Origin of the sequence: Candidatus Aegiribacteria sp. (assembly GCA_021108435.1) — a bacterium.
Lineage (GTDB): Bacteria > Fermentibacterota > Fermentibacteria > Fermentibacterales > JCC-6 > Aegiribacteria.
Window position 1 is genome coordinate 1 of the sequence record JAIOQY010000030.1, and the last position, 57,671, is coordinate 57,671.

Consider the following 57,671-nt stretch of genomic DNA (forward strand, 5'->3'; position numbering starts at 1 on the left):
GTCGAGATCTGCTTCAGTTGCCACGCGAAGTGCAAGCAATTAGAGCCTCCTAAAAATGGGTGTGTAATAATCCGGCTAACGCTTCAAATCAGCAGGCTGCTGTAAGATTTTCTAGGAAGAAGCGGCAGCTCTGCTGCATTTGGTTGTTATAACTTCAATCTAATCCCAAGAATTGTTCTATGGGCAATTTACCTTCCTCGTATAGACCTTCCTGGGTCATAGCCTTAAACCATTCGTGTAAGGCATTTTTCATAGATTCCATTGATCCTTTCCAAACTGGCCGAATATGCTTTATCCATAGCTCTATTTCCTTAGTAGTATGCACTCTTTTACCTAACATTAGTTTAGCAATACTCAGAATTTCTTTCGCTGTATCGTGATCAATAACTTCTGAAGGTTGGGACCAATGAGCCTTGCCTAAGCAATCAGTGTAAAAAGCGATTTGCTTAAGATGATCCAGCAGAGCTTGATGTTCTGATTCATCATTGAACATTCCTCTAAACTCTTCAAGCTTTCTAGCACCTTTCGCAACGAAATCAGGAAATGTCCAAGAAGCATTTTTCTTAGTATGCGAGCGATAAGCCTTCCAGGCTTCCTTAACTTCGTTCCCATCCCTTGCTAATGCAAGCTGGCGCAAAATACTTACCTTCCCGGATTCCTCGATTGATAGAATTGCTAATGAGAGAGCGGAAGGGTAACTGCCAGACTTCAGTAGAATATCAGCATCATCTAGTAATCTTTGGGCGTTGGCTCTAGCAGCATTCATTCCTTCTGCTATCTGATGGGGTTTCAAGGTGTTTTTCCATTGATCCAAGCCTTTTGCCACCGTATCTCCATTCACGAGTTATAACAATTATTAGCTATATAAACTTTCCAGTCAGGATTGTTTGATAGTTATTCTGACTCAATTTAGTTTATTAGTATCATTAAGATATGTACTACCGTCAAGATTTATGTTGGGGGTTGTTGAAAAGCGAATTAGCATGTAATATTCAATTAGAAATTAGAGTGTATATACAAGGAGAAATGATATGAGTGTAGTTGATGAATATAGTGATTACCTCCGTTCAAACAGGTTGGTCACCGGGAACAGGGTCCAGTACTATTCTGGTTGGGTGAAAGCCTATAGGACAATGAAACGTCGGTATATGGAACCGTCTGACGAGAAAGCGAAACTGAGGTTTATTGAGCAATTGCGGAAGGACGGACGGGAAGATTGGCAGATAGAGCAGGCAGAGGATGCTGTCAGGATATATCTTGAGTTTAGAAAAAGAAGTGCCAGTTCTGACAATACTGTCATTATACCAGATGATATTCTCGAGAGGGTTCGGGAAGGTCTGAGGTTGAAGCACTATGCATATCGTACTGAGAAAAGCTATGTGCAATGGGTAGAGAGATATCTTAAGTATCTCGCAGGTATTGATGCTGATGCCAGCAGCTCGGAGAGGGTCAGAAATTACCTGACATATCTTGCTATTGATAGGAAAGTAAGTGCATCTACGCAGAACCAGGCATTCAGTGCTCTTCTTTTCATGCACAGAGATGTTCTGGGAATGGAACTGGAAGGTCTCAGAGATACTGTCAGGGCTAAGCGTGGACGAAAGTTGCCTGTTGTTCTTTCTCCTGCGGAGGTGATGAAGGTTCTGGAAAATTCATCAGGTGTTTCTCTGCTTGCACTTCAATTACTCTACGGTGGCGGGCTGAGATTGATGGAGGTAGTTCGACTTCGCGTGAAGGATATCGATTTCGACAACAACCTGATACTCGTCCGGGACGGTAAGGGAGGAAATGACCGTACAACACTGCTTGCTGAAGCCGTGAAACCTGATTTGATTTTGCACCTGGGGCATGTTAGAGGAATTCATGAGGATGATCTTGCTTCCGGAGCCGGGGATGTATGGATGCCGGATGCTCTTTCTCGCAAATACCCATCAGCAGGGAAAGAATGGGGCTGGCAATATGTGTTTCCATCGAGAGGGCTTTCACCCGATCCGCGTTCAGGCACAGTTAGAAGACATCATCTGAGCCCTGGAAGTATTCAGAGGGCAATGAAGAAAGCTGTCATGGCTGCCGGGCTGGTGAAGCATGCCAGTGTTCATACACTTCGACACAGTTTCGCTACTCATCTTCTCATGGATGGAGTGGACCTTCGAGAGATACAGGAATACCTTGGTCATAAGAGCATCGAAACCACAATGATCTATACGCATGTGATCCGGAATCTTCGGAATCCTGCAGTGAGTCCATTGGACAGACTGGAGATAATTCATGAATAACGTTTACCTGGGGAGGATATCTTCTGAATTTGGTTTGAACAGTAACAGGGTTGCTGCGGCTGTTTCATTGCTTCAGGAGGGAGCAACAGTGCCGTTCATGGCAAGGTATCGCAAGGAAGCAACCGGAAGTATGGATGAGGTTACGATAGCGGCTATCCGAGACCGGCTTGAACAGCTTCTGAAACTGGATAATAGAAGAGAGGCAATTCTCCGCTCCCTTAAAGAAAGGGAATTGCTTACGGATGAACTGAAGAAAGAACTTGATGATGCTGAAACACTCACAACGCTCGAAGATATTTATCTGCCTTTCCGTCCCAAAAGGCGTACACGGGCAACCAGAGCCCGTGAAAAGGGCCTGGAACCTCTCGCGGAAAGGATACTGCTTCAGAGAGGCGAGAATCCTTCCGAATACGGAATGGATTTCATTGATCCGGAAAAGGGTGTTGAAACCGTGGATGATGCTCTTGCAGGCGCACAGGATATTATCGCGGAAAAACTTACAGAGATTCCCCGGACGAGAGAATCCATGCGTCGATATTACTGGGGAAAGGGAGTTTTTAAAAGCCGCGTCAGATCAGGGCAGGAGGAAGAAGGATCCAAGTTCAGAGATTATTTCGAGTGGGAGGAGTCTGTCGGGAAATGTCCTTCGCATAGAGTACTGGCTATGCTCAGAGGGGAGAAGCTGAATGTACTTTCCCTGAAAATTACTGTACCGGAAGAAAGAGCAGTTGAAATCGTTGCATCGAACTGGATAGAAAATCCCAGGTCAGAAGAGGGTTTGCTGATTCAGGAGGCTGTTCTGGACGGATATCGCAGGCTTCTTGCGAAAGCGATGGAAACTGAAACAAGACTCAGGAGCAAAGAGTCAGCTGACGATGAAGCAATTGCTGTGTTCTCGGAGAATCTCAGAAAGCTCCTGCTGGCAGCACCGCTTGGATCTAAAGCTGTTATTGCGATTGATCCAGGGTTCCGGACCGGCTGTAAGGTCGTCTGTCTGGATAGACAGGGAGTTCTTCAGTGTAATACCACTATTTTTCCATTCATGTCAGAGGAAAAGAAAAAACAGGCAGGCAGCACTGTTCTTCAGCTGATTAAGCAATACGGTGTTTCATTCATTGCAGTTGGAAATGGCACTGCGGGCAGAGAGACCGAAGCGTTTCTTGCGGGGTTGGATTTTCCCGGTGGAGTCTCTGTTGTCTCGGTGAACGAAAGCGGAGCTTCGATATATTCCGCTTCCAAGGTTGCCAGAGAAGAATTCCCTGATCATGACATCACAGTAAGGGGTGCTGTTTCGATTGGCAGGCGTCTTCAGGATCCTCTTGCAGAACTGGTGAAAATAGATCCCAAATCGATAGGAGTCGGGCAGTATCAGCACGATGTGGACAGTCGCAAACTGCATAAAGCCCTTGATGATACTGTCACGAGTTGTGTGAACAATGTTGGTGTTGATGTAAATACCGCTAGTCGGCAGCTCCTTTCCTATGTATCGGGGCTTTCGTCCTCAGTAGCGGGTAATCTGGTTAAGTGGAGAAATGAAAACGGTCCCTTTTCATCCCGAAAGCAGCTGATGAAAGTTCCACGGCTTGGTGAAGCAGCTTATCAGCAGTCAGCTGGTTTCCTGAGGATTAGTGGTGGAAAGAATCCTCTTGATGCAAGCGCGGTTCATCCGGAAAGTTATTCGATCGTGCTTAGAATGGCAGATTCCCTTGAAGCAGGAGTGAGCGAACTGATTGAGTCTGAAGAACTGCGTCACTCAATCAGACTTGAAGATTTTATCACAGATGATGCAGGGTTGCCTACACTTCATGACATCATGGAAGAGCTTGAAAAACCCGGCAGAGATCCCCGCGAAGCTTTTCAGTTTTTTAAATTCGCCGATGTTCATGCTATGAAGGACATTTCGAAAGATATGATCCTTCCCGGGATTGTGACCAATGTTACGAATTTCGGTGCTTTTGTTGATGTGGGTATTCATCAGGATGGACTTGTACACATCAGCCAGCTGGCTGACAGGTATATCAGGAATCCCTCGGAAGTTGTTTCTGTGGGGGACAGAGTTACGGTTAAAGTGCTGGATGTGGATGAAAAGAGAAAACGGATATCCCTCTCACTGCGTGGAGTTAAGGACTGAGTTCGAAGCGGTGGGGGAGAAGCTGGGCAAGAGTGAAGGTTTTCGTTTCTTCCGGTCCAACTACTGTAATCGGGAGATCCTCCCGGCAGAATTCCGCCAGTACCTGCCTGCATGCACCGCAGGGAATAGGGCAGCCATCGGGTGAGTAGACTAGGATTCTTCTGAAATCTCTGATTCCTTCTGAAACAGCTTTGAACAAAGCGCTCCGTTCAGCGCAGATGGTCAACCCGAACGAAGCGTTTTCGACATTAACTCCGAAATGGAGTTTACCGCCTGTGTCCTCAATAACCGCTGCAACATGAAATTCCGAATAGGGACAATAGCAGGAGCTGATCAGTTCTTCAGCAATCTCCTGAAGCCTGACCAGATCATTCTCCATCAGAATGTTCGTTCGATGAACGGCAGCGATCTCAGTTTGTCATTTGCGTTTCTTAATCTGAGTGAAAGAACTTCGGAGAAAGCACGCACCACTTTCAATCCTATCCTGGGATTGTCTGTGAGAATATTAGAAATGTCGGAATGAGGTATTCTGGCTAATTCGATCTTGGTGTGAGAATAAACCGAAGCACTTCTGCTTCGGTGATCGAGAAGAACCATTTCGCCAAAGAAATCACCGGTGCTCAGGATTCCAAGAATCTGCTCAATGCCTTCATAGGTTCTTTTTGTAATACGTACTTTACCTGACAGTAAAAGGAATAGATGCTCACCAGGATCGTCTTCGCGGATTACTATGTTGTTGGCGTTCCACTCAGCGTATTCTGCCTTATCGATGAATAGTTCAAGTTCAGCAGGTTCCAGGTTGCGAAATAAGTACGCTGTTTTGAATATGCCCCTGTGCTCTTCAGTGAAGTTGCTGACCATGACTGTTTCCCCTCCCTTTCTCAGAATTCAGATCAAAACTTGTTTTTTTCTGGCAGCCTGTCCAGATCAACAAAAATGGTCTTTTCTCTCTTATAGATCACCTGTCCCGGTTTTCCTTTTCTTATACGACTGACATACTGTACCCTCGTATAATCGACAGGCACTACACCCGAAGATACTCCACTCCCCCTTGCTGCCGCCACTGCCGCTTCAAGTATGACCTCTGCCGAAGGGTTGTCCACCTTTCCATCAAGCTTGAGAACAACATGCGCTCCTGGAATCCCCCTGGCGTGAAACCAGTAATCTCCCCTCTTGCCGATCATGAAAGTAACCTCATCGTTATCTTTTGCGTTCCGCCCCGCGAAACATCTCCAGCCGCCGGTCAGTATGAATGGTGTATGCTCCCTGGGTCTGCTGGCTTTCTTTCTGTTTTTCTTCTGATAGTCTCCCAGGAGAGTGTTCAATTCGCCAATCGAAAGCGACGGTGCTTCGGCGAGGGAAGCATCCAGTGTAATTATCTCCTTTGTTATCACGATTTCATGTTCATTCAGATTATTTACCTCGATGTCTGCATTGGAGGCTTTTCTGAAGTAACGCTGGGCGTTCTCTACGAGGGATTTCGATAGTTTGAGCGGAATATCGTGTTCAACTCCATTCCAATCCGTTAGCAATATTCTCTTTAATCCCCTTCTTGAGTTGTTCTTTTCTGATAGAAGCAGATTTCCCCAGATTCTGAACGTATCAGGAGAAACAAGTGTTTCCAGCGCATTCATGATGTTCGATAGCCTTTTTTGCAGTTTTGTCCGTCTTCTGTGCAGAATTGATGTCCATAGATCAATCCTGTCATCCTTCAGACTGATTGTCCTGCTTGTCAGCTCTCCGGACAGGGGATTCTCAATTGGTTCTCCTTCTCCAAGCTGAATTGGAAGTGGTCCCTCAGGACCTGACCAGGGACTGAAATCCTCATTCAGAAGAGCCTGCTCCAGTATTTTTACTGATTCGAAAACAGAAAGTCCGGTATCCGAGGCATGTCTGATCAGTGCTCTTGCTGTTACAGGGCCGACGCCTTCCAGCGATTTGTATATCGTTTCAGCTGTTACTCCGTCTGCTGACAGTTCATTTCTGAGAATACTTGAATCGCACCACGATCCGGGTTGAAGTCCGGAGCCGGGAGGAGGTTTGTAAACCTGTCCTGGAGCTACTGTCCTGTATCTGCATTTACTGGATGATATTCTTCTGTGGCAGGCAAGAATTCTGTTATCAGACATCCGCATGAGAATAACATTGGCATTTCGTCCCGTTGCCTCAAAAATGAGCTTTACATCCTTTGATCCATAGAGAAGACCGCTTGCGAAAAGGATACACAGCATTCGATCTGATCCCTGTTGAGAAATTTCCTTTACTTCACCTCCTTCAAGGTGATGGCTCCATACGGGGGAAACGGGTTCTGTCATTTCTCTGTGCGCGGTCCACCATAGTCCTGGCGAATCCGGTCTTGCTGTCAGTACGAGCATGTTATCGCCAAATACAAGGCCATATCCGTTCGGTATGGGAACACCTATTTTGCTGCAGCGACTGCCCAGTATATGATTCCTTAAATAAGGTATCTGCGCACTGAGAAAAACACCGTCCAATGTGACTTCCTTTCATTGCGGAATTGGTGAAAACTCAGGATAATGTATAATATACTTCTTGTCGTGATGGGCAGCGTTTAGTCTGGAAGGACACTTAATGGAATCGATGACCGGTTTTGGATCTGCTACAGTTCGAAAAAATGATTTCTCAGTCACTGTTGAAGCAAAGTCCGTGAATCATAAGGCTATGAGCCCGACAATACGACTGCCGGACGTACTCTGGAATCAGGAACCTGTTGCCTGGAAGGCTACCGCTAAGTTGTTCGAGAGAGGCAGAATAAAGATTAACGTAAGGATTGATATCGAGGGAGAAGACGCTGCTTTACCCTCTGTCAACCTTGATGCTGTAAGGAAATACATTAAAGCAGCAAAGATTTTATCAGCGGATTTCGACTGTACGGATGAAGTGTCTGCAGGAGCGCTTTTCGGACTTCCCGGAGTAGCATCGATGACTGATTCATCCGGACTTGACAGCGGAGAGCTTTTCAGTGCTTTCAGTGAGTGTTTGGAGAAAGCGCTTAAAGCTTTGAAGGAAAGCCGTCTGCGGGAGGGAAATGCTCTTACGCCTGTTTTCAGGGATGGTTTCAGAGAAATCAGATCACTTGCAGATCCCATACTTCAGGAACAGAAGAAAAATGTTCAGGAGAGATTTATCAAACTCAAGGAGAGAATTTCCATTCTTCTTGATGATGTCAGACTGGATGAAAATCGCCTGATGCAGGAACTGGCTGTTCTTGCTGACAGGTCAGATGTCAGTGAGGAAGTTCAGAGGCTTCAGTGCCATCTGGATCATGCAGGGGAGATCCTGAATTCCGAAGAATCCTCTACCGGTCGCAGACTGGGATTTCTGATTCAGGAAATGCACAGGGAGATTAACACGATGGGATCCAAGGTCGATGATGCAGATATGTCCCTTTCGATAATCGAGATGAAAAATATCCTCTCGTCGCTGAAAGAACAGGTTTTGAATATTGAATAAGTCCCGAGGTATCCTTGTAGTACTGGCCGGACCTTCCGGTGCCGGAAAGACAACACTTGCACATCATCTGGTTAATACTTTCAGGTCAGCGATGTTTTCTGTTTCAACGACTACAAGATCTTTGAGGGGATCTGAGGAAGATGGATCGGACTATTTCTTCGTCAGCAGGGAGGAGTTCGAGAAGAGAATTGAAAAAGGGTTCTTTCTTGAATGGGCTGAAGTTCACGGGCACCTTTATGGAACATCGGAGGAGTGGGTTTCGGGGCAGATCGCTGAAGGACGGAGTGTAATCCTGGATATAGATGTGCAGGGAGCTCTTCAGGTAAAAGATGCCTTTCCGGAGTCAGTTCTGATTTTCATTCTTCCTGCATCTCCGGAAGTGTTGAGCGACAGGCTTATCAACAGAAGTACTGATGATTCTGAAATTATTCTTGAACGTATGAAGGCAGCAGCTTGGGAAACAGGCTGGATCGGTGCTTTCGATTACTTCGTTCGGAATGACAGGCTTGAGGACTCAGTCAAACAGGTGGAGAACATACTTCAGGGAGAAGGAAACAGACTTGTGAATATGCCTTTTCCCGATGAAGCCAGGGTTTTCGAATCGGATAGTTTCATTGGTCGTGAATACTGGAAAAACAGAAGAATCATCATTACATCCGGCCCTACAAGAGAACCGCTGGATGATGTCAGATTCATTTCAAACAGATCCAGCGGACTCATGGGATCAAGTATGGCGGAAGCATTCAGAGATGCCGGATCTGACGTGCTTTTTGTAACAGGGTCAACCTGTAATATGAATCCTCCGGGTGTAAGTACAGTTAATATCACAACTGCTTCAGATATGCTTGCTGTTCTCAGCAATGAAGTTGGGAAAGCTGATCTGCTGGTTATGGCTGCTGCTGTGTCAGATTTTAAACCAGCATCGTATATGCATGGCAAGATGGAACGGGCAGGGGAGTGTGAGTTGCAGCTTAAAGCTACACCTGATATTCTTTCGACCCTGAATAAGACTGTTGAATGCATGTGTCCTGTCCTTGCTTTTGCCCTGGAATTCGGAGAGGATTTTGAGGAGAAGGCTCTGAAGAAGATGAAGCGCAAAGGAGCACGCGCCGTGTTCATAAACAGGGGAGATATCAGCGGAATTGGTATGGAAGCGACAGGTAATGAAGGAATGATCATTTTCGAGGATGGTTCCTCTTTCATGATTCATAGATGCTCAAAACGATATGCTGCTGAACTTGTGATTGCCGCGATGGGCAGATATTTTATGAAAAGGACCGGCGGAGAATGAGCTGCACCGATAAAAGCAAGACCGGAAAAGCCGGAAAGTCTGACCCGTTCTGGAATTCTGTTGCGAGTTTTGATCTTGATGAGATATTTGTACTGCCAGGGTGGATCAGTAAACTTCGCGGAGAGCGGAATACTTCTGATAGAGATATCATCTCTGTAAGTATAGATTCCGAATTGGAGGCTCTTAAGACAAGAGTTGGCGATTGTTCGGGTTGTCGCTTAAGTGCCGAGCGGAACTCAATTGTATTCGGAGGCGGTAATCCTGCTGCCGGGATAGTAATCATTGGTGAGGGCCCGGGTGCGAATGAAGACAAGCTGGGAAAACCTTTTGTGGGAAGAGCAGGAAAACTTCTTGACAGGATTCTGGCGGCGATTGACCTTGATAGAACCTCTGTATTCATTACGAATATCGTGAAATGCAGACCGCCGGGTAACAGAACACCATCGAAGGATGAAGTGGCCGCCTGTCTGTGGATACTTGAGGAACAGATTAAGATCATGAACCCTGGTGTTATTCTAACTCTGGGGGCTCCAGCAAGCAGAACCATCATTGGAAGCACAGATGGAATTGGTAAGCTCCGGGGTTCAATTCACAGATATGGAGAGATACCGGTTATTCCCACATACCATCCGGCTGCTCTATTGCGAACAGATGCGCTCAGGAGACCGGTGTGGGAGGATATGAAGATGTTAAAACAGCTTTTACTGGAACTTGGACTTCCTCGAACTGAAAAGGATCAGGCATGACAGATCAGCAGGGGCAGCGTCCCCCACATAGCCCTGACGCTGAGAAAAGCGTACTTGGAGCCATGCTTCTTGATCAGGAACTAGCCGTTGAGGCTCTGGATGCCTTGAATACGCAGGATTTTTTCGACAGAAAGCATCGAAGAATTTTCCAGGCCTGCCGTGATCTTGACGCAAGGAACAGTGTAACTGACATGGTTACGGTAAGTGAAGAACTTTCGCGGAAAAAAATGCTGGAGGAAGCTGGAGGTATTGAATATCTTGCATCCCTTACTGATGATATTCCTCTTCTCTCAAACGTGCTTCAGTATATCAGGATTATCAAGGACAAAGCAATGCTGCGTCAGCTGCTCAAGGTCAGCAGAGAGAATATTCAGGAAGTGCTTGAAGGCACCGCGGAAGTGAAGGATGTGCTTGATAGCGCAGCCAGTAAAATTATGGCGATTACCGAATCGTGCACAATGGGGGAATTCAAACCAATTTCGCAGCTGGTGTCCAGAGGGATTGAGGATCTTGAGGAACTGCGGAATACAAAAGGGTTTGTTACAGGACTGTCCACCGGTTTTAACGAGCTTGACAGAATGACAACAGGATTCCATCCGGGGGAACTCATAATCCTGGCTGCCCGACCCGGAATCGGGAAAACCAGTATGGCTCTCAATATGGCAACTCACATCGCACGGGAGACAGATAGAGCTGTCGCCATATTCAGCCTGGAAATGTCCGACACCATGCTGACACAGAGAATGCTCTGCGCAGACGCTCATATTGGAACCAAACCGATCATTGAAGGAACACTTGCGCAGGAACACTGGTATGAACTTCAGGCAGCCGCTGACAGGCTTCAGCGGATGAAGATATTTATCGATGATTCTGCCAGTATTGGCTCAATGGACATCCGAGCGAAAGTTAGAAGTCTCAAAAGACGGGAAGATCTGTGCATGGTCTTCGTGGATTATCTCCAGCTCATGCGTGGAGAAGGAGAGAACCGGCAGCAGGAGATTGCAAGAATATCCGGTGATCTCAAAGCTCTGTCCAAGGAGATGGAGTTACCTGTGATGGCCCTTTCTCAGCTCAGCAGGATGGCAACAAAGCGCTCTGGTTCTCCAAGACTCAGCGATCTTAGGGAAAGCGGAGCGATAGAGCAGGATGCCGACCTGGTTATGTTCCTGCATCAGCCTGATATACACATCGAACAGGACGAGGAATATGAAGCTGAGGTTGACTATCTACGAAGAGAAACAATATTGAAGATAGGAAAACAGAGAAACGGTCCTCTCGGAATTGTAAATCTGATATTCAGGGCTGACATAACTCGTTTCTTTCCGGTGGATTCAGAAGGATTCGAGAAGTAGGGAGAAGGATTGGCCAAGAAGAAGACCCAATTCATCTGTAACGAATGCGGCGGCAGTTCTCCTGCATGGTCTGGAAGATGTCCGCATTGCGATTCATGGAACACAATGGTTGAGGAAGTGGTTGTCAAATCTGAAAGGAAATATGTCAATCAGCAGAACATCTGCCCAGTACCATTAACAGAGATACCGGAGATATCAGGAGAAAGACTGCAATCCGGAATTGAAGAGCTTGACAGGGTTCTTGGGGGTGGAGTACTCAAAAGTTCGGTTAACCTCATTGGGGGAGAACCGGGGATAGGAAAGAGTACTCTGATGATTCAACTCTCAGCAAAACTGGCTGAAGCGGGAGAGGAAGTCCTGTATTCAACAGGCGAGGAATCTGCGGAACAAATTGCCGGAAGAGCAAGAAGAACCGGATCCATGAATGAGAAAGTCACCATTCTTCCGGCGACTGATCTCGATCTTGTACTGGGGAATCTGGTTAATTCCGGAAGCTCAGTGCTTATTGTCGATTCAATTCAGACACTTTATTCGCCAGATCTTTCCAGTGCCCCAGGGTCTGTTTCCCAGGTCAGACACTGTACTTCAGAGATTATCAGAACGTGTAAGTCACGGGGAATAACCGCATTCATTGTGGGGCATATAACCAAGGCAGGTTCTCTGGCCGGGCCAAAAGTTCTTGAGCATCTGGTGGATGCGGTAATTTACTTTGAGGGAGAGGGCGATCGTTTGTACCGTCTTCTCAGAGCCGCGAAAAACAGATTCGGCTCAACAAATGAACTAGGTATTTTTGAAATGACGGCTGATGGGCTGATAAGTGTCAGTGAAGCCTCCGCTTACTTTCTTAGAAGGGATGATGCCAGAAGAACTGGGACTGTTGTTACCGCGATCATAGAAGGTACGAGACCGTTCCTTGTGGAAGTTCAGGCTCTGACAAGTACTACAAGATACGGGTATCCGCAGAGGAGCGTAAACGGTATGGATTCCCGCAGACTTCCAATGCTTCTTGCGGTTCTTGAGAAAAGATGCGGGATGGATCTCGGTAATCAGGATGTCTATGTAAATGTTGCCGGAGGAGCAAGTCTTGCGGATCCGGGAGCTGATCTTGGTGTCTGTCTGGCTGTTGCTTCCAGCAGACTTGATAAACCGGTAAGAAAAGGTATCACCGTAAGCAGTGAAATAGGGCTTGGTGGTGAACTCAGACCGGTAATCCATTTCGATTTGAGATTGAGGGAAACTCTCAATCTGGGATTCAAAACGCTGGCAGGAGCCTCTGACAACACCAAGAATGCCGGTAATGGAGCTGAAGGCTATCTTAATTTATTTGATTCAATAGAGAGCCTTCTCTCAGATAGTTCAGAAGAAGGAGGAAATTGGTTATGAAGATTTCGGGCTGGGAAGTACGTGTACTTTTCATTCTTGTTCTCGGCCTGCTGGGGACATTCGCATTTGATGGATTTTCACCATCCCCATGGTTCGGACTTGCAGGGATCGGAATTGGGCTGATAGCTGTTCTACTGCAGATGGCCTTCGTCAGACTTCCAGCTGATGAGATAATCTATACAACAGTTGGAGCAGTTATAGGGCTGGTTTCAGGAATTCTTGTTATCGTAGCCTTGCGTATGGGTAATCTTATTATGGCAGAATCCGGTGTCACACCACTTGTAATGATACCCTTTGTTTTCGCTTACGTTTTTGGGCATGTAGCGCTCACAAAGGGAAAGAGACTTGATCTTCTTACCGCGGAAGAAAAGAGTGAGACAGTCAATACTCCTGTTCTTGTTGATATGTCCGCTGTTATTGATGGAAGGGTGGCTGATCTGGTGCTTGCAGGTCTTGTAAGAGGTCCTTTTATTCTGCCCGATTCAATTCGAAGGAACCTTGAGGAGATGTCCGATTCTGACGATATCATCGAGCGAGGCAGGGGAAGACGTGGGGCCGAAACCCTCGAACGTCTTGAAGAAACAGCTGGAAATTCCGGTGGTCTTGAATACAGAGATTTCGGTAAACCTGAGAAAGAAAGGTTCCGTATACTCGACTTGCTTCGAAAAGAAGGATTGTCTCTTCTCAGCAGTGATAAGGATATTCTTGATATCGCGATTAAGGAGGGTAATCACGTAATCAATCTTGAGGAGGTTGGTCCCGCCTCAAGACCTGTTACTCTTCCAGGAGAGATCCTTTCATTGAAAATGATTCGTAAAGGGAGGAATCCCAAACAGGCTGTGGGATTCATGGATGATGGAACCATGATTGTAGTTGAAGGTGCTGAAGACAAGATAGGCGATACGATTGAGGTTCAGGCTCATACTACTTTCAGGTCTTCCGGCGGAACAATGGTCTTCGCCAGGATTCAGCAGAACGATAGAGATAGCAATCAGGAGCCAATGAAGTAAAGCAATACACAGAAAACCGGGGAGCATGCAAAGAAAAACCTGGGGAACCGTAATTGTTGCTGCAGGGACAGGGTCAAGATTTGCCTCCGATATACCCAAGCAGTTTCTTAAACTTCGAGGTAAACCTCTGATTGACTGGTCAATAGATACGTTTTCCAGTATAGCGTCGATCAGTGAAATCGTAGTTGTATTACCTCAGGATGAAGATCTGTGGAAACCATTCTGGAAACCTTCAGAAAAAATAAGGATTGTGCCTGGCAGCATACGCAGGCAGGATTCTGTTCAGGAGGGTTTGAGGGCACTGGATTCTCATATGTGGGTTCTGGTTCATGATGCCGCGCGTCCTCTTGTATCCGCAGGGGTTATTCAGCGGGTCATGAAGGGAACAGAGGAGACCGGAGCAGCAGTGCCAGTGGTATCAGTCAGAGATACAGTTAAGAGAATATCTTCTGAAAGCTTTGTCAGCGGAACTGTTCCAAGAGACGATCTGAAAATGAGCCAGACACCTCAGGGATTCAGACTGGATATACTTGAAGAAGTTCTTTCCTCTGCAACAGACGTTACAGACGAGTGTTCTGCGATGGAACAGGCCGGTCACGAGATTCTTGCAGTTAATGGAGATATTAGGAACATGAAGCTTACCGATCCATCTGATTTCGCGATTGTTGAGTCGCTTATATCTGAAAAGACAGAATCACGTAACGGAATCGGACTCGATTTCCATCCCTTTGTCAAAGGCAGACCTCTCCTTGTCGGAGGATGCAGAATTGATGGAAACATGGGACTTTCAGGACATTCCGATGGTGATGCCGTGTTACATGCCATTGCCGATGCGCTCCTCTCCGCCTCCAGGCTTGGAGATATCGGTATTCTTTTCCCGTCGGAAGATGAGAAATGGAAAAACGCGGACAGCGCGGAACTTCATTTCAAGAGACGGATGGATTATCAGACAGATCGATGTTACCGTTATTTCCGATTTGCCCAGAATCGCTCCTGTCCGAGATAAAATAATCAGCAGGATTGCAGGAATACTGAATGTCAGTCCGGAAACAATCTGGGTGAAAGGCACAACAACAAACACTCTCGGAGATATTGGTAAAGGTAAGGGGCTGGGCTGCATGGTCATGGCAATTGTCACCCGCTCCATTCCCGAAGCAGCATCTGAAAGTCCGGGAAATCAGTGATAGAGTATATTCTTGAATATCTGGCGAACAACCCACCCGGAATCTGGGCCGGACCACTGCTTGGAATAATCGCCTTTATTGAGACTTTATTTCCACCGCTTCCTGGAGATGTTCTATTCGTTGTCCTGGCAGGCTGGGCAATGATCGGTGGTCTTTCTCTCATTCTCGCAATTTCATTCGGGGTAGCCGGGTGTTTTTTCGCAAGTTGCATTCTGTTCTTCATCGGGCATGCACCCGGCAGGAAATTCGTGGATGGATGGCTTTCCAGGAAGGTTAATCCCATACGTGTGGAGAAAGCAAAATTACTGATCAGGAAACACGGACCAGTTATTCTTGCAGGAAGCCGATTCATTCCCGGGGTAAGATCCCTGCTCGTTCTAATGGCGGGAACGAGCGGTATGCGATTTACCGTGGCAGCTCTGCCTGTAGCGATAAGCGCAATTGCGTGGTATGTCATTCTTTCGATTGCCGGTTCAATACTCGGTAATAATCTGGAAGCTGTTGAAGGATTCATGAGACAGTTTGAAGTGTGGATATGGGGTCTTCTTGGTATCGTATTTATCGTTTTCATGTTGTTGAGAAGATTTTGCAGGAAAGGACAACAGGAATGAAGATTCTATTTGCCGCTGCGGAAGCGTATCCATTCGCAAGTACAGGAGGGCTTTCAGGTGTAACAGGATCTCTCCCCGTTGCACTGGAACGCGCTGGTCATGATGTAAGTCTGATAATGCCCTTCTATCGTGATATCAGGAATCTGGATAACTATGAGTGGGATAAAACGCAGTTCTCCACTTCAGCTGGAGAGAAATTCGGTCTTGCGAGAACCGTGTTTCCCAGAAGTAATGTTCCAGTATATCTTGTAAGCAAGGATGAGTATTTCGACAGGCCAGGTATTTACTGTACCAGTGATGGAGAAGCCTATTCAGATAGTGTGTCCAGATACGGTTTTTTCTGCAGAGCAGTTGTTTCCTTTCAGGAAAACCTTGAAAAAACTCCGGACATACTGCATTGCCATGACTGGCAGACTGGTCTGGTGCCGGCTTACGTTCGGAATTTTCGCAAACCTGCTGTTGTATTCACGGTTCATAACATGCATTACCAGGGGAACTTTTCCCCAGAGGAATTCTCTACTACATTCCTGCCATGGTCTCTCTATACAGTAGATGGATTGGAATATTTTGGAACTTTCAGTTTCCTCAAATCGGGAATTGTTTTTTCCGATTATATAACTACAGTCAGCAGTTCGTATGCAAAGGAAATCCAGACACCGCCATTCGGTGAAAACATGGATGGATTATTCCGCAGACGCTCGAACAGTCTGACAGGGATACTGAATGGAATCGATTACGAAGTCTGGGATCCGTCCAATGATTCCTCCATTGCAGCGAATTACAGCGCGCGATCCATTGGTCCGAGAAAAATTTGCAGGAACGAGCTTATCAAAAGGCATAATCTGAAATACAATCCTGATGGAATGATCATCGGAATTGTGTCCAGGTTCACCGGGCAAAAGGGGCTGGACCTGCTTTTTCCAATCGTCGGTAAACTTATCAGGGAAGGTTTGAATTTCGTCATTCTTGGGACCGGGGAAAAGCAATACATGGAGAAATTCAAAAAACTCTCAAAAAAGAATCCCGGCAAAGTTTCTGTTACTCTGGATTATAATGAAGAGATGGCTCGCTCGATATTCGCGGGATGTGATCTTTTCGTCATGCCAAGCAGATTTGAACCTTGCGGGCTTGCGCAGATGATGGCCATGCGGTATGGAGCCGTACCTCTTGTCAGAAAGACCGGCGGACTTGCCGACACAGTAATCGATGAGAAAGACAACGGTTTCGGCTTTGTTTTTGATGATGCTGATCCTGACGAACTGTTAAGAGCTGTCCTCCGAGCAAAGGGGCTGTTTGAGAACAGGCGCAAGTGGACATGGCTGAAGAAAAAATGCATGAAGCAGGATAATTCCTGGAACAACAGGGCTGAACCGTACAAACAGATATACAAAAAGGCAATTGATGTAAGGAGGGAAAGATAAAAGCTCCTGAGCATACTGTTAAATCTCTTCTTTCCGTATTCACTCAATTCTGGCGGACTGACAGCGCTTATTTACTTCTGAAGAATACCAGGACTGCCGGGATTGCAATGATTGCTTCTGTAATAATAATTTCTGCATCCGGGTACGTTCCAACACTGCTCATCAACTGGGACGAGGTGCAGGAAGAATGGACTGATGAGAGGAAACCTGAGCTGATAGGACAGGAATACTCTCCAGCACAGGCAGACAGTGTTATTTCGGGTGAGCTTTATGAAATACGGGGAATGATGGAAAGTCTCCCGCTTGCACGGCTTATTGAAAGAGGATTGATAGCTGTCATCGGTGCCCTGGCAGCGTTTGGAATAGTGTTCGCGATAGAGTCCAGGAAGGTTGGTAGAATTGGGGATTTTATAACATCTGCGATGCTGTCTCAGGCGGCATACATGCTTACCGGTGTACTGCTGGTTGTTATTGTCGTATTGTTTTCAATCCCTCCAACTATAAGGCTGAACCTTGCAGTGTTTATTCCGGTTGATACTCTTTCTCCAACAAGGATTCACGTTTTTCTGTACACATTTCTGAGCAATATTGACATCCCTTCAATTGCCGCGCTTCTTCTTTGGGGAAGGGGACTTTCAGCTATTCTAGGACGGAGGCGTTCATGGGGAATCCGGCTTTGCTTTTCTGTATATATAATTGGAGTTATGCTAATTTCTCTTCCGGTGATGTTCGCACCGGCAGCTTAAAAGGAAAGGAGTGTTGAGCAAATGAGAAAAGTCTCAATATTTCTGCTCTTAATGGTCTCAGTGCTGTTCGGACAGGATGATTCGCTTGTTTTGGACCTTTCCGGCTGGGTTCAGCTTGCTTTTGAGAATTCTCCTGATCTGGACAGGTCATCAGCGGATCTATTTTCTGCGGATGCAGCAGTATCCTCCTCAAAATCATTTCTTTGGCCCTCACTCACATTCAATTCTTCGGCAGGGCATTCATGGAGTTCAACACCTGATATGGCCGGAGGCTATACTGATATGGACAACTCCTCCTGGTCATTATCAGCCGGTCTCTCCCAGGAGATTCTGGCGAGCGGAGGCAGCAGCTGGCTTCGACTGTCCGGAAGCAGGCATGCCAGAGAAGCGTCCAGATTTGATCTTGACCAGGCCAGACTGGATCTGACCATGGATGTGATAGAAGCTTATTATGGTGTGATAGAATCCATCGGGCTCTGCGCTACAGCTGAGAAAGCTCTTGATAGAACCAATGAACAGATGCGAAGGATTCAGTCTCTGTATGATCTTGGAGCCGCAACGAATCTTGAATTAATACAGACTGAGGTTCAACAGAGCCGTGACAGTCTTACACTGCTTCAGAGAAAGCAGGCAGTGGCGAATGCCTATGCCCTTCTGCATCAGACAGTAGGACTCGTAGGTTCTAACACCTCGGTCAATACAGCTGCGGTTCTTCGACCGATATCAGTTAGATCAGCAATCAACATTGATATTAATCTGTCCAGGAACATTTCGCTTGCAGCTGCAAGAGAAAGACTTATTGAAGTAGAGCTTTCACATGAGGCGTACAAGCGGTCATACTGGCCATCGCTGAACGCAAGCGGAAACTGGAGCTGGAATAATGATGAACTCGATTTTGACGACTTCACCGACAGAGACAGCTGGAGTGTTTCTCTGACACTGAGCTGGACTTTGTTTGATGGTTTCAGCAGAGAAAGCAGAATTCAGTCATCCAGAGCTTCCGTTCTAAGGCAGCAGGCATCATTTGAATTACTTGACAATTCGCTCAGAACTGCTGTATTGACTCGGCAGAACGATTTGATCAGTTCTATTGAAACCTGGCAGTTGTCTCTGGAACTTCTGAATCAGGCAGAAGAACAACTCCGGCTTTCGATGATGAGTTATGACCTGGGCAGTCTTTCCCTTCTGGATCTGCTTGATGCTCAGTCAGGAGTATCTGATGCTGAAGCTACTGTTGAATCGGCAATAGCGACAAGTCTTATCGCTGAAGCCAGGCTTTTCGTTCTTCTTGGACAGGCACCAAGAACAGGAGAATAAAATAAACGGAATCAAATACGGGGTTTACGTAGTTCTTAATAAGGGTATCAACTGAAGAGAGGGGCTCAAGATAACGAAAAGTTTGATTCCGATGCTTGTTCTTGTTCTGGCAGGCTGCCTGTCTGCGGGTAACAAATGGCAATTACACGGCGTAAATTTTTCGTATACACGCTCCGGTACATTTGAAAGAGTCACGATGTTTCCGGTAGTCTGGGATATTCGGAGCACAGGACATGTATACCGCGAATATCTTGATGCGTACAGTCTTCCACACGGAGAAGATCCCGTTCTTTCCCTCCTCGCGGAGGCTCAGCAGAGTGGTTTCAATACCGCAATTATCAGATCCGAACTATGGTATCAGGAGGTTCCTGAACCATACGGGACCGGTAACGGTCTTTTTGCCGAGACTGCAAACGCCATTCGAGAAACGGGTATGAACGTCATCGTTGGAGGCTTCTGGACAAATTTCTGGAAGACCGAACATAATGATGCTGTTGTGGATTATCTCTATGAATATGTTCACCAGACTGCGCTGATGTACGATGGTGATGTAATCGGAGTATTTGGGTTTGATGAACCTGCAGTGAAATATCTTGAAAATCCTGATGATGAATATCGATGGCTGGGAATGGTTATTGATTATTCCACTGAGTGCAGAGAACGAATTGGTCTTCCTTTTACATCTTTCATTTCAAAACACGGTGATAACTATTCTGGTACCTGGGTGCCCTACAGCGATACAACAAGTGTTCTGAACAGGTTTTCAAGATTTCTGGATATGGTTACTCTCAACATGTATCCGGTTAAGAATAACGATCGCAGGACCAGGACTATTGAGATGAACACCGACAGCATACTATTTTGTGGCGCAACGAATCTCCTCCCTTCACCGTCGCCCTATTATGAGGTATTCTGTGATCAGGACGAGTTCTACACTGTGAACAGTGCTGGCGGAAGATCCAGCTTTTGCGTCTATGAATTTACCTGGAGAAATGATTTTGAGTATCTTGAAATAGAACTTTCACGGGAAATCAATCTTCCTTTTGTACCAACTGATGTAGCTTCCAGCGATTTCAGAGCATCCGATACAGGTATAAGGGCTGGAGGAAATCATAATGTCAACGGCGCTGTAGTGCTGTGGGACAGCCTTTCTTCACCAGGTGGAGCAGTAATGGCTGTCTATTTTGACGGAACTGATCTTGTGCTCTCTCCATTGCCTGATTTTCAGGGATCTGAGACTGCAAAGCCACTGGCTTACTGTATTGGTGAAACAGGCTATCGTGGGAGTGGAGGAGTATTTGACGGTGTAATCGGTAGAAGTAACACCGCAATTCTGGGAGTTTATGTTGATGATAACAATGAAATTATCATCAATGTTTTCTCCAGAGGAGGTGAGTGGGGGAAATTCCAGCTGGATACCCGTAACCCTCTTCAAATACCCGAATTTACTCCCGATGAGGTTGTATGGGGAAGATTCTGGGGAGAATCGGAAATTGAAAACTGGCTGAACAATAATGACTGTGGATTCGTACTGCTCAGGGAGAACGGACAATACATCACCGTCAGGCCATCAAACGATGAAGAGAGCTGGATACTCATTCCTGAAAGCGGGGCATACTATGAGAACCTGTTCGGATCGAATTATGAACCGGTTTCCATATTCATCACCCGTGAGGACGCGAGTGAACCGCAGTGGTCTTCCGGAATAGACTTCATATCAGCGGTCTTTGAAGACAGATTTGTACGATCGCGAAGCATAGAAGGCACAGCATCGCTCGATTCCCTGACAGATCTGGTGATTCAAGGTGATTATACGGATATCATTGCTGCATCAGCTTACCACCCGGATAAACGATACGGAGATGTACTGCTCTGCATTACCGATGCTGGAATCCTGGAATCAAGCCATTCTATCCAGAGCTCTGTGCAAGCGGAACTTATTGAGTTGAAGGAAGTGCGTTATGCATCAGGTCAGGAGATCTATTCCGGAGCCAGGGTACTTAATACAAGAAGACCGATTCGAGCTGGTATTCTGCTTGATTCTTCCGGTATCTGTTTTATAGGCTCCGAACTGTACTGGGATTATTACGATGATGTGAGATTCGATGTTTTCTCGATATGTTTTGAGACTGCTATGGATAATGGTGTGAGATCAACAGATATCGACAACTGCGTTTTTGCGAATATTCAGTCTTATGGCAGGCATGCTTTTGGACTCCCAAGCTACTGCGCCCCACAGGATACTATGCTGTATATGGTTACACTTCCCCTGATAAAAGGGTGTAGAGGGCTGGTTTTTTACGCAATGGATTTAGCTCTGAAATCCGGAAATCTCAAAAGCGATGGTTCTCTGAGATATCCGAATCTGCTGCAGAACTGGGGCCCAAGCAGGGATCATGGGAACATTGATCTGGTCGGAAGAATTCATGAATCAGTCGCTATTCTGACCGGTAATCAGCCGGGTGGGGGACCGAATTATCTTGAAGCTCTTATAAATGAACAATACGTAGCTCTTTCTGACGAGATAGCGGTGAATTGCGAACTTGAAGCAGAGGGGTACGTGCCTCAACCGCAGAACAGCACTCTGAACTTCCTGGTGCTTGAGAAAAGCGATAATGGAAGAATTCTGCTTCTTGCATCCAATGATTCGCACTATCCGGTTTCCGCAGGTCAGGCTATCTGTCTGCCTGGTCGATTCGCGGAAGACTATTTAATTCATACAAACGGGGGTTTTTCTCCAATATCTGAAACTGCAAGACGCCTGGGATCCGTATCTTCAAGAACATTCAGTAATAACCGGAGCGATATCGGGCTTGTTCTTGACATGAGTGGCATGCCCCCTGTATCTGTATCTCTTCTGGAACTTGAGCCGACTTTTGAGGGTGGGTACCCAGGGGGAAGTACATTTCTGGAGGTTCAATTCTCGGGTGGAGGTTCAGTGAATCTCAGATTTAAAGTGACTGGAACTGATCGGAGTATGTTGTCTTTGTACGATCTTGCCGGCAGAAGAATAGAGACAATCTGGGCCGGTGGCAGTTTTCCAGATGTAATGGAAATTACTCTGAACCCCGCCCAAAGACCTTCCGGACTTTACTTCGCAGTTCTGGAATCACAACATCACTTCATATCCAGAAAAGTCATGATGTTTCCATAGAATATTCAGGGCTTGCTTTTGGCTCTGATTATTATGATAAAAGAAATTCCGAAAGCTATCTATCAATTTCGCTAGGAGGAATGAATGGGCAGACTTGCATTTCTATTTCCAGGTCAGGCTTCACAGAGCGTTGGTATGGATTCCTATCTGAGGGAATATCCCGATGCTGTTGATTTTCTGAACAGAATCAATGAAATGACTGGTGTTCTAGGTTTAAGTGACATCATATCTAACGGTCCTTCTGAAATTCTGACTCGAACCGATAATGTTCAGCCTGCTATTACAATGATCAGTATCTCCATCATGAATGTACTGGTGGCTGCGGGAGTCAAACCTGAGGGAACCGCTGGTCACAGCCTTGGGGAGTATTCGGCTCTTGTGACAGCAGGAGTCCTTCTCCCCGGAATTGCTGCGAAACTCACCCGTATCAGAGGCGAGCTTATGCAGCAGTGTGCCAACAGGCACCCCGGAGGAATGCTCGCTCTCATCGGCATCGAACTGGATGTTGCCAGGAAATGTGTTGAGGAAGCATCCTCGATTGGACCTGTCGGAATTGCGAATGTGAATGCCGACGGGCAGGTTGTCATTTCCGGCGCGAATGATGCGCTGGAAAAAGCTGGAAAACTGTGCAAGGCAGCCGGGGCCCGTCGAGTAATACCCTTGAAAGTATCGGGAGCATGGCACTCACCATTAATGAAGGATGCCGCTAAAGGGCTTGAATGCGCTCTGGATGATGCCGGATTCTACGAACCTGAAATCCCGGTTGTAGCAAATGTAACCGCTGCTCTTATAAAGAGCGGGGACGAGGCCAAACAGCTGCTCAAGGAGCAGGTTACTTCACCGGTTCTCTGGGCTGATTCCATAAAGAAGATGCAGAGCAATGGTTTCGATACTTTCATTGAGGTCGGTCCGGGGCAGGTTCTCCAGGGACTTCTCAAACGAGTAGAAGGTGTAACTATATATGGCACTCACGATAAAGAAGCTCTGGACAAGACTCTATCTGAGTTTACATGAATTCAACTGACTTATTGATCTTTCGCTGACTGTTGCGGGATGACTGCGAAAGAATCAGTTCAAATCATATTCTGTAACTGCTTTACCAATTTATTATGCGCTTCGAAGGCAAGATGAGGTACTTCCCTTATTGGAACCCATTTCACTGCTGAAGCATCATCACCCGGTTTTGCCGTACCTTTCCAACCAATTACTTCGAATGCGACAAGCAGAATTCCACCGTAAGCTGTAATATCTGTTTCCAGCCCGAAAAGGCGGCTGTCCGTCAGTTCAAGACTGGTTTCTTCCATCAGTTCCCGCAATCCGCATTCAAGAGGAGTCTCACCGGTTTCAAGAAATCCGCCGGGGAGAGACAGCATATCCTTCTTTGGTGGTACAGCTCTCTTTACCAGCAGAATGCGATCTTCATCGTGGACAATCAGAGCGACTGCGGGTAATGGGTTCCTGTAATGAATGTATCCGCAGAATCCGCAATGTAGATGCCCATTTTCTCCAGGTGACTGCTGAAGGGGAGAGCCGCACTCTCCGCAGAAAGCTGGAGGAAGGTAGAAGGAATTTCCATCCGTTTTTGAAGGCAGCGGACCAGCCTCAGGAAAATGCCCCGGAATATTACCGCTCCTTCGCCTGAAGTTTCTGGCAATCACCCGTCTGACAAACAATCTTGCTTCATGAACGGCATCTTCAATGGGAAATCCCAAAGCCAGTAGAGCCGCGCATGAAGTTGCCAGAGTACAACCGGTTCCGTGAATGTTATCCGGCGTAATCCTGCTTCCTCTGAACCAGATATTTTTCTTACCGCTGATAAGAACATCTTCAGGTTCTCCCTTGATGTGTCCCCCTTTAACCAGAACTGCTTTTGCTCCCATCCGGAGGAGTGTTTCCCCGGCTTTCTCCATGTCCTGCTTGTTTCTGATCGTGATGCCTGTAAGGATTTCTGCTTCATCAAGATTTGGTGTGCATAGAGTTGATAACGGTATAAGCCTGTATTTCAGTGCCTCAAGAAGCCTGCTGTCCGCAAGAGAGTATCCACCGCCTGCTGTCAGAACGGGATCGAGTATGTAAGTAACATTCCGCAGATCGCTGTTGAGAGTTTCTGATAGGACTGAGGCATTCTCCGCAGTTCCGAACATTCCTGATTTAACTGCGCTGACGGGTCCATCAGTACATATTGCTCTTATCTGGGCTGCTACTGTATCTGAAGGAATTGCTTCCCAGGAAAGAACGTTTCCACTGTTCTGGACTGTCAAGGCTGTTACAACCGGGCATCCGTGGATACCCATTACAGCAGCTGTCTTCAGATCTGCTCCTAATCCGGCACCACCGCTTGGATCGGTTCCTCCGGCAAGAAGCAGTACAGGGCGAATATCTTCAGATTTCATTATATCCTCCACTCTAGCCCGCAAGATGTAATGGAATTATGCTTACGGTTATAAGTAGAACTATACATGCTGACATGCATATTTCCGAGTGCTCCTATTCACCATCCTATCGTAGGGTGGAGTAGTTGGATTAATTGCCGGTTGCACAGATTACTGTTTATCGGTAATGCGTAAGAAGGTGGTAACGAACAGTGCATCTGAACATGAGAACCGCACTTGGCGGGATACTGCTGTTTCTCTTACCCTCAACTTTACAGGCCTCCTTTGTTGAGCCTGAAGTAGATTCCATCACTGTCTCAGGAGATATTCCTGTATCTCAGAGCAAACTTCTTCACGGAACAGGACTTAAGCCAGGATCTTCTCTTTTAAGCATTACTCCAATTGAAGTGCAGAGCGGCATAGTCTCGAATCTTACGGCTCTCGGATACCTTTCACCAGCCGTTGACGTACAATGGCCCCTCTGGAATGATGAAACGGCAATAGTAAGAGTATCAGTAGATACAGGAATGAGAAGCCTGCTATCCGGTCTTGTCTTTAAAGGCATTACAATCTTCTCCGCTGATTCTCTCGCAAATCTGTATCCCGGAGGCACAGGTGAACCGGTAACGCCTTCTGACACTCTTGCTTTCCGGAATGCCGTACTGAAAAGCTACAATGAAAGAGGTTATATAAATGCATTATTACATATCAACATGCTGAGCCTTAGTGAAATCGAGGGTCGGACCGGAGCAAACACGGGTTACAGAGCAATTGAATGTGTAGTTGATGAAAATAGCCAGGTTTTTCTTGGGAGTATAACCGTGACGGGGCTGGAGACAGTCCGTGAAAAGGTAATAACCAGAGAATTGATGATATCACCCGGTGATTCTCTTAACATGGAATTATTGCGCCAGTCTATAAGTATGATTTATCAGCTTGGCCTGTTTCAGGATGTTCGCTTTTCCTATAATGATTGTCCGGATGACAGCAGTATTGTAGATCTTGTTGTTTCAGTGACTGAAAGCAGGTATCACAGAATCGATCTTGGTACGGGTTATGTATCTCCGTCAGCCGTATTTGGCAGTATCAAATGGCTTCATCCCAACATCATGGGGAATAATCAGAGGCTTACAATCGGTATTCATTACATGGAGTATTTTGGATCTAAAGAGGGGCGTAAGATTGAACCTGAAATTACATATGAGGAACCCTGGTTTCTTTCGACAAGATGGAGATGGCAGCTGAAGCTTGGATATCTTAATCTGTCCATACCCGGTCTTTATCAGAGGAGTTACTCGATCACTTCCTCATTTGCGAGGACAATTACAAATCACCTGAAATTCACTGCCGGATACAGCCTTGAGTACGAGACATACAGTGACAGCGCGGCAGAGGAGGGTACAACGGAAGCAGTATGGTATACAACTTCCAGTATTACATCATCGCTGATTCATGATACTCGATCTCCTCTTTTCAATCCCATAAGAGGACACTGGATGATGGTGATGGGTAAACTGTCGGGAAGTTTTCTCGGCGGCGCTGATTACTACAGGTTCTGTAATGAAGCCAGAAAGTTTATCCCGTTCGGTGATGATTTTGTGTTTGCCATGCGTATGAGATACGGAGTAGCGTTTCCTTACGGTGATGATATTTCGGTTCCACCGGATGAAAGGTTCTTTATGGGCGGAGGAACAACAGTTCGCGGTTATCCGTTCAATTCGCTTGGTCCTAAAGATAGTGACGATAATCCCATAGGCGGACGGGTAGAAATTCTGAGCAATTTCGAAGTTAGAGCGAGAATTATTGGCGACTTTGGTTTAGTTCTGTTCACAGATATTGGCGGTCTCTGGAATTCCCTGGATAATATCAATCTTGAATCAATAGGTTTTGGAGTCGGATTCGGGCTTCGATACAATACTATTTTCGGCCCGATAAGGATTGACTATGGTTTTGCTCCTACATGGAGCAACTCTATAAAAAGAGGAAAATTTTACTTTGGTCTCGGTCATGCTTTCTAGGACAGATTCCAGGGGTTCCGGTAGGATGAAAAGAACCGCTCTGTGGATTCGGTCAACTCTTCTTGGGCTGACATTTTTCATTGTATCATTCTACCTGCTTCTTTCAACAGGATTTTTTGCTGAGACGCTCGGAAAAGTTACAGGCCTGCTTGTGTCGGATGAAGTTACACAAATCAGTTTCAGGGGTCTGTATACTGATATCTTCTGGAAGACATCGGTCGATTCTGTAATTGTAACTGATAATCACGGTTTTTCGATGATTATCTGCGGTACTGACATACAGGGAAGTCTGCTGGACTTCGCTGCAAGCAGGCATGTCGATTATATCCTGGTTGAGAGACTGGAGATCAGCCTTCCGCCTGAAACAGGGGAAGTTGATTCGATTCCGGATTCACTGAGTACGATTCTTGCCAGCATTGATATGGGAATCGTTACAAGTGTGGATCGATTCATTCTGGAGTACGGAATAATCACTGATCCATATGGTGTCGTTCTTGATTCCATGTATCTTGATGCTGTTATCAAAAGGGAATCAGGCGTTTCAGTAGATGTGAGCGCATCGCGAATAGAACTTCCAGGCTTCGGGCAGATCATCGGGGAAGGCATACTCACACTTATTGATGGTGATGTAATTACTGAAGGATTCACCGGGATTGCTTCTCCCGGTTCACTGTTGATTACCGGAACACTGATCGGTATTGAAGAAATGCTGAATGTTGATATTTCCGGCATAGTGACAACGAAATACCTTGATATTCCTGTTGAGCTGTCCGTTTCAACTGAAGGATCGATTTCCGGTCGGCTTTCAGATTTGCAGGCAAAGCTTGCGTTCAGTAATGGTAAAGCATTCCTATTCGGCAGAGAAGCCAGTTTTACTGTGGATACACTCACAGCTGATTTGCAGAACCTTGTTGTGACTGGTCTTCATCTTGCTGCTGATAACTCATCATTTGATCTTGATGGAGATTATGATATCACCTCCTCGGTATGGAATGCATCAATTGATATGTCAATGATCAATACTGATATATCGGAATATTTTACTACCCTTCCTGAAACAAGAATTACCGGTTCGATTTCCGCATCCTGTTCCGGAGACGAGTCTCTTTCCCTCAATGGCTCGGCAATCATCGATCTTTCCGCTTCAAGCGTCGATATTCTGGATGTTTCCACACTATACCTTGATGCTGTTCTTATTGAAAACAATGTTGATTTCCATGGATCAGTCAGTGGCACGGGTAGCGAATCAATGACATTTGCGGGCCGGAGTATCCTTGATTCGGATTGGGAGCCTGTATCGTGGTCAGCTGAGATTGAGGCCTCTCTAGGATCTCTCCTGTTTCTTGAAAAATATGGAGTTAAAGGACTCCCGGATGTTTCAGGAGCGAATCTGGACTTGAACGGGAGCGGAACAAGATTCGGTATGGACCTTGAAGGTGAAATAGATGTTTATGAGTTTTCCATGAGTGATATTGAAGCTGACAAGGCTTCGTTTGAGGGAACAGTGAATCTGTCCAGGGGAAACCTGACAGGAGGTTGTTCTATTGAAGTAGATAGTCTTCACCTCCTTTCAGACGTTTTTCATGTGACTGCCGATGTTTCCGTTAATGGGGATGACATCGCCGTTGATAGTTTGATATTCACCGCTTCAAACAGCCGGATCTACACAGGAGAAATTGCTGTGAATGCAGGGGATACTACCAGATTCGAATTGGGGAATCTGAGAGCTGCTCATTCAAAACTTAGAGTAGTAACTGATGGAGGTCTCTCAGGATTCGCGGAAAACGGTACTTTCGTATTGGATACCCTGTGGATTAGCCAGCCTATCGGTGAATTCCGGATGTCGGGAATGATGGATGAAGAAAAAACATCATTCGAGGCGGTAGTCGAGAACTTTGACTTTTCGACATTCAGCACTTTCTCCGGCCTGCCTGCGAGCATGTCCGGAGTAGGGAACTTTAATATCTCCTATTCACAGGATGCAAATTATATGCAGGGCTCCTTTACAGGCAAAATATCAGATCCTGAGTACGGCCAGTTCTCAATGGACAGTGTAACTGTTGAAATGTCAGCGGATGAAGGCAATATTTCAGTTGATGGTATCTATGCCTGGCATGACGGAGTGAGATCGGGCTTTCAGCTCAGCGCAAGCAATGTCTGGAGAGGTACTGATTTTCATCTGCTTGCAGAGAAAATAGATTGGCTGGAGCTTGAGGTGAATGATATCGGTGACTGGTTTTTCTATATTCTTCCACTGCCGATAAACACCATGGGCGCGAGTTTTTCAGCCAGAGCTGAGTATACCAGGGCAGATGATGGAGATCATTCCCTTGAGTTTCAGGCGTCTGCAAGAATCAGACGGTTGTATATTACAATTCTTGGAGTTGAGCTACCCAACGTAAATCTCTACTTGAATTATCCGGATTCTACTGAGATAGGATATAATACCCGTCTGACACTTGGAGCCGGAAGCCAGAGTTCAGGTGATTTTTCTTCATCCTGGCTTGCTGATATCAGAAGTATCTATCCCTTTGAACTTGGTGATTACAGTATTTACGCACAACTGTCTGAAATGGAGATTCCTCTGCCGGGAATTGGCGCAATTGTCGCTTCAGGTGGAGTGTCCATGGATAAGGATGAATCAACTGCCAGGCCTGTTCTTGCGGGGAAATTCACTATTCTTGAAGGCGCGATCGGCATACCTCAGCCAGTATCAGCTTCATCATCCGGAGGTTCGGGTGAGCTCCCGTTTGATCTGGAAATCGACGTATCCAGTACTGGAAAACTCTGGTTCCGAACGAGTTTTGCTGATATTGAAATGTCCGCGAAGATGAGAATATTTACGCTTGAGCGTAAACCAACAGTAAACGGGTATATCGATGCTGTCAGGGGAAAAATAACAGTACTGCAGAGAGATTTCGAGATAACGGAGGGAAGAGTACAGCTCATCCAGGGGATTCCTCCAACTGTCCATCTCAATGTTACAGCGGAAACGAATATACGCAGCATCATGAGTCATGATGAATATCACATAACTATTCTGATTACAGGAGATATGGACAATCCTGAAATCACTCTGACCGGAGAAGGGCCGGGCGGTCAGATCGCCCAGGAAGATATTCTGACACTCCTTGCAGCCGGATTGACCTATGGTGAGATGCAGCAGCTCAATTCCAACGCACTGAGGTCCGAAGTCGAGACCGTAGCGCAGACACTGCTGGGGAGCCTTCTTGCCAGGAATATCAGAGATGAGATCGGACTGGATACTTTTGAGATATCCCCGGAACTCCTGTCTGATACAACAAGCCTGGTGCTGAATGTTGGTAAATATGTATTTCCCGATCTCTACTTTTCATACAAAGGGGACGTGTTTTCTGCAAATCCGGGATTATTCAGCGCGCAGTACCTCTTCACCTCGGAACTGTACGTCGAGGGTTCAACAAGATCTACAATCCATGGTGATATGGAACCCACACTGGAGATACACTACACAATCCGCTATTAGATCAGAGATGATCTGATAATAATATGAAACATCGATGTGATTCGGTCTATCAGTACTCTGAGATCCACTCATCCTTCAGAATACCGTACATTGCCATATCTTCGAACTTGTCCCATTTTTTGTAATGCTGTCTCATGATACTTTCAGATTTCATTCCAAGTTTTTCCATTACTCTTCCGGAAGCAGGATTCCTTGTCATGAAGGTTGCGAATATCCTGTTGAGTCTCAGAACGGTGAATCCATACTCCATAACAGCATGAGCTGCTTCAGTGCAGTATCCGTTTCCCCAGTATGGTTTTCCGATCCAGTATCCAAGTTCGGCTCTCGAATGGCTGCGCTGCACTGTGAGACTAACGGCTCCAAGGAGTTTTCCGTCTTTTCGGCAGGTGATGGCAAAAGTAAGGCTGGTATTCTCATCAAAACCCGCCATATGCGTAGATATCCACTTCTCAGCCATCCCTTCCTCGTAAGGATGTGGGATATTAAGTGTAGTATCCGCTATATCCCTTTCACCTGCAAGCTTGCGGACATCCTCCGAGTCTGAGAGTGTGAATGGACGGAGGGCAAGCCTTCGAGTCTTTAATACAGGATGTCCTGTCGGCTTATTCGCATTCATGCTGACTTACTCCCGAGGATGACAAGAGTCGTAGCGCCGTGAAATCCTGTACTGTGAAGGCGCTCGCGGAGTTCATCTCCCCGTATCTTCAGATTTTCGAAATTGTCCAGTCCTGAAGCTTTCTTCACATACATATCGATTGCACCGTCGATATACTCGACTGCTTCAGGATCCAGAGGGTCTTTGTCGAGGAAGGCATAATCCTGAGAGATCATGTTCTCAAGCCCCAGACTCGGAATTGCGCAGATGTCAAGTATTTCGTCCTTTCGGAATGTACCGTTGTGCGAAACCCCGAGAGCCGTATCAATCTCAGCCCACCACTCATGCATGAGAACATGAGTCATCTGGGCATCAGTTTGACCGTCACGAAACATCTCACTGACGAGGAAATATCCTCCCGGACGGAGAACCCTCAGCATCTCTGCGAGAGTATCCTCGAGTTTGCTCATATGGTGGAGCGAATTGGAGATGCAGACCATATCAAAAGCCTCCGGTTTGAACGCCATCATCGCAGAATTCATGCAGGCAGGTGAAACATCAGCGATCTTATCAAGGTGTTCTTTTGCCCGGGTCAGCATTGTTCTGTCAACGTCGATTGCCGTTATCGCGCCGCAGCCTTTAATATTCGTTCTAAGAAAACTTGCATAGTTCCCCGCGCCTGTTGCCACATCAAGCGTCCGGCTGATGCGTATACCATCAAGTGTTGTTTCCAGCCTGCTCTTCTCCACTATGATTACTCTCACTGCTTTAATTAAGCAGTTTAACTGCTATTGTATTCTGTGAACCACCCAGACATTGGGTTCAATATACATACCTGTTCCCAAATCGGTGTTGATCTCGACAGGAACAAGAGCGCCTTCAACAACATACCTGCCGCTTCCGGGGAATTCCATCCCTGTCCAGTCTTCCCAGTTCTTCACTGAACCGGGAATTGTCATTGATGCTTCGCAGACACCTGCGATCTTTCCCCCGCCTCGTACATGTACACGGAGCCAGGGGTCAAAAGGCAATCCTTCGGCATTCTTCCACTTGATATAATCTTCCATCGGTATGAGAGAGTAATCATGTTTCAATGAGGGGCGTACCGGTGCAAGGAGTGTTCCAAGATTGTTCTTTCTTCCTGTCTCCTTCATGATCTCAACCATGCAGCCGCTCAGCTTTTTGCCTCTGTATTCATGTGATACCGCTATTGAAAGCGCGCTGACTGCATTTGGCTGCACTTCTTCTAATTTATTCCTGAACCCCGTTATGACAGTCCAGTCCCATCCCTCATTCGGAAGGCTCTCCTGCTCTTCATCCCAGAGCAGAGGAATGCAGTTACCCGCAGCAGCCATTTTGCCGGATTTCTTATCAAAAAGGGCGAACTGGTATTCCGGGAATTCGGAATAGAGCCTGGCCCAGTGGCTATTGGCCACTGTGTCATGAAGCATGAATTCCGGCCAGACACCTGTTACTTCAGCATCAACGGCTTCGAGAAGTCCATCCCTGTCCCTTGCGGTTACAAGATCAAAACCCTTCGGAATGATAGTATCAATGTTTGTCAATTTTCCTCCCAAAAACAGGATATGATCCATGACCGATATGATAGTAGAGATACATCCAGTTTATAAGCAGCACGAATTATGTGTTACGGTAAATTTTCTTCTCAGGTATTACTCCCCTGATTCCACCCCTTGGATCATCAACATCGCGTTCGAATCTCGGTATAAGATGAATATGGACATGAGGTATCGTTTGACCTGCTGCCGTTCCTTCGTTCACACCTATATTGTATCCGTCAGCGGCAAGACTCTGCTCAAGCTGACCTTTTCTGATAGTAAGAGCTTTTGCTATCGAAGTCAGTTCTTCAACAGTAGCATCGAAGATACTGGCGAAGTGTCTGAAAGGTATGATCAGAGTGTGCGAAGGAGAGACCGGATACAAATCCCTTATCACATAGACATTCTCATCTCTCCACAGTATCCTGTCATCGTCCGGATTACAGAAGGGACAATCTTTCATTTTTTACCTCCAGAATAATCATGTCTGTTTCTTCTGCTGACATAATGCACGATGTTCAGTCAGAAGGCAACAGTGGAGTCCTCTCAAGTGGTGTGCGAACTATGCGGTCAGGATCGCTGATCCGGAAGAAGGAACGTCATGCACCTGCAGCCTTTGTGATTCAGAATATCAGTGTGTCTTCACCCATCTGAAGATCGGAAATTGTTTTTTGAAGCCTATTTTCTCATAGTACTTAAGTCCAGCGTCCATGTGGGCGATCAGAGCTCCAAGGTCTTTCAATCTGCGCAAACCTTCCATCACAACCTCCCGGCCCATACCCAGCTGGATGGCACCCACCGGCTCCAGTGTACCCATCCTGTTGAAGGAATCGAACCACGCGATAGTGCATGCGACCCACTTGCCGTCCGGTCTTTCTACAACGATATCAAGCTCCTTGCGGTAATCCGGAGCCTTTTGCAGCTCCTGGTAAGAGTAGAGGATTGGCCAGTCATCGGGATCAGGATGATTGAAGGATAGTCCACCTACCTCCCTGAGTTTTTCCAGATCGTTGTTCTCTTCTCTTGATACGAACCTGTAGCCATCCGGCAGATCCGGTTCGGGAATATTCTTCAGATCAAAGAGCATGTAATTTATGCAGGATTTCTCGTCCCTGATAAATCCCCGCTTCTTTGCCGCTTCCTGTAGAGATTTGTCCGGCTCACCCACGAATATCCGGGTTGTACCTTTGCCGACAAATGTCTGTTCCGCGTAGGCAAGCATTTCCGGCAGAAGGTGTTCGTAATCAGGATGTCGCTGCAGGAACGCCTGACCGAATGCGGGATGCCAGGGCGCGAATTCGTCAGGGCATACAACGCCTGCAATCTCGCCTGATTCGTTCTCCCAGATTCCAATTGAATTCTCCCAGAACCTGATTGCCTCCCTGCTGCTCTTACCACTGGTATCCGGGGGCCTTTTAGCTTCGGTTCCCAATCCACAGGCACCTATCATTGGCGCGCAGAGATATCTGGCGTAGTTCCACCGAACCGTAGCCCAGTTAACAGGATGCCCAAACGCCTTGTAATTGGCAGTCAGAAAATCCCTGACCCTCAGGAAATCGCGAGACCTGTATTCACATAACTTTGTTCCCATACCTGATTATGCCTCATTCATTGAAGTGGTTGAACCTGAACATAATAAATTTCAACTTGTCAATCATAACGGCTGATGCAATAATTTCTTCTGAGTATTATATCTGAATGATCATAAATCCGGAAGAAGATGAAATGAAATACAGAGAATCCTTATTTTTGCTTGCCGGTGTATATTTTTTATCCTCAGCAGGTTGCGGATCGGGTGATGAGATCGGTTCAACCGGAGTAGCGCGAAGAGGAGAGGATACGCTGGTATCTCCTGCCGACAGCGTACTTTCTGTATCGGATACGATCTCGGCTGATCTGATGAATGATTTCGGTATTGTTACCATCGATGATATTGATGCCACTGACAGAGGTTTGATAGCGCTTCTCGATGGAGTAAGCGCAACAGTCACCGTCATTACAGAGAAGGGTGAGCTTATTGCCCTGACCGGAAGCTCCGGCAGCGGTCCAGGTGAATTCCAGTGGCCTCAGGCGATATCCATCTCCAGCAACGGCTCAGTCGCAGTTTCGGATATGATAGCAGGAATTGTGAGGATACTTGAGCCCGATCTTGATTCGTATGTTGATCTGCAGGGGTTCACAATGGCAAATCCAGGGGTCATGTATCTGATGAGTAATGGCGGCTTTGTTGGAATGAGAGTGATCTTTCGCTCAGATGAAGGGAATACTCTAATAGGCCACCAGACTGCCCGCTGGTCTGAAAGTGCGTCAGAACCCGTAGTGATTTACAGGGAGGATTTGGATTTATTCACTCCTAATGATTTTGGCCGGTCAATAATCACTCCCTACCCTGTGGCCTGCAATTCAGATGGCATTGTCTTTTTAGCAGATGTGTCCAGCGAAGAGTACATCCTGCATTCCTATAAGACTGACGGAACCCTCCTGTGGTCTCTTGAACGTCCGTTCCAGCGAACGGAAAAAACAGAACTTGAAATACTCACTGAAGAAGATATGGTGTTAAGACGTATGCAGCAGAGCGCTCATCAGGCTGACTACACCGCAGATCCTTATCATAACGCGGTTTCCTCACTGGCTATTGGCCCGCGTGGAAGACTCTGGGTGGAACGATCAGGAGCAGAAAACGCGTTTTTTGATGTCTATGACCCCGAGACGGGTCAGCTTCTCTTTACTGCATCAGCGGAAGTGGAACTGGACCTTGCAAGGTTGGAAGTAACCAGAGGAGGAATCCTGGGAGTTACGACAGGTGAGATTCCCTCTCTTGTAAACCTGGGGGTTACAGCTCCTTGACCGCCTGCAGCAACGTGGAGATTTCGGGCTTTCATGCGAGCAGGCCTGTATAAAAAAGGGGGAGGTTTATATGAATAAGAGAATGAGCCACCGGTTCATGGCGATAAATATACTGCTTCTGGGAGTTTTCTCCGCCTCAGTATCAGCGCAGGATTCAGGTGAAATCGGTCCTGTCATAGGTACATTCGACTCCCGCTGTGTTGCGGTGGCCTATTACCGATCCGAGGAGTTTCTTGCGAAGGTGGTCGAGCTCAAGGCGGAGTACGAAGCAGCTCTGCAATCCGGTAATACGGAGCGTGCTGACGAGCTGGGGATATTGGGACCCGAGCAGCAGCAGCTCGCGCATGAGCAGGTATTCAGCACAGGGGATATCGACGAGATCATCTGGATGATATGGAGTGAACTTCCCGCCGTTGCCGAGGAGACCGGTGTCGACGTCATTGTGAGTACATGGGACATTATCTACAGAGACGAAATGATGCATTTCGTGGACGTTACCGATCAGATGGTCATGTTCTTTAATCCCTCGGAAGAGACCCTCGGCATCATCGAGAGTATGAAAGGGGTGCCGGCTATTCCCCAGCAGTTCCTGCAGGACAACAACTGAGGGGTGAGTGCAGCAGGAGGCACGGTGATCGAATATATTTTACCGCCTGAAGAATTCTTTCTCAAAGATGCGGTAACGCTTGCCCCGGCTCTCCTCGGGTGTTTATTAAGAAGAGATACTCCGGATGGATTAATCACCGGTATAATCGTTGAAACAGAAAGCTATACGGAGGATGATCCCGCAAGCCATGCTTTTGGCGGCAGAACAGATCGCAACTGGCCGATGTTCGAGCAAGGGGGCATGGCTTACGTGTATCTGATTTACGGAATTCACAACTGTTTCAATGTGACCTCAGGGATGGAGAGCAGCGGTGAAGCAGTGCTGGTCAGAGCCCTTCAACCTGTTGAAGGAATCGGACTTATGAGGAGGAACCGAATGGTCAGTGGAATGACTGATCTTTGCAGTGGACCCGGGAAACTCTGTCAGGCTCTATCCATCGACAGGAATCTTTCTGGTGTTTCTCTGATGAATGGTGATATCCAGATCCGGATACCGCGTTCTACGGTGGAACTCAATATAGCGATAACGAAGCGTATAGGTATTACAAAGGCAGCAGAACTTCCAAGGCGCTTTCTGATCATGAATTCGAAATGGGCATCCGGAAGGATTGATCAGTCAGTCTGAATTTCCGGTATCCTCGAGAGAATTCTGGAAGCGAGCAGCAGCAGTCCTATTCCTTCAAGAACCGCAAAGAAGACGTAGATGTCACCATGGAAAGCAGCTCCATTTCCTTCAATCCATCTGAGAGTCCAGAGTATGTACCCATGTGGAATAAGCAGCTGAAAAACCGGAGACAGCGTCCATGCTGCTGAAACTGCCTGTGACATAAATGCCATTAGGAATAGAATTCTTCCGCTGAATGGAAGGTATTCTTCAAGGATAAAAAGAAGAGAAATCGCAGTCATGGTTGAAAAGGGAATAACGACCCACAGCTGCCATGGGATAGTATCGAGTCTCATTCCCCATAGCGCTGTAAGGATGAGAGAAGGAAGAACACCAGCCAGGAACGGAAGAGCAATCTCAGGAAGCAGGAGAGAGACCTTTCCCGCTTTTGAAGTGAACAGTAATTCCGCAAGAGCTTTCCTTGCGGGTGATCCCGGCCACCCGACAAGAAATGCCGCTGGTGCGGCATAAGCAATACAGGAAATCGATAGAGTCAAAGGATCAATCCGTGTCTGACCGGGGAATACCCAGGCCGCAACCGGTGCCGCAAGCAGGATCCAGAGAAATGCCTGCCTGTTCACAGCCCATTCGGACATGAGCTGTAGTACTTTAATCCAGGTTCTCAGATGTCCAGATCTTCCCCGCAAAAAAGGTCCACCTCTCCAGTGTCTTCATCTTCAGAGAATAGATCCATCAATTCCTCAGAAGAAGGAGATCTGATTTCCAGACCCGCGATCTGCCTTGAATTTGCTCTGGCAAGGTTGGCCAGATTTGTTACCGCTGCGGACAGGTTAGAGTGATTGAATTGATATCCGCCTTCTACTGCTATAATATTTCTTGCACCTTTAAGGCTTTCCATTACCGCTCTGGGCAATGCCGGAAAGAAAAGCGCTTTCACACGAATGAGGGAAGAACATGCATCGGCAAGTTCTTGGAAGCGAATGATATGAGTAACGCTGTTTTTGCTGCACAGAGCGATTCTCTGAGATGATTGTGGTACATATTCCAGTCCGGGAACTGCCGCGATAACTGCACAATTACTGTCGCAGAGGTCTTCCAGCAGTGGATGAAGATCAAGCGGGAATGGCCCCTGCAGGATAAGAACTTTTGGAACAGGCAGACATGCTGCTGCGAAACCGGTGATAAATCTCAGATCAGCTGAAAGGTCCTCTACAGGAGTGTCTTTATATTCAGTAAGAGAACACCAGTTATACAGCTGAGACAGGATTTCCTCTGAATCCTTTCTGCTGAAACCGGCCGCCGCCGCAGCAAGTTCAAGGTATTTTGAAACCGTTATACTGCCGGGGCATGAAAAACCTGCAGATACATACGCTGTAAGACCTCTTGCGCTATGACTCATGACATCCAGGTGCTGCTCACCTATGAGGATCCTGCCTGAAACAGGGCTGCTTCTTCCAGCCAGAATTGCGGCAAGTTTCGGGGCTACTGTATTTTCATCACCCAGAAGGATCAGCATCGAACCTGCAAGAATGGCAAGCTCCAGAGGATCAGCAGCTTTATTCGAAAGGTACAGCTCCTCGGTTATGAGCTGTACAGATGAATCCATCCTGCTTATTCCTTTCTGAAAGCCTTCTTCAGGCTGTCATCAGCCAGTTCAAGTGCTCGTACAACCGCAAGTCCCTCGGCTCCTGATGATTTAGGGGTACATCCGGTTTCAATGCAGCGAAGAAACTCTTCCATTTCGCTTGCGAGAGGTTCGCTTGTATCGAGTTTGGGTGAAACAATATCTCCCGTTCTGTAAGAGAGCTGATATTCGCCAAAACTTTCCGGTTCAATTACTTCTACACCTTTGTCATAGATCTTGATTTTTTCAAGCGGCTCAGTGTCATCGTATACAAGCATCTTCCTGCTTCCGACAATAACAGTTCTACGTAACTTCGAGGGTGAAAGCCAGGAAACCTGGACATTAGCTATCGAACCGCTTGGAAACGCAAGATCGATAAAAGCTACATCCGGTATTTCATTTAGAACATATGCATGACCGAATGCGTTTACTTCAATCGGTTCCTCATCCAGCCAGTAGAAAAGCATTGAGAAGTCGTGAGGAGCCAGATCCCATATAACTGATACATCCTTTTGATGCAGACCCAGATTTACTCTGCTCGAGGTTATGAAATGTATGTTTCCGAGATCTCCGCTGTCTATTATCTCCTTGGTTTTGATTACAGGAGGTGAGAACATGAATGTATGTCCAACCATGGTAACCAGTCCGTTTTTTCGGCCAAGATCAACCAGTTCTTCAGCTTCCTCTATACATGCTGCAAACGGTTTTTCAACAAAAACATGCTTTCCTGCCTGAAGAGCCTGCTTTGCCAGCGGAAAGTGAGAAGAGACATCGGTGGCAATAACAATAGCATTAAGATCATCATTATCGATCAGATCCTTGTAATTACTCGTGCTCTGAATATCCGGATAGTGTCCGGCCATCTTGTTCAAACGCGCAGCATTGGAATCACAGATTACAAGACCGCCGTTTCGGCGATTAGCGTAAATATTTCTGAGCAGGTTGGGACCCCAGTATCCAAGTCCGACTATTCCGGTTTTTACCATAATATTTCCTTCCGTTTTCATGAATATTCATTTAACATTTGATTTCGTGGAAACTACCACCTTTTGTCGTAACGGTAAAGCACCGCGGCGGGGCCGCGTGGCGGGGCCGGGCCTAACATTTAAACATTTTCTAATTTTCTGCCGCTCATACTTGTACTTCTAATCGTGTTCCAAATTCGAATGTAATAATAATTACTCTATGGAAATGTTTAAATGTTAGGCCCGGCCCCTTTTTTGTATGTTATACAAAGGAGGTAGCTGATGGATTTTGAAAAATTAACGATTAAATCAAAGGAAGCGATCCAGGAAGCAGGTAACCTTGCCATTGAAGCCGGAAATCCCGAGATTGCCCCGGTTCATCTGGCATTCGTGCTTCTTGATGATTCAAAGAATGTTATTACCGGTGTACTCGATAGTCTGGAGATTGACCGGAACAGGATAATAAATGAAATCGCCGGGATTCTCGGATCACTGCCGAAGACTCAGGGCGGATCTGAGCCTCGCATGTCAAGATCGATGATCAAGGTGCTGGGCGCTGCCGAGAAAACAGCGTTGAAAATGAAGGACGACTATATAGCCAGAGAGCATCTGTTCCTCGGTCTGTTAAAAGAAGGGGGCAGGATAACTGATGTGTTTGAATCCTTTGGTATCTCTGAAAAAGATTTTCTTTCAGCCCTTGCTGCGGTAAGAGGGTCTTCCAGAATTGATACCGAAACCTCCGAAGACAACTATAAATCACTTGAGAAATACACAAGAGACCTTACTGGAATGGCCCGACAGGAGAAACTGGATCCTGTAATCGGAAGAGATGATGAGATCCGAAGAGTAATGCAGGTTCTTGGCAGGAGACGAAAGAACAATCCGGTTCTCATTGGTGAACCAGGTGTCGGAAAAACCGCGATAGTTGAAGGGCTTGCTTCCCGCATCGCTGAAGGTGATGTACCGGAGACATTAACGGATAAACGAGTACTGTCACTGGATATGGGCGCGTTGATAGCCGGGGCGAAATTTCGCGGGGAATTCGAGGAAAGGCTGAAATCAGTACTGAAAGAGATAGCTGCATCAGAAGGCAGGGTAATTCTATTTATTGATGAAATGCATACTCTGGTCGGAGCCGGGGCAGCAGAGGGGGCGGTTGATGCGGCCAATATGCTTAAACCGGTACTTGCAAGAGGGGAATTGCATTGCATAGGCGCGACAACTCTGGATGAGTACAGAAAGCATATTGAAAAGGATGCTGCACTTGAAAGAAGATTTCAGCCGGTCATGGTCAAACCACCTTCTGTTGAGGACACAATCAGTATTCTCAGAGGATTGAGGGAAAGATATGAGAGCCATCATGGAATTATCATTCAGGATGCTGCCCTTATAGCTGCGGCTACTCTTTCTGATCGTTACATAACTGATAGATTCCTCCCGGATAAAGCGATTGATCTTGTTGACGAGGCTTCGAGCAGACTCCGAATTGAAATCGACAGTATGCCCGAGGAGATTGATGAAATCAGGCGGAAAATCATTCAGCTGGAGATAGAGCGGGAAGGTTTGCGAAGAGAGGATGATTCAAGTTGTCTTGCAGAACTTGAGGTTATTGAAAAGGAGCTTGCTGAACTGGGGGAGGAGAGAACCGCCCTTGAATTACGCTGGAAAAATGAGAAAGATCTCATTGACAGAATTAGGGATCTCGCAAGGGAAGCAGAGGATCTTCGAGGAGAATCAAAGATCGCAGAGCGGGAGGGTGATCTTGAAAAGGTGGCCGAAATAAGATACGGCAAGCTCCATGAGATTGAAGAGAAAACAATGGATCTCAGGCAGAAGCTGGAAGATATTCAGGAATGCGGATCCATGCTTTCCGAAGAGATCACAGCTGATAACATCGCAGAGGTTGTGTCCAGATGGACAGGTATTCCTGTTACCCGGCTGATGGAAAGTGAAAAGCAGCGCCTTCTCACACTTGAAGACGAGCTTCATCGAAGAGTTGTCGGGCAGGATGAAGCCGTCTCTGCCGTAGCCGAGGCAGTCAGGAGAGCGAGAGCGAATGTACAGGATCCGAATAGACCTCTGGGAAGTTTTATTTTCATGGGGCCGACCGGAGTGGGTAAGACCGAACTTGCTCGATCGCTGGCAGATTTCCTGTTTGACGATGAGAACTCACTGATCAGGATCGATATGAGTGAGTTCATGGAGAAGCACTCTGTCTCCCGCATGATAGGAGCGCCTCCCGGATATGTGGGATATGATGAGGGAGGATACCTGACAGAGGCAGTCAGAAGAAATCCGTATTCCGTCGTTCTTTTTGATGAGATCGAGAAAGCGCATCAGGATGTCTTCAACATTTTCCTGCAGATTCTGGATGAAGGCAGGCTCACTGACGGGCAGGGTAGAACTGTAGATTTCCGCAACTGCGTTATAATCATGACAAGTAATCTGGGCAGTGACTGGATAGCTGAAACAGCTGGAAAACTATCGCAGAAGGAATTGACAGAAAGAGCAAAACGGGAACTTGGCACCAGATTCAGACCTGAATTCCTTAACAGAATAGACGATATAATAGTATTCCGCCCGCTTGGGCGGGATGAGATCAGAAAGATCGTGGAAATCCAGCTTTTGAGATTGAACAGGATTCTCAAAGAACAGAATATCGCTCTTCTTTCATCCGAATCCGCAGTAGATCTTCTAGCCAGGATAGGATACGATCCGGCATTCGGGGCCAGACCTCTTAAACGCTTGTTGCAGAAGCATGTACAGAACGAGCTGGCAACAGCCATTATCGAAGGAAGCATTCACCCCGGTCAGGAAGTCCTTCTCGATACGGATGAAAATGATTTTATACTTGAACCCGTTTCATCAGAAGAGGATAGTTCTGAAACGGAGTAACAGGTGATCCCGACCCTTGTTGTACTGGTTGGATATCTGGCTGCGGATATTTTTCTTTCAGGATACGCAGCTGCCATTCTCGTTATATCTCTCGGTCTGGGGGAATTCCTTTTTCTGCTGATTTTCCGCGGGACAAAGCACCCCTCCCTTATCCTGGAGGGAGCTGTGCTTGCAGGCGCGGGTCTGTTCGGAGAGGTGCTGGCTGCAAAAGGTTACAATGGATCGGGATATATTCTCCTGGAGATTATATTTGCAGGTGTACTTCTTATTTCAACCGCCAGAGGTAAACCATGGCTTGCATCTCAGATAAAAAGGTTCGCCGGGTTTTCAGCAGGTAAAGAATTTTCAAGGGATATGTCTGTAGGGATGGGCTTTCTATTTCTGACTCACAGCATCCTATTGACGATTATCATGTTTCTGAAGGGCAGTGTACATGTATTTCCAGCTGCACTTTCTTTCATTATGCTATATATTGTTACAGTATATATACTTAGAAAAAGACAAAAAAGGTTTCGAATTCTTACATCACCGCAGCTTCAAAAGGTTGGTGAAGGAGAGTATTACCTTGAAATTGCCGGGGATCGGCTTGCCGGTCTTTCAATGTACATCGGGGTTGTAACAGATATCTCCGCCGTCGATATAACAGAGGATTGTCAGATACATCAATTCCTGGAATCACTTGAGGAATGTTTGAAAGCGAGTGGATGCAGAGCAGTCCGGTTTACCATGTGGGATGCTGATACACTTCCTCTTGAATTGTCAGGTTACAGAGAAGTTCCAGCCGGCTGGAACAAGATCCTGTAACAAATCTGTATTCTGCTTTCATAGCGATCTGTCTTTCATTTCGATATATTTTACCTGCATTTGAAAGGTGTTTTATGAAACGAATTCTTTCTGTTCTTATTTCTGCAGTCGGAGTAATCATCGTTCTTATTTCATGCGGGGACGCTGCCGGACCCGTTCAGATAAACAAACCGACACCATCAATACTCATAGTGGAAATACAGGAAGGTAATTTACTGACAGTACAGGAATCGACTGAGAGAGTGCGTGAACCGGATAGGCATTTTTCGATTGATTACAGTGCCGGCAAGAATGGATATTCGGCACACGCTGTCTGGACTCAGTGTCCTGATGATGATTTTGCATGGTACGAAATATATAGATCGGATTCTCCGGAAATAGCATCTGATCCCGGAAGTGCCGATACCAGTGTTGTATTCACTTCTGTATCTGAAACATCCTGGATCGATGACAGTGTGCAGGAGGGTTCAACTCTTTACTACGTTCTCCGAACAGTAAATACCCATGATCTGGACTCCTGGAGCAACGAGGAATCGTTGAGCATTCCCTCCAGCGATACTCCTACACCCTCAACCCTGAGCGCAACCTACACCGGTGATATGTCATGGGCACAGGTAACACTTGAATGGACAGTCTGCCCCGATTCGGACTTCTATTCCTACGTTCTTTACAGATCATCCATCCCCGGAATTGAAAATGATCCATCTTCAGCTGAGGTTGTGGGTGTTATAGAGGAAATCGGAGATGTGATTTTCGAGGACAACGATGTCATCGGATCTGAAACTTACTATTACGCGGTGGAGACATGGAACGAAGGTCAACTGAGTTCCTGGAGCAACGAGTTCAGTATTACAACTCCCTATATCACACCTCTCCTGACCGTGTTTTTCATTGATCCAAGTCATGGTTCCTATTCAGGCGACGCTATTCTTCTTCGAACTCCGGACAATTTTAACTATCTGATCGACGGTGGACAGGGTATGACCGGAACCTGGAGCTGTGGAGAACAGAAGGTACTTCCTCTGCTTGACAGCCTCGGTGTTAACAGCCTTGACGGAATGGTGGGAACACATCCGCACTCCGATCATATCGGTGGCCTTGTCGCTGTACTCGAAGCAATACCGGTTGGAACTGTATGGGATTCAGGCTGGCCATACTCCGCTTCATGGATTTATGAAGATTACCTTGATGCCATTATCGATAATGGAGCTGACTATGTAATTCCCAGAAGGGGAGATATCCTTCAATGGGGAGAGGAAATAACAGTTGAATGTCTTCATCCTGTAGATCCGCTGAACTCAGGGAACATGAACAATGCTTCTGTCACGCTCAGAGTAACTTACGGCAGCGTATCCTTTCTTTTCACCGGAGATCTCGAAACGTCCGGAGGGGAGAATGTTATTCTCGATGCTGTTGATCAGGGAATAATAGATAATATTTCAGCACAGATTCTGAAAGTCGGGCATCACGGTTCGAGTACTTCAACATCATGGACCTGGCTTTCGGAAGTTAATCCAGTGCATGCAGCTATCGAAGTTGGAAGCGGTAATCCATACGGACACCCTACCGACGAGGTGATTAACAGACTTGAGAATTACGGTGCTGAAATTCTGAGAACCGATATCCATGGGGATTTCATCATTTCGACTGATGGATCGGAGATATTCACCTATCCATAAACAGATTCTAAAGCTTTCCTTAATTTATGTTGACTTGAAGTTATTATTGAACAATCTTTACACGCTATGTCCAACAGACACTATAGCATTTCAACAAGGACCAGGAGGTTAACAATTGAGTGAAAGCAGGAAATACCCATTCCCGTTAATTGACTCGGACATATGTAAGGGATGTAAGCTCTGCATTGCAGCTTGCCCGACAAATGTACTTGTCATTTCGGAGAAATTGAACTCCAAGGGTTTTCATTTCTCGGAGTATATCGGTGAAGGTTGCGTAGGGTGCGGCAACTGTTTCTATACGTGCCCTGAACCAAGCGCGGTTACCGTTTACTTGAAGGATTATGTACCAGAGGAGGTGATCTGAATGCCTCGCATGTTGATGAAAGGAAACTACGCTGCGGTTTATGGTGCTATTCTTTCAGGGTGTGAAGCCTATTACGGTTATCCAATAACACCGGCCAGCGAGATCGCGGAGTCTGCGTCCGCTCTGTTCCCGAAGTTTGGCAGGACTTTCCTCCAGGCTGAAAGTGAAGTAGCTGCAATAAATATGGTTTACGGAGCCTCAGGCTGCGGACAAAGGGTCATGACCGGCAGTTCCGGTCCCGGTATCAGTCTGAAGCAGGAGGGGATTTCCTACTGCGCCGGTTCAGCGCTTCCATGCGTAATCGTTGATATAATGCGCGGTGGACCTGGTCTTGGGAATATCGGTCCGGAGCAAAGTGACTATAATCAGGTTGTAAAAGGCGGTGGACACGGCAATTACCGTAATATCGTTCTGGCTCCCAATTCCGCCCAGGAAATGTGTGACCTGACGATGCTGGCTTTTGAGCTTGCGGATAAATATAGAAATCCCGTATTTGTACTTACTGATGGAGTTATCGGTCAGATGATGGAAGCTGTTGATCTTCCGGAGCCTGTTTCCGAGTTTCCCGATAAGAGTGATTGGGCTGTAAAAGGAACTGCTGAATCCAGACATCTGATTAATTCCATATATCTTGATCATGATGATCTTGAAAGATGGAACAGAGAACTCGAGAAGAAGTACGAAACCGTCCAGAAGAATGAAGTTCTGGTAGAGGAATATATGATGGATGACGCCGAAATCGTGACAATCGGTTACGGCAGCTCAAGCCGTGTACTTCGATCAGCTGTTGACACAGCAAGAGAGAATGGCATCAAGCTCGGACTTTTCAGACCCATAACACTTTTCCCATTCCCGGTAGATGAGATCGCTCAGCTTCCGGACAAGGGAATCAAGGGCATTCTTACAGTCGAGATGTCAACTGGCCAGCTTGTTGATGACGTGAATCTGGCACTGAAAGGAAAGATGATTTCCGACCTGTACAGCAGGCTCGGTGGAAATGTTCCTTCTGCAATGGAGATCCTCGCGAAGATCTCCGAGCTTTACGGGGTGTGACAATGGAAAAAAAGACAGTACACAGAAAACCAAAGGGATTCATTGATGTATACAAGCACAAACCCGGAGCGGAAAAGGACAGAACGCATTATTGCCCCGGATGCGGTCACGGTATACTGCACAAGCTTATAGCAGAAGCTCTTGAGGATTTTGATCTGGTCGAAAAAACAATAGTCATCAGTCCGGTCGGCTGTAGTGTATTCGCCTATTACTACTTTCACACAGGCAACCTGCAGGTTGCTCACGGAAGAGCTCCCGCAGTTGCTTCAGCGGTTTCACGAGCCAATCCCGATTCAGTAGTTATCAGTTACCAGGGTGATGGTGATCTTGCGGCCATCGGAGGCAATAATATCAATCAGGCTGCTAACAGAGGTGAGAACATGGCTGTCTTCTTTGTCAACAATGCCATCTACGGTATGACAGGCGGACAGATGGCTCCTACAACTCTGGAAGGACAGAAAACAACCACAACCCCATACGGTCGCAATGTAAAGACCGACGGGTATCCCATTCAGGTATGTGAGTTGATAAACACATTTACCGCTCCTGTTTATATTGCACGAACATCTCTTCAGGATATGGTGAATATCAGAAAAACCAGAACTGCTGTTCGCAAGGCGATAATGAACGCGAAGGACAAGAAGGGATTCTCCCTTGTTGAAGTTCTCAGTATGTGTCCGAGCGGCTGGAAGAAGGACTCATTGCAGAGTCAGCAGTGGATCAAGGAGCGTATGGTCCCCAGATTTCCACTCGGAGTTTTAAGAGATATATCCGAGGAAGCGGAAACAATCGAACGTCCGGTGCCGGTAATGGATCCCGAGGAAGTGAAGAAGATATTCGGCTACGGCGACTTCAAAGCCAGCACTATTAAGAAGAACACTGAAGCGAATCTTGAGAAGATATCCCTTCGCGTAAGCGGTTTTGGTGGACAGGGAATTATGTCCACAGGAATCGTTCTTGCGAATGTCGGGATGGAATATGGCTATAATGTCAGCTGGCTTCCGTCTTACGGTCCGGAAATGCGTGGCGGAACCGCGAACTGTTCTGTAAAGATACAGGAAGACACCATTGGTGCATCCGAGGTCACGGAACCCAATATGATTATCGCCATGAATCAGCCAAGCCTGGAGAAATTCGAGAAGATCATGGTTCCTGGTGGAGCACTCATGTACAACAGCACACTTATTGATATCGAACCTGCCCGCAATGATGTTGATATCTATAAGGTACCCATTACCGGAATGGCTGATGAACTGGGAGATACAAGGGTGCAGAGCATGGTCAGTGTCGGAGCATTTGCAGCGATTACGGGGTTATTTGATCCTGAGGAGATCATTTCACTTATACCCTCGCTGTTCGCTGGAAAGCCCGACGAAGTTTTGAAGATGAATAAGGAAGCTGTTCTGCGAGGGTACAACTACGTTACTGAGAACTTCTCCGTATGATTAAATATGCTGCCGGCGGTTTTTTACTGCCGGCAGCTCATCTCCATTCAGCCTCTCTTGCGGAAATCAGGGGATTGCAATAAAAAGAATTTTCAATTTGCCGCTGGTATTCCTGTTGCTGTTCCCCGGAATGGTTTTCGCATTCGGATATGTCGATGCTCATGGGAATGGCAGTCCGGTTTCCGGATTTAACGCTGTATCTCTTGGTCTTGGGGGAGCAAGAGCAATTGGTTTTGGTGACGCTCTTTCGGTTCTGACAAATCCGGCTGAAATCTACAGGATTCCCGGAACTTCGTTCACGATGTCTATTGGTCCTGCTGTACAGATGGAAACAGTTGAAAACAGTGCCGGAATAAGCAGGAATAACTGGATTACTCTTGGAAATCTCAGCGCTGCGATGAAGTTCCAACCATATTCCAGACTTGCATTTGGCGCGGGAATTGCCAGAATAACCGATTCTTCCTTTGATGGTATGTACCATGTACGTGAAGACTTTCCCGGCCCGTATTACGGTGACATCCTGAAGACCATGGAACTCACAGTTAAAGGTGGTCTGTATGAATCAGCCGCCGGATTCTCGTGGAGACCTGTAACCTGGATGAACATAGGAATTTCCGGCGGGTTTCGTTTTGGTCAGGTTAGTTATGACTCTACATATATGGACAGAAAACATCCGGAAAACGATACTCTCATATGCTGGGACTGGGATGAAAGCTCCTTTTGCTGGCATGCAGGACTAATATTTCCGCTCGGTTTAACCAGACTGGGTGTTTCCTGGGCTTCTCCGAGTGAGCATTACTATGGAAGAATAGCTGCAGGGGCAATCATGTATACGGGTGAGATGAAGCAGGGAGCTTTTGGCGCGGAGATTGAGATTATTGATCCTGGTGATATAAATGAACTGAAAACTAGAATTCTTGGTCAGTTTCATCCAGAAGGTTCTCTCACGTTCAGGGGAGCGTTCACATTCAGTAACAGAGGAGATGAAATTGAACGGCAGGGGATTGGTATTGCTCTGGGAGCTGGAATAGCATTTGGCAAGCTTACTCTGAACGCAGCTTTCTCCTGGTCATCTGATAACATAGATGCAATCGCATTCGGCTATGCTGAACCCGAAGTTATCAAGCTCTCCTCGTCAATACTGTCTGCGGGACTGAACTGGAATCTTTAAATTTACAACCAGGGTCTGACAGACAGTCTGTAATCCAATATCTCATCAGGAGAGAAAAACAGCTCTATTTCTCTACGGGCAGATTCTATTGAATCGGATGCGTGGATCATGTTATGACCAGGTGAGGTTGCATAATCTCCTCTTATTGTTCCAGGAGCTGCATCAGCGGGATTTGTTGCTCCAACCATTGATCTGACAATGGTTACAGCAGCAAGAGATTCAAGTGCGATTATCACCGAGGGACCACTTGTAATAAATGAAATCAGACCTTCATAGAACGGTTCTTCCAGGTGTTCCCTGTAATGGTAAGCAGCAGTTTCCGGTGAGATCCTGCAGAGTTTCATCGCAGTGATCTTCAAGCCTCTTCGTTCAAATCGCGAGATCAGATCGCCAACGAGTTCTCTCTGCACGGCGTTCGGTTTCAGAATAACAAGGGTCTGTTCCATATAAATCCTTTCAGTTAATCTGGAAAATATATATATACCCGCGCCCGGTGCAACATTGATTCTCTGTCTATGCGGTAGTATCTTCCATTTGATTTCAATTCAATAAATATCCCTTATACGTGAAAGGATGGTTCAATGAAACTGAATTTATCCCCTTTATCTGTTTGTACAGGTGCCAGTTCGATAATCAGCTTGATTCTGTTGCAGCTGTTCATAGTACTTTGCCTCACAGGGAGCAGTGCGGGGTATGGATATCATGATGCTCTGAATACGGGCAACAGCATAGATGTTATCAGCATTAAATCAGCAGCCCTGGTTGGCATCAGGGTCTTTGGTTCAGAAGGACCAGCAGCTCTGTTCATAAATCCGGCGTCTCTTCATAATATCAACCGATTAGAAGGATCGGTTTCGATATCTTCAGTTGCCTGGACAGAGGAAATTATTGACAGTACCAGTGTAATACAGCGGTCTGATAAGGGTCTTGGTTCGCTATCCGGAGCAATCGCGTTTCGTGCAGGATCGGATATTGTCCTTTCAGGTGGTCTTGCAAAAGTATCTGATCATCAGTATACAGGCACACACTATTTGCCCGATGATCCTTCTCATCCTGGTATTGACATAATTGAAATTCTTAACTCTTCAGGTGGTCTCTGGGAAGCTCTTGGTGGTTTGTCATGGAGTCTGAAAGACAACTTTACCGTAGGCCTGTCAACCGGAATGAGATTCGGTGAAGTCGAATACTGTTACACATATGATCGACAGTATATCCCCGGAATAGACTCAGTTTCCAATTGGAGCTGGGAAACCAGTGATCTCTGTTGCCATGCCGGGATTCTTCTTGGTGATGATGAATTTGGAATTGGTGCATCTTTCACATCCGGTTCGGATCATTACCTGTCTCGCATTTCCATCGCGGGAAGAGCGAGAGCTGAACATATAAACAACATCAGAATGGGTTTTGAGGGCGAAGTAATCAGTATTTTTGAAGATAATTATTTCAATGGCAAGCTGTCTCTGGAAACTCCTGTCCGGAACGACGTTAACCTGTTAGCCGGAGTTGGTTTCTACGAGGGCGAGAATATGAACCGCGTGGGAACCGCATTTTCTATTGGCGGGAATTATACTTATAACAAGATTATTTTTGAATGCGCTCTGTTTCACAGTGGAAGATCCCGAAAAAGTACATCCTTCCCGAATGAGTATTCTGATTACGTTGATGATTCCTGGACACAATTCTGTTTCGGCATGACTTATATACTTTAAAGCGTGGTTGCAGGAAGAATGAATAAAGTATCCAAATCCTCCCTGCCTTCCGGCGGGTGGGTAAGAATTGCCTGGATACCGGATTCAGGAATTGTACTTGTGTCCGGAGATAGTGCCGGAATACTGGGAGTTTCTGCAAGGAGACTGATAAATGCCCCGGATCCTCTAAATCTGTTACCTGCGGAATTATCAGGTATTCTTTCCAGCGGGTTACCTGAAGTGCCTGTTCAGATATCAACTTCATCATTCACGGGAACTGTATGTACTGAAAATGACCATGCTGAAATACTTCTGTTCGATACACCGGATCTTCAGGATGGCGGCAATATCATGCTTGATGAACTTGGAGCCGGCGTTGTAGTTACTGACAGAACCGGGATTGTTGTTCTCTGGAACAAAGCTATGACAAGCATTTTCAGAATTCCAAAACAGCATGTTATGGGAAAGCAGCTTCAGGATGTGCTGACCTCTCCGATTCTCTACTCATGGGATAACGTTATTAAGATGGTTCTTGATGGAAAGCAGATCAGAGTTGAATGTCATCTTGACGGTCAGAGGAGAGTTGACTGCACTTTCTCCCCTGGAGGACCAGGGGTTATAGGAACCTGTTTTGAGACAACCGAGAGTTTTCAGGCAGAAAACCGTTTGAGAACAAGCAGAAAGATGAATCAGGCTTACTTTCATTCAGTGAGTACTGGATTGGTTCTGTTTGACAAGGATTATCGGATACTTGTAGCTAACCGTGCATTTGGCCGGATGTTCGGTCTTGTTGAAAATCTTCTGGGTATTCATTTGAATGAAATCCTTCCGAGGGAGAGTTTTGCCATTGTCGAGGATCAGACCAGAACTCTCTTCAGTGGTTCTGGTAATAAAGAGAACGAAATGGCCAGGATAGTCAGATTCGTTCTTCCAGATGAAACCAGACGGGTCATTTCACAGAATATCAAACCTATTGTGGAGGAATCCGGAGCTGTATTCTATGCTGTCGGGATTTTTGAGGATGTATCCGAGAAATCAATTCTTTTTAATAAGTACAATGCTTACCAGAACAAGATCAAGGAGATAAACACGCTTGCATCGATATTTTTCTCCGATCAATCTGACAATCTGGACAGGATAACTGAAGTACTGCGTGATTGTTTTTCCGCAAAAGCTGTTGCAGTCTATATTTCAGATCCACTGGGTGATATTGAGCTTGCGGGAAAAACCGCAAAATGGCCTGAGAATGCTCCTGAGTCTTTTTCCGACCTTCGTCTTGCCTCATTTATGATTGAATCGCATTCCAAGTATCAGCTCAACGGAGACGAGATCGGAGTCCTTAATTCCTGGTTTGGAAATTGTCTCATATTCCCAATAGAATCGGATGAGAAGAACTACGGCTACGTTATTGCAGCTGATGTTGATAATACAGCTGGATCAGAGGTTTTCTCACTTGCGGAAACATCCACACATATGCTTGCACTTCTATTGAGTTCTGTTGATAAAACAGCGGAAATTGAACATCTGGATCTTCTGCTGATCAGACAGAGTAAACTTGCCGGCAGCATTATCACCGCCCTTGATATCCCGGTTGCCGTTTTTAGAGTCGACTGGTCTGTCATTCTCTGGAATGATTCGATGGAAGCACTTACTGGAGTGTCTTTTGATCTTGCTACAAGTCGAACTGAATTAGCTGCGAGTGTTCTGTTTGATGATATAGGAGGAATAACCGCGATACAAAGGATTACCAGAAATGGATCGTCCGAGTATCCTGAATCGTGGGAAGTTGCAAATCAGAATGGAATCAAAACGAGGTGTGCATGGCGCCTTTCAAGGGCTGAATCAGTGGAAGGCGGAAAGCTTGAACCTATTGTGATTGTCTCCGGAATCAAATCTGATGAAATCTACAGTATACAGGCAGCAAAGAATGCCGCTGACATGTATACGGCCCTTAGCAGAGGAACATCTGCACTGCTTTCCGCCTCAGACAGAACGAAGGTTGTTGAAGCTGCGGCAACTGCTTTTCTTGAGATATCCGGTGCATCCAGAATTACTCTGAGCATTCGAGGAATTAATCCCATCACAAGAACTTCATACGATCCCAAATCTGATGAAATAGCACCTCGTCAATGGAAACTGGCAATTGAAACCGATACAGACTCAATAGGAGAGTGTGTGTTTCATGGAGGCAAAGAGTACTCCGCTCTGAATGATTTTGCCAGGAATGTTGCCAGGACATGCGGTGAACTTGAAAAAACAGCTGTCGGACGGCGTTTTGCTTTCCTTGCGGAAAAGGCAGCTGGAAAATTCCTTATTACGAACAGCAGTGGTAGAATTCTGCTCTCGACCTGGATTCAGGTTACAGATGGTATTATCTCAAACAGATCAATATATGATGTATTCTCAGGCTCAGACTGGGTATATCTTGATTCAATGATGCTGGGTATACTCAGGATTGGCAGATTGAATATGCTTCTGAAAACTGAGAGGGGAGAAGAGCTGCAGGTTGCTGCTGTAGCTCTTAATGGACTTGATGCAGAACCGATTATTATCTGGTGGCCTGTATATGAGCCATCATATATTTCTCAGCTCGAATATCTTGACAAAAGTGAAAATGCTGCTTGCGCGCTTCTTGATGTGCTTGATGATCTTTCTACATCCATTGGCAGGGGTTTCATCCGGATAAAGGAAGTTATGAATCCCGACCATCCTGTTGCCGCTGTTCTAAATACCGCCAAATATGCTTTTGAGGGGTTGACCAAGGATTACGTGTACCTTCGGCTGCTCCAGACCGTCTGGAATTACGTACCTGAACAGATAGATCCTGAATTGTTCCTGGATAAAATCAAATCAGCCTTTCTGGAGAACGGACTGCTGCCTCCGAACATTTCCATATCGGGTGAACTGTATGACATCTGCGGTAATATTGATATCCTTAAGAAAGTGACAACACAGCTGTGCTATGTTGTCTGCCCGAGCAGTAATCCGGTTTTCAATGTATCACTTGTCAACAGGAAAGAAATCAGGGAACCGGTTGATCTCAATAAAGGAACGGAACAATTTGTAAGGATAAACATGCGATGTTCGGATGGAAGAGTGCTTTCAGGAATATCGGATGATTTCTCTGACATCAGCACACCATTTGATTTCAGCAGCGGATTGAATCCGGCTTCTGAGGTATCTCTTCTTTCTCTGATACTCAGACTCTCAGGAGGAGCTCTCAAGCCTGATGATGGTTTTTCATCACTTACGATTCTGCTGCCCTGCTGGAAATAATATTCAACTAAGGTATACTTTACTGTAGAAGTGTTTATCTTCATACTAGCCTTTCGAAAAAAGCAACCTGGTATAAGACATACGTACTAGATTAATGGAGGACTGACCTTGGATCCCTACGATTTCAGAGAACTTGAGGAGAAGTGGAAACCTTTCTGGGAGAAGAAGAATCTCTACAGAACCGGAACTGATCCCGATAAAAAGCCATTTTACTGCCTCGACTACTTCCCGTATCCGTCCGGTGCGGGGCTGTCTGTAGGCCACTGCAAAAACTACATTCCTACAGACGTTATCTGCCGCAAGAAACGCATGGACGGATTCAATGTCCTCCATCCGATGGGATGGGACGCTTTCGGACAACCTGCTGAGGAGTACGCTATAAAAACCGGTACTCATCCCGCTGAAGTGACCAGGATAAACTCCGGCACTTACAGAAGGCAGTTTGACCTGATTGAAGCGAGTTACGACTGGGATCGCGAGATCAACTCCAGTGATCCTGGTTACTACAGGTGGACCCAGTACTTTTTCAACTTGCTCTTCGACAGGGGGCTCGCGTATGAGGCGGAAAGCGACCAGATGTGGTGTCCGAACTGCAGGATAGTCCTCTCAAACGAAGAAGCTGCCGGTGGTATCTGCTGGCGCTGTGATGGAGAAGTTACCAGGAAGAAGCTGAAGCAATGGTTCTTCAGGATCACAGAGTACGCTGACAGACTTCTGGAAGACCTTGATGATCTCGACTGGCCTGAGGGCATCAAGGCCATGCAGAGAAACTGGATCGGCAGATCAGAAGGTGCTTCAGTCATCTTTTCGGTTCGTAATCCGGTATCGGAAGAAATCACGGAACTTCCGGTATACACAACCAGGCTGGACACCATTTTCGGTGCTACTTTCTGCGTTCTTGCGCCTGAGCATCCTGATGTGGAAAAGATGACAACTCCTGAAAAACATGATGAGGTTATGGCTTATGTCAGTAAAGGTTTGTCAAGAAACGATGTCGAGAGAAAAGCGGACGCGGAAAAGGAGAAAACCGGAGTCTTTACAGGCTGCTTCGCGATAAATCCGTACAACGGAATGGAAATACCGCTCTATGTTTCAGACTATGTGCTTGCCGGATACGGAACCGCGGCAATCATGGCCGTACCCGCGCACGATGAAAGGGATCACGCGTTTGCCACAAAATTCGGTATACCGATAATTGAAGTTATAGCACCTGATGGCATACCTCAGGGGGTTGAGGATGAGGCTACAGTTGCTGACGGTCAGCTTCTTAACAGCGGAGAGTTTTCAGGAATTGATTCCGACGAAGCAAGAATCAGCATGGCGGCACACGCGGTCTCCAAAGGTTTCGGGAAAACTGAGGTTCGCTACAGGATAAGAGACTGGCTTGTATCGAGACAGCGATACTGGGGAGCCCCCATTCCGATTATCCACTGTGATAATTGCGGATCTGTGCCGGACAGGGATCTCCCTGTAGAACTTCCGGAAATGGAAAACTTCGAACCGGATGACACCGGCAGATCACCTCTTGCCCGGATTGAGGATTGGTTGAACACTATCTGTCCCATTTGCGGAAGCCCTGCCAAAAGAGACACGGATACAATGGCCGGATTCGTCTGCTCCTCATGGTACTTCCTCAGGTTTGCCTCTCCTTTTGAAACAGAAAGACCTTTTGATCCTGAAGCCGTGAAGTACTGGCTGCCTGTAGATCTTTATGTAGGTGGAGCGGAACACGCTGTCATGCACCTGATCTACGCCAGATTCTGGACCAAGGTTATGTATGACGAAGGCATGCTTGATTTCACAGAACCTTTCTCGATCCTTAAGAATCAGGGAATGATACTGGGAGCGGATGGACAGAAGATGTCCAAATCCAAGGGCAATATCATTACACCTGATGAAATGGTTGAAAAATTCGGGGCTGACGCTTTGAGACTCTATATCCTTTTCATGGGACCTTTCGAAGCAGAACTCGATTGGAGCGAAGACGGCATCGCGGGTACTTACAGATTCCTGAAGCGGGTCTGGTCTGTAGTCCATGAAACGGTACATCCGGAGGAAATGCCAGCTGATGATGATTTTGCCGCTGAACTCCGTTACCAGCTTGCTAAAGCGCTGAGGAAGGTTTCAGAGGATATTGACAGTTTCAATTTCAATACAGGTGTCGCAGCCCTGATGGAATTCGTGAACTTCTTATCCGCCAACAGAGAAAAGGCTGGAGCAGCAGCAGATCTCTGGCGGAAAGCCATCCGTGAACTCATTGTAGTCATGTCTCCGATGACACCGTTCATATGCGAAGAACTCTGGCATAGAATGGAGTTTAAGGGAGAGACTGTTATTACTCAGAAATGGCCCGCATGGAACGAAGATGATCTGATACTCGACACCGTCGAGATGGTCGTTCAGGTGAAGGGAAGGATACGTGCCAGGATCATTCTCCCCGCCGATGCCTCAAAGGAAGAGATAGAAAATAAAGCGCTTTCCGAAGAGAAGATCATGGCGATTCTGGGCGGCTCCGAACCAAGAAGGGTAATAGTCGTTCCCGGCAAGCTCATAAACATCATCCCATAATTTGGGGTCGTACTTCACTTGCGGCACTTGCATAAATCATATTCCGGTGTATTCCGGGGACAGTGCACCTATTTCACCCCTGGTTTGCTTTCCTTTCTCCCGGAAAGAGAATACGTGGAACGCTGCATTTCTCCGCGGGTATATGAAGATGTTAAATGGTTATCAAACCGGAAGGAGCATTGTTCATGCAGTATTTCATGTTTTCGCTTATCACATTAATTATGTTTTCCTCCCACGGAGGAAACAGGGGTTTCGATTCTTCCGATCAGCTTGAACCTTTCATCGATTCTGAGGGTATGTCCTTCTCGGAGTTCAGAGTACTTGCGGAGGAGACATCACTTCTTGAGCCTGATGAGTTTGACGATGCGATGAGTAATTATCAGGAGTATGTATCAAGACGTTATCGTCACCAATACAGCTGGGTGCGAAGGATCTTCGCATGGGAGGATGAAATCCAGGATATCAGGGGCTTCACATATATGCTCACCAGGCTGGAGCTCTCAAGAATACAGATAATGTATCTGAATGAGCTTACCTCATATATTGAATATGAAATTGAGGATCTGAGAGATTATCACGATATTGGTGGAATCAGACGTGAGTTCTTCGAGGAATTCGTGGATGATTTTTATATGCCTGTCTCCATCTACTTCATCTGGGAGGACAGAGGCTGGTACGAAAGCGACATACATGATCTCATCGCGTATGCTGTTGGTGAAATCCATGACATGCTCACTGATTCACAGCTTGAAACGGCAAGAGAGATTGTTGACCGCATGCCCTGGAGTGAATCTCCCGGAGCGAGCTGGCCTGTTAATTATGATGATCTCATGTGGTAGGAAGGTTCTGGTCGTTCTGAAGAAGGACCAGAGATCAGGAAAACTGACAGAAGGTATTGTAAAGGAAATCCTAACGAAGTCTCCCAAACATCCCCACGGGATCAAAGTTCGTCTTGAAGACGGCAGGATCGGAAGAGTTAAAGAGATAATTGAGTAGAATCCAACACAGCGAACAGTTGAAATCTGTTCAGCATCTGGTCATCGTCAGATGGAGGATATTTGGATGGAAATGGAAATCGTATTTTCAGGCGGCAAGAGGGTAAACGCCATATACGAAGGATTTACGATCATGACTGATCAATCCGTTCGCGGAGGAGGAGATGGTTCAGCACCTGAGCCGTTTGATCTCTTTCTTGCATCCATGGGAACATGCGCCGGAATCTACGTACTGTCATTCTGTCAGCATCACGATCTTCCAGCTGAGGGAATTAAGCTGATTCAGATTTCAGATCGCAACCCTGAAACCGGTAAGATTGACAGAGTAAATATTGATATCAGGCTTCCTGCTGATTTTCCTCAAAAGTATAAGAAAGCTCTGATTCGCTCAGCTGAGCAGTGTTCAGTGAAGAAACACATTTCAGCAGGGCTCCCTGAATTTACCGTGACTTCAACCCGGATTAATCAATATGCAGGATAACTTCGTATATCTGCACGACAGAGAGGAAATAGAAAAATTTCTCAGAAAGGATATTTTCCTTAATATCTACGGGATCGGGGATCTCGATGATTTCTTCTGGCCTTACACCTGCTGGTTCGGGCATATATCCGGCGGCGAGATCGATGCGGTTGTCCTGCTTTATACAGGGATGGAGCTCCCGACACTGATCGCTCTTTCTGAAGATACCGATACAATGAGAAAATTGCTGGAGTCGGTTGCTCACGTTCTTCCGGAAACATTCTATGGTCATTTCAGCCCCGGTCTTGAATCCGTATTCGAATTAACTCATTCAACTACATCGCATGGAAAATATATCAGAATGGCGCTCCTTGATGACGAAATTGTATCAGGTACAGATTGCGGGGAAACAACCCGCCTGGACAGCGGTGATCTTGATGAAATTCTTGAATTCTACAGAA

The 57,671-nt window shown here is 46.4% G+C and carries 48 protein-coding genes and 1 pseudogene (1 of these 49 running past the window's edge); 35 read left to right on the forward strand and 14 right to left on the reverse strand.

The window, feature by feature from the left end; genetic code table 11:
• Window positions 1-154: 154 nt before the first annotated feature.
• Window positions 155-826 (reverse strand): AbiV family abortive infection protein, encoded by a 672-nt coding sequence (locus K8R76_01650; protein MCD4846877.1) that lies wholly within the window; start codon window positions 824-826, stop codon window positions 155-157.
• Window positions 827-1,148: 322 nt separating this feature from the next.
• Between K8R76_01650 and K8R76_01655 the strand changes: the two genes are divergently transcribed.
• Together K8R76_01655 and K8R76_01660 are read left to right on the forward strand one after the other, a co-directional pair.
• Window positions 1,149-2,276 carry an integron integrase gene (locus tag K8R76_01655; protein ID MCD4846878.1) on the forward strand — a complete coding sequence of 376 codons (1,128 nt, stop codon included), beginning with the start codon at window positions 1,149-1,151 and terminating at the stop codon, window positions 2,274-2,276.
• Entirely contained in the window at window positions 2,269-4,407 is a 2,139-nt protein-coding gene (locus tag K8R76_01660; protein ID MCD4846879.1) for an RNA-binding transcriptional accessory protein, read from the forward strand. Before K8R76_01655 ends, K8R76_01660 begins: the two co-directional genes overlap by 8 nt.
• On the opposite strand, the gene cdd is transcribed toward K8R76_01660, so the two are convergent.
• Genes cdd through K8R76_01675 form a run of 3 tightly spaced genes read right to left on the reverse strand, consistent with a single transcriptional unit; the run spans window position 4,397 to window position 6,902 of the window.
• Entirely contained in the window at window positions 4,397-4,786 is a 390-nt protein-coding gene (cdd, locus tag K8R76_01665) for a cytidine deaminase (GenBank protein ID MCD4846880.1), read from the reverse strand. The genes K8R76_01660 and cdd overlap by 11 nt on opposite strands.
• On the reverse strand, window positions 4,786-5,268 hold the full coding sequence (locus tag K8R76_01670; protein MCD4846881.1) for a cyclic nucleotide-binding domain-containing protein: 483 nt from the start codon (window positions 5,266-5,268) through the stop codon (window positions 4,786-4,788). Before K8R76_01670 ends, cdd begins: the two co-directional genes overlap by 1 nt.
• A gap of 32 nt (window positions 5,269-5,300) precedes the next feature.
• A complete protein-coding gene (locus K8R76_01675) occupies window positions 5,301-6,902 on the reverse strand; it encodes an NFACT family protein (GenBank protein ID MCD4846882.1) in 1,602 nt (533 codons plus the stop codon).
• 97 nt (window positions 6,903-6,999) lie between these two features.
• Here K8R76_01675 and K8R76_01680 point away from each other — a divergent pair, with 97 nt between their 5' ends.
• The 14 genes and pseudogenes from K8R76_01680 (at window position 7,000) to fabD (ending at window position 23,110) form a co-directional block, all read left to right on the forward strand.
• Window positions 7,000-7,881: a YicC family protein gene (locus tag K8R76_01680; GenBank protein MCD4846883.1), complete on the forward strand. Its 882-nt coding sequence runs from the start codon at window positions 7,000-7,002 to the stop codon at window positions 7,879-7,881.
• A pseudogene (gene gmk, locus K8R76_01685) lies at window positions 7,871-8,482 on the forward strand (guanylate kinase). Before K8R76_01680 ends, gmk begins: the two are co-directional and overlap by 11 nt.
• A 686-nt stretch (window positions 8,483-9,168) precedes the next feature.
• Window positions 9,169-9,918 carry a uracil-DNA glycosylase gene (locus K8R76_01690; protein ID MCD4846884.1) on the forward strand — a complete coding sequence of 250 codons (750 nt, stop codon included), beginning with the start codon at window positions 9,169-9,171 and terminating at the stop codon, window positions 9,916-9,918.
• A complete protein-coding gene (dnaB, locus tag K8R76_01695; GenBank protein ID MCD4846885.1) occupies window positions 9,915-11,270 on the forward strand; it encodes a replicative DNA helicase in 1,356 nt (451 codons plus the stop codon). Before K8R76_01690 ends, dnaB begins: the two co-directional genes overlap by 4 nt.
• A gap of 9 nt (window positions 11,271-11,279) precedes the next feature.
• The gene (gene radA / locus K8R76_01700) at window positions 11,280-12,653 is read left to right on the forward strand and encodes a DNA repair protein RadA (GenBank protein MCD4846886.1); all 1,374 of its coding nucleotides are present in this window, start codon (window positions 11,280-11,282) and stop codon (window positions 12,651-12,653) included.
• Complete coding sequence (locus K8R76_01705) at window positions 12,650-13,663, forward strand: hypothetical protein (protein MCD4846887.1); 1,014 nt, start codon at window positions 12,650-12,652, stop codon at window positions 13,661-13,663. Before radA ends, K8R76_01705 begins: the two co-directional genes overlap by 4 nt.
• 25 nt (window positions 13,664-13,688) lie before the next feature.
• Window positions 13,689-14,669: a 2-C-methyl-D-erythritol 4-phosphate cytidylyltransferase gene (ispD, locus tag K8R76_01710; GenBank protein MCD4846888.1), complete on the forward strand. Its 981-nt coding sequence runs from the start codon at window positions 13,689-13,691 to the stop codon at window positions 14,667-14,669.
• Window positions 14,551-14,847 (forward strand): 2-C-methyl-D-erythritol 2,4-cyclodiphosphate synthase, encoded by a 297-nt coding sequence (locus K8R76_01715; GenBank protein ID MCD4846889.1) that lies wholly within the window; start codon window positions 14,551-14,553, stop codon window positions 14,845-14,847. Before ispD ends, K8R76_01715 begins: the two co-directional genes overlap by 119 nt.
• A complete protein-coding gene (locus K8R76_01720; GenBank protein MCD4846890.1) occupies window positions 14,844-15,458 on the forward strand; it encodes a DedA family protein in 615 nt (204 codons plus the stop codon). The genes K8R76_01715 and K8R76_01720 overlap by 4 nt, the downstream gene beginning before the upstream one ends.
• Window positions 15,455-16,879 carry a glycogen synthase GlgA gene (gene glgA, locus K8R76_01725; protein ID MCD4846891.1) on the forward strand — a complete coding sequence of 475 codons (1,425 nt, stop codon included), beginning with the start codon at window positions 15,455-15,457 and terminating at the stop codon, window positions 16,877-16,879. The genes K8R76_01720 and glgA overlap by 4 nt, the downstream gene beginning before the upstream one ends.
• Before the next feature lie 107 nt (window positions 16,880-16,986).
• Window positions 16,987-17,625, forward strand: a complete 639-nt coding sequence (locus K8R76_01730) for a hypothetical protein (GenBank protein ID MCD4846892.1) — start codon at window positions 16,987-16,989, stop codon at window positions 17,623-17,625.
• A 21-nt stretch (window positions 17,626-17,646) separates the two neighbouring features.
• A complete protein-coding gene (locus K8R76_01735) occupies window positions 17,647-18,942 on the forward strand; it encodes a TolC family protein (protein ID MCD4846893.1) in 1,296 nt (431 codons plus the stop codon).
• A gap of 91 nt (window positions 18,943-19,033) precedes the next feature.
• Window positions 19,034-22,096 carry a hypothetical protein gene (locus K8R76_01740; protein ID MCD4846894.1) on the forward strand — a complete coding sequence of 1,021 codons (3,063 nt, stop codon included), beginning with the start codon at window positions 19,034-19,036 and terminating at the stop codon, window positions 22,094-22,096.
• Window positions 22,097-22,180: 84 nt separating this feature from the next.
• Complete coding sequence (fabD, locus tag K8R76_01745) at window positions 22,181-23,110, forward strand: ACP S-malonyltransferase (protein ID MCD4846895.1); 930 nt, start codon at window positions 22,181-22,183, stop codon at window positions 23,108-23,110.
• Window positions 23,111-23,169: 59 nt separating this feature from the next.
• On the opposite strand, the gene thiD is transcribed toward fabD, so the two are convergent.
• Window positions 23,170-24,489 (reverse strand): bifunctional hydroxymethylpyrimidine kinase/phosphomethylpyrimidine kinase, encoded by a 1,320-nt coding sequence (gene thiD, locus K8R76_01750; protein MCD4846896.1) that lies wholly within the window; start codon window positions 24,487-24,489, stop codon window positions 23,170-23,172.
• Between the two features lie 191 nt (window positions 24,490-24,680).
• On the opposite strand from thiD, the gene K8R76_01755 reads away from it, so the two are divergent.
• Window positions 24,681-26,486: a BamA/TamA family outer membrane protein gene (locus tag K8R76_01755; protein ID MCD4846897.1), complete on the forward strand. Its 1,806-nt coding sequence runs from the start codon at window positions 24,681-24,683 to the stop codon at window positions 26,484-26,486.
• Window positions 26,487-26,511: 25 nt separating this feature from the next.
• Window positions 26,512-29,991 carry a translocation/assembly module TamB gene (locus K8R76_01760; GenBank protein MCD4846898.1) on the forward strand — a complete coding sequence of 1,160 codons (3,480 nt, stop codon included), beginning with the start codon at window positions 26,512-26,514 and terminating at the stop codon, window positions 29,989-29,991.
• 49 nt (window positions 29,992-30,040) lie between these two features.
• Here the strand turns inward: K8R76_01760 and K8R76_01765 are convergent, their stop codons facing one another.
• The 5 genes from K8R76_01765 to K8R76_01785 form a co-directional block, all read right to left on the reverse strand.
• Window positions 30,041-30,607 (reverse strand): GNAT family N-acetyltransferase, encoded by a 567-nt coding sequence (locus tag K8R76_01765; protein MCD4846899.1) that lies wholly within the window; start codon window positions 30,605-30,607, stop codon window positions 30,041-30,043.
• Entirely contained in the window at window positions 30,604-31,335 is a 732-nt protein-coding gene (locus K8R76_01770) for a class I SAM-dependent methyltransferase (protein MCD4846900.1), read from the reverse strand. The genes K8R76_01765 and K8R76_01770 overlap by 4 nt, the downstream gene beginning before the upstream one ends.
• A 39-nt stretch (window positions 31,336-31,374) precedes the next feature.
• Window positions 31,375-32,151 (reverse strand): hypothetical protein, encoded by a 777-nt coding sequence (locus K8R76_01775; GenBank protein MCD4846901.1) that lies wholly within the window; start codon window positions 32,149-32,151, stop codon window positions 31,375-31,377.
• A gap of 76 nt (window positions 32,152-32,227) precedes the next feature.
• Window positions 32,228-32,608 (reverse strand): HIT family protein, encoded by a 381-nt coding sequence (locus K8R76_01780; protein MCD4846902.1) that lies wholly within the window; start codon window positions 32,606-32,608, stop codon window positions 32,228-32,230.
• A 168-nt stretch (window positions 32,609-32,776) separates the two neighbouring features.
• Complete coding sequence (locus tag K8R76_01785; protein MCD4846903.1) at window positions 32,777-33,736, reverse strand: hypothetical protein; 960 nt, start codon at window positions 33,734-33,736, stop codon at window positions 32,777-32,779.
• A gap of 134 nt (window positions 33,737-33,870) precedes the next feature.
• Here K8R76_01785 and K8R76_01790 point away from each other — a divergent pair, with 134 nt between their 5' ends.
• From K8R76_01790 to K8R76_01800, 3 genes are all read left to right on the forward strand, one after another.
• Window positions 33,871-34,992 carry a hypothetical protein gene (locus K8R76_01790; GenBank protein MCD4846904.1) on the forward strand — a complete coding sequence of 374 codons (1,122 nt, stop codon included), beginning with the start codon at window positions 33,871-33,873 and terminating at the stop codon, window positions 34,990-34,992.
• A 70-nt stretch (window positions 34,993-35,062) separates the two neighbouring features.
• Window positions 35,063-35,599 (forward strand): hypothetical protein, encoded by a 537-nt coding sequence (locus K8R76_01795; GenBank protein MCD4846905.1) that lies wholly within the window; start codon window positions 35,063-35,065, stop codon window positions 35,597-35,599.
• Window positions 35,600-35,635: 36 nt separating this feature from the next.
• On the forward strand, window positions 35,636-36,223 hold the full coding sequence (locus K8R76_01800) for a DNA-3-methyladenine glycosylase (GenBank protein MCD4846906.1): 588 nt from the start codon (window positions 35,636-35,638) through the stop codon (window positions 36,221-36,223).
• Here K8R76_01800 and K8R76_01805 read toward each other — a convergent pair.
• From K8R76_01805 to K8R76_01815, 3 genes are read right to left on the reverse strand one after another with little or no spacing between them, the layout of a single operon-like run.
• Entirely contained in the window at window positions 36,211-36,909 is a 699-nt protein-coding gene (locus tag K8R76_01805) for a hypothetical protein (protein MCD4846907.1), read from the reverse strand. The two genes, K8R76_01800 and K8R76_01805, sit on opposite strands and share 13 nt — an antisense overlap.
• Window positions 36,885-37,829, reverse strand: a complete 945-nt coding sequence (locus K8R76_01810) for a hypothetical protein (protein MCD4846908.1) — start codon at window positions 37,827-37,829, stop codon at window positions 36,885-36,887. Before K8R76_01810 ends, K8R76_01805 begins: the two co-directional genes overlap by 25 nt.
• Window positions 37,830-37,834: 5 nt before the next feature.
• Window positions 37,835-38,833 (reverse strand): Gfo/Idh/MocA family oxidoreductase, encoded by a 999-nt coding sequence (locus K8R76_01815; protein MCD4846909.1) that lies wholly within the window; start codon window positions 38,831-38,833, stop codon window positions 37,835-37,837.
• Between the two features lie 261 nt (window positions 38,834-39,094).
• Here K8R76_01815 and clpB point away from each other — a divergent pair, with 261 nt between their 5' ends.
• From clpB to K8R76_01850, 7 genes are all read left to right on the forward strand, one after another.
• Window positions 39,095-41,707: an ATP-dependent chaperone ClpB gene (gene clpB / locus K8R76_01820; protein ID MCD4846910.1), complete on the forward strand. Its 2,613-nt coding sequence runs from the start codon at window positions 39,095-39,097 to the stop codon at window positions 41,705-41,707.
• A 3-nt stretch (window positions 41,708-41,710) separates the two neighbouring features.
• The gene (locus K8R76_01825; GenBank protein ID MCD4846911.1) at window positions 41,711-42,511 is read left to right on the forward strand and encodes a hypothetical protein; all 801 of its coding nucleotides are present in this window, start codon (window positions 41,711-41,713) and stop codon (window positions 42,509-42,511) included.
• Window positions 42,512-42,585: 74 nt separating this feature from the next.
• Complete coding sequence (locus K8R76_01830; GenBank protein ID MCD4846912.1) at window positions 42,586-44,190, forward strand: MBL fold metallo-hydrolase; 1,605 nt, start codon at window positions 42,586-42,588, stop codon at window positions 44,188-44,190.
• 115 nt (window positions 44,191-44,305) lie between these two features.
• The gene (locus K8R76_01835) at window positions 44,306-44,554 is read left to right on the forward strand and encodes a 4Fe-4S dicluster domain-containing protein (GenBank protein MCD4846913.1); all 249 of its coding nucleotides are present in this window, start codon (window positions 44,306-44,308) and stop codon (window positions 44,552-44,554) included.
• Window positions 44,555-45,607, forward strand: coding sequence for a 3-methyl-2-oxobutanoate dehydrogenase subunit VorB (locus tag K8R76_01840; protein MCD4846914.1), 1,053 nt, complete (start codon window positions 44,555-44,557; stop codon window positions 45,605-45,607).
• Between the two features lie 2 nt (window positions 45,608-45,609).
• Window positions 45,610-47,052 carry a 2-oxoacid:acceptor oxidoreductase family protein gene (locus tag K8R76_01845; GenBank protein ID MCD4846915.1) on the forward strand — a complete coding sequence of 481 codons (1,443 nt, stop codon included), beginning with the start codon at window positions 45,610-45,612 and terminating at the stop codon, window positions 47,050-47,052.
• Window positions 47,053-47,149: 97 nt separating this feature from the next.
• On the forward strand, window positions 47,150-48,223 hold the full coding sequence (locus K8R76_01850) for a hypothetical protein (protein MCD4846916.1): 1,074 nt from the start codon (window positions 47,150-47,152) through the stop codon (window positions 48,221-48,223).
• 2 nt (window positions 48,224-48,225) lie between these two features.
• Here the strand turns inward: K8R76_01850 and ndk are convergent, their stop codons facing one another.
• A complete protein-coding gene (gene ndk, locus K8R76_01855) occupies window positions 48,226-48,669 on the reverse strand; it encodes a nucleoside-diphosphate kinase (GenBank protein MCD4846917.1) in 444 nt (147 codons plus the stop codon).
• Between the two features lie 135 nt (window positions 48,670-48,804).
• Here ndk and K8R76_01860 point away from each other — a divergent pair, with 135 nt between their 5' ends.
• The 7 genes from K8R76_01860 to K8R76_01890 form a co-directional block, all read left to right on the forward strand.
• The gene (locus K8R76_01860; GenBank protein ID MCD4846918.1) at window positions 48,805-49,932 is read left to right on the forward strand and encodes a hypothetical protein; all 1,128 of its coding nucleotides are present in this window, start codon (window positions 48,805-48,807) and stop codon (window positions 49,930-49,932) included.
• Window positions 49,933-49,950: 18 nt separating this feature from the next.
• Window positions 49,951-53,187: a PAS domain-containing protein gene (locus K8R76_01865; protein MCD4846919.1), complete on the forward strand. Its 3,237-nt coding sequence runs from the start codon at window positions 49,951-49,953 to the stop codon at window positions 53,185-53,187.
• A 108-nt stretch (window positions 53,188-53,295) separates the two neighbouring features.
• The gene (leuS, locus tag K8R76_01870; protein MCD4846920.1) at window positions 53,296-55,755 is read left to right on the forward strand and encodes a leucine--tRNA ligase; all 2,460 of its coding nucleotides are present in this window, start codon (window positions 53,296-53,298) and stop codon (window positions 55,753-55,755) included.
• A 155-nt stretch (window positions 55,756-55,910) separates the two neighbouring features.
• The gene (locus K8R76_01875) at window positions 55,911-56,594 is read left to right on the forward strand and encodes a hypothetical protein (GenBank protein MCD4846921.1); all 684 of its coding nucleotides are present in this window, start codon (window positions 55,911-55,913) and stop codon (window positions 56,592-56,594) included.
• Complete coding sequence (locus K8R76_01880; protein ID MCD4846922.1) at window positions 56,575-56,751, forward strand: YwbE family protein; 177 nt, start codon at window positions 56,575-56,577, stop codon at window positions 56,749-56,751. The genes K8R76_01875 and K8R76_01880 overlap by 20 nt, the downstream gene beginning before the upstream one ends.
• Before the next feature lie 66 nt (window positions 56,752-56,817).
• Window positions 56,818-57,231 carry an OsmC family protein gene (locus K8R76_01885; GenBank protein ID MCD4846923.1) on the forward strand — a complete coding sequence of 138 codons (414 nt, stop codon included), beginning with the start codon at window positions 56,818-56,820 and terminating at the stop codon, window positions 57,229-57,231.
• A protein-coding gene (locus K8R76_01890; GenBank protein ID MCD4846924.1) for a GNAT family N-acetyltransferase crosses the window boundary here: on the forward strand, window positions 57,221-57,671 show its 5' portion. The gene runs 356 nt beyond the window's last position; the window shows 451 of its 807 coding nt (coding positions 1-451); its start codon is at window positions 57,221-57,223; its stop codon lies beyond the right edge, outside the window. The genes K8R76_01885 and K8R76_01890 overlap by 11 nt, the downstream gene beginning before the upstream one ends.

Bases quoted from the DNA above. Each gene is read 5' to 3' on its own strand.
- K8R76_01875 (MCD4846921.1), top strand. From the start codon at position 55,911: ATGGTTATCAAACCGGAAGGAGCATTGTTCATGCAGTATTTCATGTTT.
- K8R76_01705 (MCD4846887.1), top strand. From the start codon at position 12,650: ATGAAGATTTCGGGCTGGGAAGTACGTGTACTTTTCATTCTTGTTCTC.
- K8R76_01740 (MCD4846894.1), top strand. From the start codon at position 19,034: ATGCTTGTTCTTGTTCTGGCAGGCTGCCTGTCTGCGGGTAACAAATGG.
- ispD (MCD4846888.1), top strand. From the start codon at position 13,689: ATGCAAAGAAAAACCTGGGGAACCGTAATTGTTGCTGCAGGGACAGGG.
- K8R76_01845 (MCD4846915.1), top strand. From the start codon at position 45,610: ATGGAAAAAAAGACAGTACACAGAAAACCAAAGGGATTCATTGATGTA.
- ndk (MCD4846917.1), bottom strand. From the start codon at position 48,669: ATGGAACAGACCCTTGTTATTCTGAAACCGAACGCCGTGCAGAGAGAA.
- K8R76_01780 (MCD4846902.1), bottom strand. From the start codon at position 32,608: ATGAAAGATTGTCCCTTCTGTAATCCGGACGATGACAGGATACTGTGG.
- K8R76_01885 (MCD4846923.1), top strand. From the start codon at position 56,818: ATGGAAATGGAAATCGTATTTTCAGGCGGCAAGAGGGTAAACGCCATA.
- K8R76_01860 (MCD4846918.1), top strand. From the start codon at position 48,805: ATGAAACTGAATTTATCCCCTTTATCTGTTTGTACAGGTGCCAGTTCG.
- clpB (MCD4846910.1), top strand. From the start codon at position 39,095: ATGGATTTTGAAAAATTAACGATTAAATCAAAGGAAGCGATCCAGGAA.
- K8R76_01785 (MCD4846903.1), bottom strand. From the start codon at position 33,736: ATGGGAACAAAGTTATGTGAATACAGGTCTCGCGATTTCCTGAGGGTC.
- K8R76_01810 (MCD4846908.1), bottom strand. From the start codon at position 37,829: ATGGATTCATCTGTACAGCTCATAACCGAGGAGCTGTACCTTTCGAAT.
- K8R76_01660 (MCD4846879.1), top strand. From the start codon at position 2,269: ATGAATAACGTTTACCTGGGGAGGATATCTTCTGAATTTGGTTTGAAC.
- K8R76_01790 (MCD4846904.1), top strand. From the start codon at position 33,871: ATGAAATACAGAGAATCCTTATTTTTGCTTGCCGGTGTATATTTTTTA.
- K8R76_01880 (MCD4846922.1), top strand. From the start codon at position 56,575: ATGATGATCTCATGTGGTAGGAAGGTTCTGGTCGTTCTGAAGAAGGAC.
- K8R76_01815 (MCD4846909.1), bottom strand. From the start codon at position 38,833: ATGGTAAAAACCGGAATAGTCGGACTTGGATACTGGGGTCCCAACCTG.
- K8R76_01730 (MCD4846892.1), top strand. From the start codon at position 16,987: ATGATTGCTTCTGTAATAATAATTTCTGCATCCGGGTACGTTCCAACA.
- thiD (MCD4846896.1), bottom strand. From the start codon at position 24,489: ATGAAATCTGAAGATATTCGCCCTGTACTGCTTCTTGCCGGAGGAACC.
- K8R76_01670 (MCD4846881.1), bottom strand. From the start codon at position 5,268: ATGGTCAGCAACTTCACTGAAGAGCACAGGGGCATATTCAAAACAGCG.
- cdd (MCD4846880.1), bottom strand. From the start codon at position 4,786: ATGGAGAATGATCTGGTCAGGCTTCAGGAGATTGCTGAAGAACTGATC.
- K8R76_01840 (MCD4846914.1), top strand. From the start codon at position 44,555: ATGCCTCGCATGTTGATGAAAGGAAACTACGCTGCGGTTTATGGTGCT.
- K8R76_01865 (MCD4846919.1), top strand. From the start codon at position 49,951: ATGAATAAAGTATCCAAATCCTCCCTGCCTTCCGGCGGGTGGGTAAGA.
- K8R76_01795 (MCD4846905.1), top strand. From the start codon at position 35,063: ATGAATAAGAGAATGAGCCACCGGTTCATGGCGATAAATATACTGCTT.
- K8R76_01735 (MCD4846893.1), top strand. From the start codon at position 17,647: ATGAGAAAAGTCTCAATATTTCTGCTCTTAATGGTCTCAGTGCTGTTC.
- fabD (MCD4846895.1), top strand. From the start codon at position 22,181: ATGGGCAGACTTGCATTTCTATTTCCAGGTCAGGCTTCACAGAGCGTT.
- K8R76_01760 (MCD4846898.1), top strand. From the start codon at position 26,512: ATGAAAAGAACCGCTCTGTGGATTCGGTCAACTCTTCTTGGGCTGACA.
- K8R76_01715 (MCD4846889.1), top strand. From the start codon at position 14,551: ATGAGAAATGGAAAAACGCGGACAGCGCGGAACTTCATTTCAAGAGAC.
- K8R76_01765 (MCD4846899.1), bottom strand. From the start codon at position 30,607: ATGAATGCGAATAAGCCGACAGGACATCCTGTATTAAAGACTCGAAGG.
- dnaB (MCD4846885.1), top strand. From the start codon at position 9,915: ATGACAGATCAGCAGGGGCAGCGTCCCCCACATAGCCCTGACGCTGAG.
- K8R76_01680 (MCD4846883.1), top strand. From the start codon at position 7,000: ATGGAATCGATGACCGGTTTTGGATCTGCTACAGTTCGAAAAAATGAT.
- K8R76_01690 (MCD4846884.1), top strand. From the start codon at position 9,169: ATGAGCTGCACCGATAAAAGCAAGACCGGAAAAGCCGGAAAGTCTGAC.
- K8R76_01830 (MCD4846912.1), top strand. From the start codon at position 42,586: ATGAAACGAATTCTTTCTGTTCTTATTTCTGCAGTCGGAGTAATCATC.
- glgA (MCD4846891.1), top strand. From the start codon at position 15,455: ATGAAGATTCTATTTGCCGCTGCGGAAGCGTATCCATTCGCAAGTACA.
- K8R76_01655 (MCD4846878.1), top strand. From the start codon at position 1,149: ATGGAACCGTCTGACGAGAAAGCGAAACTGAGGTTTATTGAGCAATTG.